Annotated in this window: 48 protein-coding genes and 1 pseudogene (2 of these 49 cut by a window edge); 23 read left to right on the top strand and 26 right to left on the bottom strand. The window is 73.6% G+C overall.

Annotation, left to right across the window (positions count from 1 at the left end; all coding sequences use genetic code 11):
• Positions 1–781: the final stretch of a phosphoenolpyruvate--protein phosphotransferase gene (gene ptsP / locus ACLZOT_RS43215; RefSeq protein WP_416974709.1), read on the top strand. 890 nt of this gene lie to the left of the window's left edge; the window shows 781 of its 1,671 coding nt (coding positions 891–1,671); the start codon falls outside the window, past its left edge; the stop codon is at positions 779–781.
• A gap of 85 nt (positions 782–866) precedes the next feature.
• Here ptsP and ACLZOT_RS43210 read toward each other — a convergent pair whose 3' ends face one another.
• Together ACLZOT_RS43210 and ACLZOT_RS43205 are read right to left on the bottom strand one after the other, a co-directional pair.
• Positions 867–1,763 carry a hypothetical protein gene (locus ACLZOT_RS43210; protein WP_416974708.1) on the bottom strand — a complete coding sequence of 299 codons (897 nt, stop codon included), beginning with the start codon at positions 1,761–1,763 and terminating at the stop codon, positions 867–869.
• A gap of 28 nt (positions 1,764–1,791) precedes the next feature.
• On the bottom strand, positions 1,792–3,072 hold the full coding sequence (locus tag ACLZOT_RS43205; protein ID WP_416974707.1) for an MFS transporter: 1,281 nt from the start codon (positions 3,070–3,072) through the stop codon (positions 1,792–1,794).
• Positions 3,073–3,117: 45 nt separating this feature from the next.
• Here ACLZOT_RS43205 and ACLZOT_RS43200 point away from each other — a divergent pair, with 45 nt between their 5' ends.
• Entirely contained in the window at positions 3,118–4,437 is a 1,320-nt protein-coding gene (locus ACLZOT_RS43200; protein ID WP_416974706.1) for an aminotransferase class I/II-fold pyridoxal phosphate-dependent enzyme, read from the top strand.
• Between the two features lie 21 nt (positions 4,438–4,458).
• Here the strand turns inward: ACLZOT_RS43200 and ACLZOT_RS43195 are convergent, their stop codons facing one another.
• The gene (locus ACLZOT_RS43195) at positions 4,459–6,426 is read right to left on the bottom strand and encodes an acetoacetate--CoA ligase (protein ID WP_416974705.1); all 1,968 of its coding nucleotides are present in this window, start codon (positions 6,424–6,426) and stop codon (positions 4,459–4,461) included.
• Positions 6,427–6,605: 179 nt separating this feature from the next.
• Between ACLZOT_RS43195 and ACLZOT_RS43190 the strand changes: the two genes are divergently transcribed.
• Positions 6,606–8,999 carry a TIM-barrel domain-containing protein gene (locus ACLZOT_RS43190; protein ID WP_416974704.1) on the top strand — a complete coding sequence of 798 codons (2,394 nt, stop codon included), beginning with the start codon at positions 6,606–6,608 and terminating at the stop codon, positions 8,997–8,999.
• On the opposite strand, the gene ACLZOT_RS43185 is transcribed toward ACLZOT_RS43190, so the two are convergent.
• Together ACLZOT_RS43185 and ACLZOT_RS43180 are read right to left on the bottom strand one after the other, a co-directional pair.
• Positions 8,990–9,526: an NUDIX domain-containing protein gene (locus tag ACLZOT_RS43185; protein ID WP_416974703.1), complete on the bottom strand. Its 537-nt coding sequence runs from the start codon at positions 9,524–9,526 to the stop codon at positions 8,990–8,992. The genes ACLZOT_RS43190 and ACLZOT_RS43185 overlap by 10 nt on opposite strands.
• Before the next feature lie 47 nt (positions 9,527–9,573).
• Positions 9,574–10,374 carry a M15 family metallopeptidase gene (locus ACLZOT_RS43180; protein WP_416974702.1) on the bottom strand — a complete coding sequence of 267 codons (801 nt, stop codon included), beginning with the start codon at positions 10,372–10,374 and terminating at the stop codon, positions 9,574–9,576.
• Positions 10,375–10,467: 93 nt separating this feature from the next.
• On the opposite strand from ACLZOT_RS43180, the gene ACLZOT_RS43175 reads away from it, so the two are divergent.
• From ACLZOT_RS43175 to glpK, 4 genes and pseudogenes are all read left to right on the top strand, one after another.
• Positions 10,468–10,914 carry a Zn-ribbon domain-containing OB-fold protein gene (locus ACLZOT_RS43175; protein ID WP_416974701.1) on the top strand — a complete coding sequence of 149 codons (447 nt, stop codon included), beginning with the start codon at positions 10,468–10,470 and terminating at the stop codon, positions 10,912–10,914.
• Positions 10,911–12,101, top strand: coding sequence for a lipid-transfer protein (locus ACLZOT_RS43170; protein ID WP_416974715.1), 1,191 nt, complete (start codon positions 10,911–10,913; stop codon positions 12,099–12,101). Before ACLZOT_RS43175 ends, ACLZOT_RS43170 begins: the two co-directional genes overlap by 4 nt.
• Positions 12,102–12,267: 166 nt before the next feature.
• A pseudogene (locus ACLZOT_RS43165) lies at positions 12,268–13,456 on the top strand (diguanylate cyclase domain-containing protein); the annotation flags it as partial.
• Between the two features lie 172 nt (positions 13,457–13,628).
• Positions 13,629–15,131, top strand: coding sequence for a glycerol kinase GlpK (gene glpK / locus ACLZOT_RS43160; RefSeq protein ID WP_416974700.1), 1,503 nt, complete (start codon positions 13,629–13,631; stop codon positions 15,129–15,131).
• 67 nt (positions 15,132–15,198) lie between these two features.
• Here the strand turns inward: glpK and ACLZOT_RS43155 are convergent, their stop codons facing one another.
• The 4 genes from ACLZOT_RS43155 to ACLZOT_RS43140 all read right to left on the bottom strand — a co-directional run bounded on the left by ACLZOT_RS43155 (position 15,199) and on the right by ACLZOT_RS43140 (position 19,702).
• Positions 15,199–15,804 (bottom strand): GTP-binding protein, encoded by a 606-nt coding sequence (locus ACLZOT_RS43155; protein ID WP_055720161.1) that lies wholly within the window; start codon positions 15,802–15,804, stop codon positions 15,199–15,201.
• 430 nt (positions 15,805–16,234) lie between these two features.
• Positions 16,235–16,630, bottom strand: a complete 396-nt coding sequence (locus ACLZOT_RS43150; RefSeq protein WP_416974699.1) for a DUF742 domain-containing protein — start codon at positions 16,628–16,630, stop codon at positions 16,235–16,237.
• 1 nt (position 16,631) lies between these two features.
• Positions 16,632–17,072 carry a roadblock/LC7 domain-containing protein gene (locus ACLZOT_RS43145; protein ID WP_416974698.1) on the bottom strand — a complete coding sequence of 147 codons (441 nt, stop codon included), beginning with the start codon at positions 17,070–17,072 and terminating at the stop codon, positions 16,632–16,634.
• Entirely contained in the window at positions 17,069–19,702 is a 2,634-nt protein-coding gene (locus ACLZOT_RS43140) for a nitrate- and nitrite sensing domain-containing protein (RefSeq protein WP_416974697.1), read from the bottom strand. The genes ACLZOT_RS43145 and ACLZOT_RS43140 overlap by 4 nt, the downstream gene beginning before the upstream one ends.
• Positions 19,703–20,120: 418 nt before the next feature.
• On the opposite strand from ACLZOT_RS43140, the gene ACLZOT_RS43135 reads away from it, so the two are divergent.
• Positions 20,121–20,558 carry a hypothetical protein gene (locus ACLZOT_RS43135; protein ID WP_416974696.1) on the top strand — a complete coding sequence of 146 codons (438 nt, stop codon included), beginning with the start codon at positions 20,121–20,123 and terminating at the stop codon, positions 20,556–20,558.
• Positions 20,559–20,696: 138 nt separating this feature from the next.
• Here ACLZOT_RS43135 and ACLZOT_RS43130 read toward each other — a convergent pair whose 3' ends face one another.
• The 4 genes from ACLZOT_RS43130 to ACLZOT_RS43115 form a co-directional block, all read right to left on the bottom strand.
• Positions 20,697–25,247: a hypothetical protein gene (locus tag ACLZOT_RS43130; RefSeq protein WP_416974695.1), complete on the bottom strand. Its 4,551-nt coding sequence runs from the start codon at positions 25,245–25,247 to the stop codon at positions 20,697–20,699.
• A gap of 79 nt (positions 25,248–25,326) precedes the next feature.
• Complete coding sequence (locus ACLZOT_RS43125; RefSeq protein WP_416974694.1) at positions 25,327–26,205, bottom strand: hypothetical protein; 879 nt, start codon at positions 26,203–26,205, stop codon at positions 25,327–25,329.
• An 18-nt stretch (positions 26,206–26,223) separates the two neighbouring features.
• Positions 26,224–27,750: a hypothetical protein gene (locus ACLZOT_RS43120; RefSeq protein WP_416974693.1), complete on the bottom strand. Its 1,527-nt coding sequence runs from the start codon at positions 27,748–27,750 to the stop codon at positions 26,224–26,226.
• Between the two features lie 71 nt (positions 27,751–27,821).
• Positions 27,822–28,526 carry a GntR family transcriptional regulator gene (locus tag ACLZOT_RS43115; RefSeq protein ID WP_416974692.1) on the bottom strand — a complete coding sequence of 235 codons (705 nt, stop codon included), beginning with the start codon at positions 28,524–28,526 and terminating at the stop codon, positions 27,822–27,824.
• 145 nt (positions 28,527–28,671) lie between these two features.
• Between ACLZOT_RS43115 and ACLZOT_RS43110 the strand changes: the two genes are divergently transcribed.
• The 5 genes from ACLZOT_RS43110 (at position 28,672) to ACLZOT_RS43090 (ending at position 33,150) form a co-directional block, all read left to right on the top strand.
• The gene (locus ACLZOT_RS43110; protein WP_416974691.1) at positions 28,672–29,943 is read left to right on the top strand and encodes an MFS transporter; all 1,272 of its coding nucleotides are present in this window, start codon (positions 28,672–28,674) and stop codon (positions 29,941–29,943) included.
• Entirely contained in the window at positions 29,940–30,791 is an 852-nt protein-coding gene (locus ACLZOT_RS43105) for a putative hydro-lyase (protein ID WP_416974690.1), read from the top strand. Before ACLZOT_RS43110 ends, ACLZOT_RS43105 begins: the two co-directional genes overlap by 4 nt.
• Positions 30,788–31,540 carry a LamB/YcsF family protein gene (locus ACLZOT_RS43100; RefSeq protein WP_416974689.1) on the top strand — a complete coding sequence of 251 codons (753 nt, stop codon included), beginning with the start codon at positions 30,788–30,790 and terminating at the stop codon, positions 31,538–31,540. The genes ACLZOT_RS43105 and ACLZOT_RS43100 overlap by 4 nt, the downstream gene beginning before the upstream one ends.
• 117 nt (positions 31,541–31,657) lie before the next feature.
• Positions 31,658–32,284, top strand: a complete 627-nt coding sequence (gene pxpB, locus ACLZOT_RS43095; RefSeq protein ID WP_416974714.1) for a 5-oxoprolinase subunit PxpB — start codon at positions 31,658–31,660, stop codon at positions 32,282–32,284.
• Positions 32,281–33,150 (top strand): biotin-dependent carboxyltransferase family protein, encoded by an 870-nt coding sequence (locus ACLZOT_RS43090; protein WP_416974688.1) that lies wholly within the window; start codon positions 32,281–32,283, stop codon positions 33,148–33,150. The genes pxpB and ACLZOT_RS43090 overlap by 4 nt, the downstream gene beginning before the upstream one ends.
• Positions 33,151–33,261: 111 nt before the next feature.
• Here ACLZOT_RS43090 and ACLZOT_RS43085 read toward each other — a convergent pair whose 3' ends face one another.
• From ACLZOT_RS43085 to ACLZOT_RS43065, 5 genes are all read right to left on the bottom strand, one after another.
• On the bottom strand, positions 33,262–34,128 hold the full coding sequence (locus tag ACLZOT_RS43085) for an SGNH/GDSL hydrolase family protein (RefSeq protein WP_416974687.1): 867 nt from the start codon (positions 34,126–34,128) through the stop codon (positions 33,262–33,264).
• The gene (locus ACLZOT_RS43080; RefSeq protein ID WP_416974713.1) at positions 34,125–35,465 is read right to left on the bottom strand and encodes a glycosyltransferase; all 1,341 of its coding nucleotides are present in this window, start codon (positions 35,463–35,465) and stop codon (positions 34,125–34,127) included. Before ACLZOT_RS43080 ends, ACLZOT_RS43085 begins: the two co-directional genes overlap by 4 nt.
• 251 nt (positions 35,466–35,716) lie before the next feature.
• A complete protein-coding gene (locus ACLZOT_RS43075; RefSeq protein WP_416974686.1) occupies positions 35,717–36,847 on the bottom strand; it encodes a glycosyltransferase family 4 protein in 1,131 nt (376 codons plus the stop codon).
• A gap of 241 nt (positions 36,848–37,088) precedes the next feature.
• A complete protein-coding gene (locus ACLZOT_RS43070; protein WP_416974685.1) occupies positions 37,089–38,507 on the bottom strand; it encodes a HEAT repeat domain-containing protein in 1,419 nt (472 codons plus the stop codon).
• Between the two features lie 335 nt (positions 38,508–38,842).
• A complete protein-coding gene (locus ACLZOT_RS43065) occupies positions 38,843–39,235 on the bottom strand; it encodes an ankyrin repeat domain-containing protein (protein ID WP_416974684.1) in 393 nt (130 codons plus the stop codon).
• A 272-nt stretch (positions 39,236–39,507) separates the two neighbouring features.
• Here ACLZOT_RS43065 and ACLZOT_RS43060 point away from each other — a divergent pair, with 272 nt between their 5' ends.
• Positions 39,508–39,702: a hypothetical protein gene (locus ACLZOT_RS43060; protein WP_010357990.1), complete on the top strand. Its 195-nt coding sequence runs from the start codon at positions 39,508–39,510 to the stop codon at positions 39,700–39,702.
• Between the two features lie 31 nt (positions 39,703–39,733).
• Positions 39,734–41,299: a hypothetical protein gene (locus ACLZOT_RS43055; RefSeq protein ID WP_416974683.1), complete on the top strand. Its 1,566-nt coding sequence runs from the start codon at positions 39,734–39,736 to the stop codon at positions 41,297–41,299.
• A 91-nt stretch (positions 41,300–41,390) separates the two neighbouring features.
• On the opposite strand, the gene ACLZOT_RS43050 is transcribed toward ACLZOT_RS43055, so the two are convergent.
• Complete coding sequence (locus tag ACLZOT_RS43050; protein WP_416974682.1) at positions 41,391–42,890, bottom strand: PLP-dependent aminotransferase family protein; 1,500 nt, start codon at positions 42,888–42,890, stop codon at positions 41,391–41,393.
• Between the two features lie 34 nt (positions 42,891–42,924).
• Here ACLZOT_RS43050 and ACLZOT_RS43045 point away from each other — a divergent pair, with 34 nt between their 5' ends.
• From ACLZOT_RS43045 to ACLZOT_RS43030, 4 genes are all read left to right on the top strand, one after another.
• Complete coding sequence (locus ACLZOT_RS43045; protein ID WP_416974681.1) at positions 42,925–43,653, top strand: YczE/YyaS/YitT family protein; 729 nt, start codon at positions 42,925–42,927, stop codon at positions 43,651–43,653.
• Positions 43,650–44,417, top strand: coding sequence for a glycerophosphodiester phosphodiesterase (locus ACLZOT_RS43040; RefSeq protein ID WP_416974680.1), 768 nt, complete (start codon positions 43,650–43,652; stop codon positions 44,415–44,417). Before ACLZOT_RS43045 ends, ACLZOT_RS43040 begins: the two co-directional genes overlap by 4 nt.
• A gap of 40 nt (positions 44,418–44,457) precedes the next feature.
• On the top strand, positions 44,458–45,798 hold the full coding sequence (locus ACLZOT_RS43035) for an MFS transporter (protein ID WP_416974679.1): 1,341 nt from the start codon (positions 44,458–44,460) through the stop codon (positions 45,796–45,798).
• A 278-nt stretch (positions 45,799–46,076) separates the two neighbouring features.
• Complete coding sequence (locus ACLZOT_RS43030; protein ID WP_010357981.1) at positions 46,077–46,451, top strand: RNA polymerase-binding protein RbpA; 375 nt, start codon at positions 46,077–46,079, stop codon at positions 46,449–46,451.
• Between the two features lie 101 nt (positions 46,452–46,552).
• On the opposite strand, the gene fxsA is transcribed toward ACLZOT_RS43030, so the two are convergent.
• The 4 genes from fxsA to ACLZOT_RS43010 all read right to left on the bottom strand — a co-directional run bounded on the left by fxsA (position 46,553) and on the right by ACLZOT_RS43010 (position 50,915).
• Complete coding sequence (fxsA, locus tag ACLZOT_RS43025; RefSeq protein ID WP_416974678.1) at positions 46,553–47,110, bottom strand: FxsA family membrane protein; 558 nt, start codon at positions 47,108–47,110, stop codon at positions 46,553–46,555.
• 149 nt (positions 47,111–47,259) lie between these two features.
• Complete coding sequence (locus ACLZOT_RS43020; RefSeq protein ID WP_416974677.1) at positions 47,260–48,087, bottom strand: polyprenol monophosphomannose synthase; 828 nt, start codon at positions 48,085–48,087, stop codon at positions 47,260–47,262.
• A 681-nt stretch (positions 48,088–48,768) separates the two neighbouring features.
• Positions 48,769–50,358 (bottom strand): amidohydrolase, encoded by a 1,590-nt coding sequence (locus tag ACLZOT_RS43015; protein WP_416974676.1) that lies wholly within the window; start codon positions 50,356–50,358, stop codon positions 48,769–48,771.
• Positions 50,359–50,474: 116 nt separating this feature from the next.
• Positions 50,475–50,915: an Lrp/AsnC family transcriptional regulator gene (locus ACLZOT_RS43010; RefSeq protein ID WP_010357977.1), complete on the bottom strand. Its 441-nt coding sequence runs from the start codon at positions 50,913–50,915 to the stop codon at positions 50,475–50,477.
• Between the two features lie 265 nt (positions 50,916–51,180).
• Here ACLZOT_RS43010 and ACLZOT_RS43005 point away from each other — a divergent pair, with 265 nt between their 5' ends.
• Both ACLZOT_RS43005 and ACLZOT_RS43000 read left to right on the top strand, forming a co-directional pair.
• On the top strand, positions 51,181–51,630 hold the full coding sequence (locus tag ACLZOT_RS43005; protein WP_416974675.1) for a hypothetical protein: 450 nt from the start codon (positions 51,181–51,183) through the stop codon (positions 51,628–51,630).
• A gap of 269 nt (positions 51,631–51,899) precedes the next feature.
• Positions 51,900–52,034 carry a hypothetical protein gene (locus tag ACLZOT_RS43000; RefSeq protein WP_416974674.1) on the top strand — a complete coding sequence of 45 codons (135 nt, stop codon included), beginning with the start codon at positions 51,900–51,902 and terminating at the stop codon, positions 52,032–52,034.
• A 118-nt stretch (positions 52,035–52,152) separates the two neighbouring features.
• On the opposite strand, the gene ACLZOT_RS42995 is transcribed toward ACLZOT_RS43000, so the two are convergent.
• From ACLZOT_RS42995 to ACLZOT_RS42985, 3 genes are all read right to left on the bottom strand, one after another.
• Entirely contained in the window at positions 52,153–52,818 is a 666-nt protein-coding gene (locus ACLZOT_RS42995) for a TetR/AcrR family transcriptional regulator (protein WP_416974673.1), read from the bottom strand.
• 106 nt (positions 52,819–52,924) lie between these two features.
• On the bottom strand, positions 52,925–53,083 hold the full coding sequence (locus ACLZOT_RS42990) for an SCO1431 family membrane protein (RefSeq protein WP_416974672.1): 159 nt from the start codon (positions 53,081–53,083) through the stop codon (positions 52,925–52,927).
• Positions 53,084–53,129: 46 nt separating this feature from the next.
• Positions 53,130–54,458 carry a peptidase C39 family protein gene (locus tag ACLZOT_RS42985; RefSeq protein WP_416974671.1) on the bottom strand — a complete coding sequence of 443 codons (1,329 nt, stop codon included), beginning with the start codon at positions 54,456–54,458 and terminating at the stop codon, positions 53,130–53,132.
• A gap of 129 nt (positions 54,459–54,587) precedes the next feature.
• Here ACLZOT_RS42985 and ACLZOT_RS42980 point away from each other — a divergent pair, with 129 nt between their 5' ends.
• The gene (locus ACLZOT_RS42980; protein WP_416974712.1) at positions 54,588–55,190 is read left to right on the top strand and encodes a uridine kinase family protein; all 603 of its coding nucleotides are present in this window, start codon (positions 54,588–54,590) and stop codon (positions 55,188–55,190) included.
• A 451-nt stretch (positions 55,191–55,641) separates the two neighbouring features.
• On the top strand, positions 55,642–56,465 hold the 5' end (the start) of the coding sequence (locus ACLZOT_RS42975; RefSeq protein WP_416974670.1) for an AAA family ATPase. 1,045 nt of this gene lie beyond the right edge of the window; 824 of the gene's 1,869 nt are visible here — the first part of the coding sequence; its start codon is at positions 55,642–55,644; the stop codon falls past the right edge of the window.

Here is a 56,465-nt window from a genome sequence, read left to right as displayed (position 1 = left end):
CAAGAAGGCGCCGTCGCGGGAGAAGCAGGTCGAGGCGTATCGGCAGGTGCTGGAGGCGTTTCCCGAGGGCCGGGTCGTGGTGCGGGTGCTGGACGCGGGTGCGGACAAACCCCTGGAGTTCCTGACGCCTGCCGACGAGCCGAACCCGGCGCTGGGTGTGCGGGGGCTGCGGTCGCTGCTGGACCACCCTGATGTGCTGGAGACGCAGCTCGCGGCGTTGGCGGAGGCTGCCGAGGGGTTGCCGGTGCACCTTGAGGTGATGGCGCCGATGGTGGCGGACCGGGCGGATGCGAAGGCGTTCGCGGACGCGTGCCGGGCGGCGGGGCTGCGGGCGAAGTTCGGGGCGATGGTGGAGATCCCGTCGGCGGCGCTGCGGGCTCGGTCGATTCTTCAGGAGGTCGAGTTCCTGTCGCTGGGGACGAACGACCTGGCGCAGTACACGTTCGCCGCCGACCGTCAGGTGGGTGCGGTGTCGCGGCTCCAGGATCCGTGGCAGCCGGCGCTGCTGGATCTGGTCGCGCTGTCCGCGGAGGCCGCCGGGGCGGAGGGCAAGAGCTGTGGTGTCTGCGGTGAGGCGGCGTCGGATCCGTTGCTCGCTTGTGTGCTGACCGGTCTGGGGGTCACCTCGCTGTCGATGGGGGCGGCGTCGATTCCTTATGTGCGGGCGGCGCTGGCTAAGCACACGCTGGCTCAGTGCGAGCGGGCCGCCGCGGCGGCGCGGGCCACGGACAGTGCGCAGGAGGCGCGGGCCGCGGCTCAGGCGGTGCTGTCGGGCGAGTAGTCGGGGGTCTTCTCCTCCCTCTGTTTCTGGTGGGGGGTGTCCCGCCTTCGGGTGGGGCACCCCCCTTCGTCGTGCGGTGTGCGGGTCAGTGGTGGTGGTCGGTCGGGGGCAGGGGGTCGTCTCCGAGGTCGGGTGGTGCGCAGTAGTCGACGTCGGACTCGGGGGCGATCAGGTCGCCGGATTCGGCGTCGGTGCAGTAGGCGTCGAAGACCTCGGCGGCGGTGAGGGGTTCGAGGTTCTCGCCGCGCAGGCGCCAGCCGTGGACGCGGTCGCGGGTGCCGGGGGCGGTGAGGCGCAGGACGAGGCCGCCGGGGCTCTGGGTGGCGATGCCGAGGGCGAGGACGGTGGTGAACTCCAGGGCCTCGGCCTCGTCGAGCCGGGTGGTGCCGTCGGGGGTGGATTCGGCGTGCAGGACGGCGATGAGGGTTTCGGGGGCGGTGGAGACGCTGCACACGAGGTGGCGGTGGCCGGGTGGGGCGGTGTCGAGGATGCGGGTGAGGAGGGCGGAGGCGCGGGTGAAGGCGGCGCGGCCGATGTCCTCGCCGCAGGAGGCGCAGGCGCCGAGGCGGGCGAGGAGGGTCGCGGCGTACTCCCAGGTCGCCCGGCGGACGGCTTCGTCGACGAGGGTGGGGACGAGGTCGGCCAGAGGGCCTCCGTCGTAGGCGACGGTGGGGCCGGTGGCGGCGAGTTCGGCCGTGTAGCGGCCTCGGGTCTGCGGGGTGTCGGGGTCGAGGCCGTGGTCGGCGCAGTATTCGGCGTAGTCCTGGGGGTCGAAGAGGGCGAGGGTGGTGTGGGTGCCTTCGGCGGCGCGGGTCTTGAGGACGGCTTCGACCTGGCGGAGGTAGGTGGTGTGGTCGTCGAAGGTGAAGGTGCGGTAGCGGCGCATGGCGCGGAAGTCGTGCTCGTCGGTGAGCAGGCCGATGGTGCCCGGGATCTCGCGGCGCAGGGCCCGGCGCTGGGTTCGCTGGTCGGTGTGGGTCATGGTTTCCCCCTGTGTGCAGAGCGTTCGATCAATGCTCACTCACAGTAACCGGCGGCACTGACAATCGGGTTTGTGCGAGCCGGTCTCGGACGATGCGGTGCTGGATTGCGCAGGTCAGGGCGATGGCGGTGCCGAATGCGGCCCAGCCGAGGGGGCCGGTGGCGATGGCGGCGGTGACGGCGAGTGGTCCGACGGTGCGCTGGGCGGACTGGGCGAGGCCGTGGACGCCGAGGTAGGCGCCCTGGGCGGTGTCGGGGGCGAGGGCGACGGAGAGTTCCCAGGAGACGGTGGCGTGGAGGATCTCGGCGAGGGTGAAGGCGGTGGCCGCGGCGGTGAGCAGGAGGGTCGCGGTGACGGGTCCGCCGCCCGCGGCCAGGGCCATGGCGGCGCCGCCGACGGCGAAGGCGGCCGAGAGCGGGAGCAGGAGGGCGCGGGCGGCTTCGGTGGTGGCGCCGAAGCGGGCCATGGGGACCTGGAGGGCCACGACGAGGACGTTGTTGAGGACCATGAGCAGGGGGGCGAGGCCGTGGGGTGCGCTGTCGAGGTGGACGATCCACAGCGGGAGGCCGACCTTGAAGACGGCGTCGTCGAGGAAGAGGACGGCTTCGGTGGCGACGTAGGCGAGGTAGGTGCGGTCGCGCCAGGGGCCGCGGGGCCGGGCCGTGGGGGCCGGGGTGCCGGAGCCGGAGCCGGTGACGGTGCGGGCGGGTGCGGCGGGTTCGCCGCAGCGCAGGGTGAGCAGGGCTACGGCGGCGAAGGAGAGGGCGTCGCCGAGGAGGAGCCAGCGGTAGGCGGCGGTGCCGGCGAGGGCGAGGCCGAGTGCTGCCACGAGGCCGCCGATGGCCCAGCCGGCGTTGGCGACGGTGCGTTGGACGGCCTGGTAGCGGACGCGGTCGGGGCCTGCGACGCGGGCGGCGTAGAGCTTGGTGAGGACGCTGCTCGCGCGGTCGCCGAAGCCGCCGAGGGCGGTGAGGGCGAGGAGGAGGGCGAAGTGGTCGGTGGCGAGGAGGCCGAAGGAGGCGGCGGCGCGCAGGAGTTGGACGGCGACGAGGACGCGGGTGAGCGGGAACCGGTCGGCGAGGAGGCCGCCGCTGGGTGCGCCGGCGATGCCGAGGGCTCCGGCGACGGCGGCGAGGGTGCCGACCTCGGCGAGGGAGAGGTGGGCGACGTAGGTGAAGTACAGGACGGAGACGGTGGCCCACAGGCCGCTGCCGATGCGGTCGACGAGGGCGATGACGACCATGCGGCGGCCGTCGGGGCCGCCGGGTATGCGGGGTTCTCCGGTGGTTTTCCGGCGTGTCGGCGCCATGGTTCCCCCTTGCGCGAAGTTTTGTATTGATACATAATGTCGAATGTGGCAACACAATATGCGATCACGGGGACGACGGCCAAGGAGATCGCCGCGTCCGTGGAACGAGGCGTGTCCGACGGCTCCTTGGGGCCGGGCGCGGCCCTGCCCCCCGTACGGCGGCTCGCGGACGTGCTCGGGGTGAGTCCCGGGACGGTCGCCACCGCCTACAAGGAACTCCGCGCGCGGGGCATCGTGGTGACCCGGGGGCGTGGCGGGACCGTGGTGGCGGAGGTGCCGTCGGTGGCGCCGCGCCGGCCGCCGAAGGTCCCTGAGGGCCTGCGGGACCTGGCCGGCGGTCATCCCGACCCCGCGCTGCTGCCCGGTCTGGTGCCGCCCTCGCGCCTCTCCCCCGGCGCCCGCTCCCACCGCGCGACACCGAGGCTGGCCCGCCTCGAAGAGGCCGTACGGGACTGGCTCGGGCCGGACGGGGTGCCCGTGGAGCACGTGACGTTCGCGCACGGGGCGCTCGATCTGATCGCCCGCCTGCTCTCGGTCGAACTGCGCCCCGGGGACGCGGTCGCCATGGAGGACCCCGGGTACCACCACCTCCTGGACCTGGTCGCCGCTCTGGGGCTGCGTGCCGTGCCCGTCGCCGTGGACGACGAGGGGGTGCGGCCCGATGCGCTGGAGGCGGCGCTGCGCGCGGGGGTGCGGGCGGTGGTGTGCAGCCCGCGCGCGCAGAACCCGTACGGCGGGACCTTCACCCGCGCGCGCAGGGACGCGCTCGTCGGGGTGCTGCGGACGGCGCCGGACGTGCTGGTCGTGGAGAACGACCACGCCTCCGAGGTGGCCGGGGCGCCCCTGTGGACGCTCACCGACGGCGGGCTCGCGCGCTGGGTGCACGTGCGGACGGTGAGCAAGTTCCTCGGCACCGACCTGCGGTTGACGGCGGCGGCCTGTGACGCGACGACGCTGGCCCGGCACGACGGGCGGCTGCTGCTGACCTCGGGCTGGGTGAGTCACCTGCTCCAGGAGACCGTGCACAGTCTGCTGACCGACGACGCCACCCGCGCGCTCGTCACGCACGCGCGCGAGGCGTACGCGCTGCGCAGGACGGCGTTGCTGCGGGAGCTGTCCGCGCGCGGGATCGAGGCGCACGGGGTGAGCGGGATGAACCTGTGGGTGCCCGTGCGGGACGAGTCGGCGATCGTGAACGGGCTGCGCTCGCGCGGCTGGTGGGTCGCGGCCGGGGCCCGGTTCCGGCTGGCGGCCCCGCCGGGCGTACGGATCTCGGTGGCCGAACTCGAACCCGCCGACGGGGCGCTGCTGGCCGCGGACTTCGCCGGGGTGCTGGGCGAGTCCGAGGCCACCTACGGGGGCTGAGAGGGGCCGTCAGGGGCGTTCTCAGGCGCGTTTGCGGCCGAGGTCCTCGTAGAAGCCCAGGAGGTCCAGGTTGTCGATGGAGCCGGGGTTGACGGCCTTCTCCAGCGGGGTGCCCTGGAGGAGGCGTTTGACGGGGACCTCGATGCGCTTGCCGGTGAGGGTGTGCGGAATGCCGGGGACCTCGATGACCTCGTCCGGGACGTGGCGCGGGGAGAGCTGTTCGCGCAGGGCGCCCTTGATGCGGCCGAGGAGGTTCTCGTCGAGGACGGAGCCGGGTGTCAGGTGCACGAAGAGCGGCATCCAGTAGCCGCCGTCGGCCTGTTCGACGCCGATGACCAGGGATTCCTTGATCTCGGGGAGGCGTTCGACGACCTCGTAGATGTCGGCGGAGCCCATCCGTACGCCCTGCCGGTTGAGCGTGGAGTCGGAGCGGCCGTGGATGATCACCGACCCGCGCGCGGTGACGGTGATCCAGTCGCCGTGCCGCCAGACGCCGGGGTAGGTGTCGAAGTAGCTGTCGTGGTAGCGGCTGCCGTCGGGGTCGTTCCAGAAGCGGATCGGCATGGACGGCATGGGGTTGGTGACGACGAGTTCGCCGACCTCGTCGATCACCGGACGCCCCTCGGGGTCCCACGCCTGGAGGTCGGTGCCGAGGCCGGGCGCCTGGAGTTCGCCCGTGTACACCGGGAGGGTGGGGACGGCGCCGGCGAAGCAGGAGCAGACGTCGGTGCCGCCGCTGACGGAGGCGATCCAGGTGTCGGCGCCGACCTCGTCGTGCAGCCAGCGGAAGCCGTCCGGGGGCAGCGGGGAGCCGGTGGTGGCGACGCACTGCACGCGCGTGAGGTCGTGGTCGCGCGCGGGGTGCACGCCGGCCTTGCGGCAGGCCATCACGTACGCGGCGGAGGTGCCGTAGAGGGTGGCGCCCGTGCGTTCGGCGACGCGCCACTGGGCGCCCGTGTCGGGGTATCCGGGGCTGCCGTCGTACAGGACGACCGTCGTGCCCGTGAGGAGGCCCGAGATCAGGAAGTTCCACATCATCCAGCCGGTGGACGTGTACCAGAACAGGACGTCCTCGGGGCCCAGGTCGCAGTGCAGGCCGAGCTGTTTGAGGTGTTCGACGAGGATGCCGCCCTGGGACTGGACGATCGCCTTGGGCAGGCCGGTCGTACCGGAGGAGTACAGGACCCACAGGGGGTGGTCGAAGGGCACCTGTTCGAAGACGGGGTCCTCGTCGCCGTCCGTGAGGGAGGCCCAGTCGAGGGCTCCCTCGGGTGTCTCGGTGCCCAGGAGGGGGATGTGGACGACCGCGCGCAGGGTGGGCAGTTCGCGGCGCAGTTCGGCGACGGTCTCGCGGCGGTCGTGCTCCTTGCCGCCGTAGCGGTAGCCGTCGACGGTGAACAGGACGACCGGTTCGACCTGCTGGAACCGGTCGAGGACGCTGCGGGCGCCGAAGTCGGGGGCGCAGGAGGTCCATACGGCGCCGACGGCGGCCGAGGCGAGCAGGGCGACCGCCGCCTGCGGAACGTTCGGGAGATAGCCGCTCACGCGGTCTCCCGGGCGCACTCCGAGGCGGCGCAGGGCGGCGGCCAGGGAGCCGACCTGGCGGCGCAGTTCGGACCAGGTGACCGGGCGGGGTTCGTGGGTCTCGTCGACGTGCAGGAGGGCCGGTTCGTCCGGGCGGACGGCGGCGTGGCGCAGGGCGTGTTCGGCGTAGTTGAGGGTGGCGCCGGGGAACCACTGGGCTCCGGGCATCGTGCGGTCGCCCAGCACGCGTGTGCAGGGCGTCGAGAAGCGGACGTCGAACCACTCGGTGACGGCCGTCCAGAACGCCTCGGGTTCGGCGACGGACCAGGCGTGCAGGGCGGGATAGCCGCCGGCCGCGGGAGCGCCGTGCCGCTCGGCCGCCCGGACCTGGAACTTCGTGACCTTCGCGCGGGCGATACGCTCGGCGTCCGGCTGCCAGAGCGGCCGAGGGTTCAGGGTCGACATGGGGCGGCTCCCGGGCTGTGCGCGTGAGGGCGGCGGCTGACACGGACGATGCCATGTGATCGACTTCTGCACCAGGGTGCGCCCCGCCTCGGCGGTGTCGTGACGTCCTGATCCCGTCGCGGGTGAACGGAAGTTGAACGGCACCCGCGCGGGGAGCGACAAGTGGCAGGGTGAGCAGCATGGACGGTCGTGACCTGGTGCGTTCGAGGAAAGTGGCGGGTTCGTCGGTGGGGGCGGCCCAGCGGTTGCGCACCGTACGCGCGGCGTGGCGCAGGAGGCGCGCGGACGCCTCCGGGCTGCCGCCGCGGGGCGCGGAGCGGGCGCGGGTGCCCGGGGCCGTGCGGGAGGCCCGGCCGGGGCCCGGCGGGGGCGTCGTGCGGTTCGAGCGGTCCGAGCTGCGGATCATGGTGGCGGTCAACGGGGCGGTGTTCTGGGGCTGGGACGGCGCGGAGCCGGAGCCGTCGTACGCGCTCGCGGGGGCACCGGAGCCCGACCCGCGCGCGGTGCTGGAGCCGGACAAGGACGGCGGCTGGCGGGTGGTCGCGGAACGGGTGACGGTGTCGGTGTCGCGGCACGGCGCGATCGAGGTGTGCACGCCCGGGGGTGTGGTGCTGCGGCGTGATCTGCCGCCGCGCTGGTGGGATCCGGTGGACGGGGGGCCCGCGCGCTGGATGCAGCGTTCGGAGGTGGCGGCGGACGCGCGGTTCTTCGGGCTCGGCGGGCGCGCGCAGGGGCCGCGGCTGCGCGCGGGGACGTACCGGCTGTGGAACACCGATCCGGGCGGCTCGTTCGGGCCGGGGGACGATCCGCTGTACCTGACGATGCCGGTGCAGGTGGTCGTCGCGGACGCGGGCACGCACATGGTGTTCCACGACACGTCGTGGGACGGCACGGTGACGCTCCGGGAGGGCGAGGAGGGAGCCGGTTCGGGGCACGACCGGGGCGGGTCGTGCGAGGTGCGGGCGGAGGGCGGTCCGCTGCGCTGCTGGGTCGTCGTCGGCACGCCCGCGCGCGTGCTGCTCGGTTGGGCGTCGCTGACGGGGGCGCCGGCGCTGCCGCCGTCCTGGGCGCTCGGGTACCACCACGCGCGCTGGGGGTTCGGCGGTGAGCAGGAGGTGCGGCGGATCGTCGCGGGCTACCGGGAGCACGGGCTGCCGCTGGACGCCGTCCATCTGGACATCGACCACTTCGACGGCCATCAGGTGTTCACCGTCGACCAGGAGCGGTTCCCGAAGCTGCCGCAGCTCGCCGAGGAGCTGCGGCGGGACGGGGTGCGGCTGGTGTCGATCGTCGACCCGGCGGTGCGCGCGGAGCCCGGCAACGAGGTGTACGACGCGGGGGTGGCGCTGGACGCGTTCGTGCGGGATGCCTCCGGGCGGGTCGTGCGCGGGGTGGTGTGGCCCGGGGAGTCGGTGTTCCCGGACTTCACGCACGCGCGGGTGCGCGTCTGGTGGGGCGAGCTGTACGCGGAGCGGCTGGCGCTGGGGTTCTCGGGGTTCTGGCACGACATGAACGAGCCGACGTCGTTCGCGGCGTTCGGGGACACGACGCTGCCCCGTTCGGCGCGGCACGCCCTGGAGGGGCGCGGCGGGGACCATCGCGAGGCGCACAACGTGTACGCGCTGTGCATGGCCGGGGCGGCCTACGAGGGGCTGCGGACGCTGGTGCCCGAGGAGCGGCCGTTCCTGTTCTCCCGGTCCGGCTGGGCGGGCCTGCAGCGGTACGGCGGGACCTGGTCGGGGGACGTCTCCACGGGCTGGCCGGGGCTGCGGGCGTCGCTGGCGCTGGTGCTGGGTCTCGGGCTGTGCGGGATCCCGTACTCGGGTCCCGACATCGGCGGCTTCGACGGGAGTCCCTCGCCGGAGCTGTACCTGCGCTGGTTCCAGCTCGGCGCGTATCTGCCGCTGTTCCGTACGCACGCGGCGATCAGGGCGGGGCGCCGGGAGCCGTGGGAGTTCGGTGCCGAGGTGCTGGCGCACGCGCGCGAGGCGCTGCTGGAGCGGCGGCGGCTGTCGCCGTACTTCGTGACGCTGGCGCATCTGGCGCGGCGGACCGGGGCACCGTACGCGCGCCCCTTGTGGTGGGGTGCGCCGGAGGACCGGGAGCTGCGGGACTGCGAGGACGCCTTCCTGCTGGGCGACTGTCTGCTGGTCGCCCCGGTGCTGGGGCCAGGCGTGGACCGGCGCGCGGTGCGGCTGCCGAGGGGGCGGTGGTACGACACGGCGACGGAGCGGGCGTACGAGGGGCCGGGGCAGGTGCTGGTGGAGGCGCCGGCCGGGCGGATCCCGGTGCTCGCGCGCGCGGGTGCGGTGATCCCGGTGCGGGGCGCGGACGGCGGCCTGGAGCTGGAGGTGTGGGCGCCCGCCCGGGGGCGGACGGGCGGCGGCCTGGTGGTGCGGGACGCGGGCGACGGCTGGGACGAGCCGGAGATCGAGTGGTACGTCACCCGTTGGGAGGGACCGCGGGTCGTCGTCGAGCGGGAGAGCCGTGAGGACCGGGAGGACGACGGCGTGCTCGAACCGTCCCACCCGGTGCGGCTGCGGGGTCTGGGCGAGCCGCGGGCTCAGATGTAGCGGCCCTCGAAGAAGGCCCGTACGGCGACGGTGTGCAGCGGGAACGCGAGTTCCTCGGGGCGCCGCAGGAGCTGCCAGCCGTCCGTCTCGTCGGTCGCGGCGGAGGCCGGCAGGCGGTCGGCGGGGCGCTCGGGGAGCAGGCCGAACAGGAGCAGGTGGCCGTCGGGGGAGCTCATGGCGTCGGCGAGGCGGACGTCGCGGCTCGCCGCGTCGATGCCCGTCTCCTCCTTGAGCTCGCGGACGACGGCGTGCTTCCAGTCCTCGCGGTCGTCGACGTAGCCGCCGGGCAGGGCGATGCCCCCGCGCGCGGGTTCAACGGTCCGCTGGATGACGACCAGGGCGGTGCCCAGGGTGTCGTACACGGGCTGGAGGGCGATGCCGACCGGCAGGGGGTTGCGGTAGTGCACGGTGGAGCAGGCCGGGCAGATGCGGGGCCAGCCGGTGACGCCCTCCCCGTAGGGGGCTCCGCAGCTCGAACAGTGGCTGTCCCGTGCGGAGTTCGAAGTGGTGTGCTGAGTTTGTGACACGCGGCGGACTGTATCCGATCGGGGGGAGGGCGTCTCGTCGACCGGTGTCAATCCCCCCTGGTGAGCGATGCGGTGGCCACCGGGAAGTCGAAGTACGTGTCCGGGTAGGGCTCCGGCTTGAAGGTGTAGTGCCACCATTCCTCGGCGAGGTTCACGAAACCGAGGTCTTCGAGGGTGCTCTTCAGGAGCAGCCGGTTGGCGCGCTGGGCGCCCCGCACGCGCGGGTCGAGGGTGTGGGAGAGGGTGTCGAAACAGTCGAATCCGGTCCCCATGTCGACGGAGTTGTCCGGAAAGCGGTCCCTCTGGGGTGCGCGGCAGGACACCAGGGGTTCACCGGGGACGTAGGGGCGGGTCGGGAGGGCGGGGAGTCTCACGAGGGTGAGGTCGAGGGTGGAGCCCCGGCTGTGGCCGGACTTCTCCGCGATGTAGCCGTCCGTGAAGAGGCGGGTCTTGTCGACCTGGGGGTAGAACTCGGCCTTCATCGCCTGGTCGTCGAGGTCCTCGGCCCAGCGCACGAAGTGGTCCACCGCGCGCTGCGGGCGGTAGCAGTCGTAGACCTTGAGGGTGTAGCCCTTGCGCAGCAGTCGCGCCTGCGCGCGGTGGAGTGCCTGGGCGGCGGGGCGGGTGAGGATGCACAGGGGTTCGCGGTAGCCGTCGATGCGCTCGCCGACGAAGTTGTGGGCGGTGGTGTAGCGCATCTCCTGGCGGATCGTCGGGTCCACCGCGCGCAGGGCGACGAAGTCGGCGGGGGCCTTCGGTTCGGTGCCGGCCGTGGCCGTGGTGGGGGCGAGGGCTGTGGCGAGCAGGGCGGCGAGCGCGGTGAGGGTGGCACGAAGGGGTCGTCTCATGCCGTGCACACTTCCCCGGCGGCGCCCTGCCCATTTGCGGGCGGGCGTGCCACACTCCTGACGTTCCGTCAGATCAGGGTGCGGGGAGGTCGCGTGACACGCGAACGCAGGCCCGCGGTGGACGGCTGGTTCACCGGGCACGGGGACGACTTCAGGCTGCTCGGGACGCGCTGCGGCGCGTGCGCGTCGGTGTTCTTCCCCCGGGAGGACGTCCACTGCCGCAACCCCGGCTGCGAGGGCGGTGAGCTGGTCGAGGTGCCCCTCTCGCGGCGCGGCCGGGTCTGGTCGTACACCGACTGCCGCTACCGGCCGCCGTCACCCTATGTGAGCGACCGGGAACTTCCGTGGGAGCCGTACGCGTTGGTCGCGGTAGAGCTGGCGGCGGAGCGGATGGTGGTGCTGGGGCAGGCGGCGCCCGGGGTGGGGGTCGGGGAGCTGGCGGTGGGGACGGAGGTCGAGGTGGTGGCGGGAGTGCTGAGCGAGGACGGGGAGGGCGTGTGGACGACGTGGAACTGGCGGCCGGTGGAGGTGGGGTCATGACGGCGGAGGTGGCGGTGCTCGGCGCGGGGATGCACCCCTGGGGCAAGTGGGGGCGCGGCTTCACCGAGTACGGCGTGACGGCCGCGCGGGCGGCGCTCGCCGACGCGGGGCTCGACTGGCGGGACGTGGACGCGGTGGTCGGCGCGGACACGGTGCGCGGCGGCTATCCGGGGTTCGTCGCGGGGGCGACGTTCGCGCGGGCGCTGGGCTGGCAGGGGGCGCGCGTGACGAGCGTGTACGCGGCGTGCGCGTCCGGAGCGCAGGCCATCGACGTGGCGCGGGCGCGGATCCTCGCGGGCCTGTCCCGGGTGGTGCTGGTGGTGGGCGCCGACGCCGCGCCCAAGGGGTTCTTCCGCCCACCCGGGGGCGACCGCCCCGACGACCCGGACTGGCTGCGCTTCCGGCTCCTGGGGGCGACGAACCCGGCCTACTTCGGTCTGTACGCGCGCAGGCGCATGGCCCTGTACGGCGACACTCTGGAGGATTTCACCCGGGTCAAGGTGAAGAACGCCGCCCTGGGCGCCCTGAACCCGAACGCCCGCTACCGCGCGCGGGTGACGCCCGAGGAGGTCGACGCCTCCCCCGTGGTCGCCGACCCGCTGCGGCTGCTGGACATCTGCGCGACCTCGGACGGCGGCGCCGCCCTGGTGCTGGCCGGGACGGAGTTCGCGCGCCGGCACGGCGGGGGCAGGCCGGTGCGGATCCGCGCGGTGTCGACGGTGACGCCCCGCTACCCCACGCAGGTGCTGGACCTGCCGGACATCGCCACCGACTCCGCGGCGGGCGCCGAGCCGTCCGGTGAGTCGCTGCGGGCGTCCATCGCGCGGGCCGCGTACGAGGAGGCCGGGATCGGGCCCGAGGACCTGTCGCTGGCGGAGGTGTACGACCTGTCGACGGCCCTGGAGCTCCAGTGGTACGAGGACCTCGCGCTGTGCGGCGAGGGCGAGGGGGCCAAGCTGCTGCGGGACGGTGGGACGGCGCCCGGCGGCCGTGTGCCGGTGAACGTCAGCGGCGGGCTGGCCTCCTTCGGTGAGGCGGTGCCCGCGCAGGCGATCGCCCAGGTGTGCGAGCTGACCTGGCAGTTGCGGGGGGAGGCCGGGGAGCGGCAGGTGGCGGGCGCGCGCGTGGGGATCGCCGCGAACCAGGGGCTGTTCGGGCACGGGTCGGCGGTGGTGGCCGTGCGGTGAGCGAGCGCCCCCGGGGGCGCTGGAACGGCCTTCGGCAGCAGCGGGCCCGCAGGAACCTGAGGGGGCGCACTTTGGCCGGAAACCCGCGTGAACGTCTCATGAACTGCGCGCGGGCGCGCGCCGGGCACGTCAACGCTGCCGTGAGCCTCTGGACGGATGCTCTCCGGCGATGCGGACCCTGTGCGACAGGCTGGGGGCGCTGCTGGTGGTCGAGGGCGTGGAGACCGAGCGGCAGTACGGGGCTGCGCTCGCGGCGGGCGCGCAGTGGGCGCAGGGCGAGTTGTTCGCGCCGCCATCGTGGCTGTCCGTCGCGGACGTGTACGTGTCGCCGCGCTCCCTCGATGCCAGGCGGGCCGTCGGCGCGGGAGTTCGTGCGGCCCGCCGCGCCGCTGCCGGCGGGCGCGTCGGCCGGGCAGGTGCGGGCGCTGCTGACCGGGTCTCCGGAGGTGTCCGGGGGGCTGCTCGTGGACCGCGCGGGGGCGCCGGTGCGGTCGGTGCACTGCTCGTGGTTCCTGCTGACCATGTCGGGCCGCTACGGGCACGCCCTGTACGCCGACCGGCCCGCCGCGAGACCGGGTGATCCGCCGCGGGTCGTGGGGGTCGGCGCGACCGCCTGGGAGGTGCTGGACGTCGTCGCGGTCGGCGGCACGGACCGGGCCTCGGACGACGTCGCCGTCGTCGACCGCGCGGGGCGTTGCGTGGGCGTCGTACGCCTCGCCGATCTGCTTCGGGCGCTCACCGAGACGCGTGTCGAGGAGGTGGCCGGGCCCAATCCGCTGACCCGGCTGCCGGGGCCGGACGCGATCACCGGGGAGGTCGACCGGCGGATCGGAGCGGGGCGGGCGTTCGCGCTGAGCCGGCTGGACATCGACCACTTCGAACAGGTCGACGGCGGGGCCGGGTTCGCGGCCGGGGACGAGCTGTTCCGGGCGGTGGGCCGGGCCCTGGAGCGGGCGGCGACGGGCGCCACGCGCGTGGGGCACGTCGGGGGCGACGAATTCCTCGTCCTGACCGATCGGAGGACCTCGACGCGCTGGCCCTCCCGGTCCTGGGCGCCCCCTGGTCGGCGGGCGGCCGTCCGGTCACCCTGTCGCTCTCCACGGTCCTGTGCGGGCCCGGCAGCGTCGCGAACCACCCGGGATGCCGCCGCGTTCCTCGCGCCCCTCAAGAAGGCCGCCAAGGCCCTTCACGGGGCCAGCTGGGTCGTCGGGCGGGCGGGGTCCGCGGAGTACGCCGTGCGGCAGGGGGCCGGCGCCGGTGGGCGCGGGGTGAGGGCGGTGCCTCGGAGCGAGCGCTCCCGCCGGCCTCGTACACATCCCGTGCCCGCCTTCTTGACGGTGTCTCAGGGGCGGTGAAAACTTCCCGGTGTCGGGTGACATCGCCGTACATTCTCGGTGTGTCCCGGCATGCCGCCGTGTGGGCGTTCTCCGTGCTCCACCGATGCGACGGCGCGCTCGTCACGGAAGCCGGGCGGGAAGTGCGCCGGTCCCGGGCCCATCCACGACGCGGCCTTCTGAGGGGGCAGCCATGACGGAGCGGTATGTCGCCGCGATCGACCAGGGCACCACGTCCAGCCGTTGCATCGTCTTCGACCACGGCGGCGCGATCGTCGCCGTGGACCAGCGCGAGCACCGGCAGATCTTCCCGAAGCCCGGCTGGGTGGAGCACGACGCGACCGAGATCTGGGCGCACACGCAGGCGGTGGTCGCCGGAGCGCTCGCCAAGGCGGGGCTGGGGACCGACCGGATCGCGGCACTGGGGATCACCAACCAGCGCGAAACGACGCTCTTATGGGATCGAAAAACGGGCAAACCCGTTCACAACGCGATCGTCTGGCAGGACACCCGGACCGCCGACCTGTGCGCCCGGCTCGGCGGCGCGGACGGGCAGGATCGTTTCCGTGTCCGCACCGGGCTGCCGCTCGCGAGCTACTTCTCCGGCCCCAAGATCGCCTGGCTGCTGGAGCACGTCCCCGGTCTGCGCGACCGCGCCGAACGCGGCGAGATCGCCTTCGGGACGATGGACTCCTGGCTGATCTGGAACCTCACCGGCGGCCCCGACGGCGGCCGGCACGTCACCGACGTCACCAACGCCGGCCGCACGATGCTGATGAACCTGGAGACCCTCCAGTGGGACCCCACGGTCCTGTCCGCGATGGACGTCCCCGAGGCCGTGCTCCCGGAGATCCGCTCCTCGGCGGAGGTCTACGGCACCGCCGTCGGCCCGCTGGCGGGCGTCCCCGTCGCCTCCGCGCTGGGCGACCAGCACGCGGCCGTGTTCGGGCAGGGGTGCTACGAGGCGGGCGAGGCGAAGAACACCTACGGCACCGGGAGCTTCCTGCTGCTCAACACCGGGAGCCGGCCCGTGCCGTCGAAGCACGGGCTGCTGACGACGCTGGGCTACAAGATCGGCGGCGAGGCCCCGGTGTACTGCCTGGAGGGCTCCATCGCCGTCACAGGGGCGCTCGTCCAGTGGTTCCGCGACCAGCTCGGGATCATCCGCAGCGCCGACGAGATCGAGCCCCTCGCCGCGAGCGTCGAGGACAACGGCGGCGCCTACGTCGTGCCCGCCTTCTCGGGGCTGTTCGCGCCGTACTGGCGCTCCGACGCGCGCGGGGTCGTCACCGGGCTCACCCGGTACGTCACGAAGGCCCACCTCGCGCGCGCGGTCCTGGAGGCGACGAGCTGGCAGACGCGGGAGGTCGTGGACGCCATGCGCCAGGACTCCGGCGTACGGATCACGTCGCTGAAGGTGGACGGCGGGATGACCCGCAACGGGCTGCTGATGCAGCATCAGGCGGACGTCCTGGACGTGCCGGTGATCCGCCCGCGCGTGTCGGAGACGACGTGCCTGGGGGCGGCGTACGCGGCCGGGCTCGCCACCGGCGTCTGGGACGGACTCGACGAACTGCGCGCGCACTGGCGCGAGGACGTGCGCTGGACGCCGGCCATGGAGGCGTCCGTACGCGAGCGCGAGTACCGCAACTGGCGCCGCGCGGTGGACCGGAGCCTGGGCTGGCTGGAGGAGTGACAACCCCCTCGTGAGCCGCGGCCCGTACCCCGGTCGGCGGGGGTACGGGCCGCTCAGGGGCGCACGCTCAGGTCCCGACGGTGTGGCGGCGGCGGGTGCCGAAGTCCATGGCGTGCTGGACGACGCCGACGAGGATGTCCTTGACGGAGCGCCGGTCGCGCGCGTCGCACAGCAGGACCGGGATGCTGTCGTCCAGGTCGAGGGCCTGGCGGACCGCCTCGACGGGGTAACGGGCCGCCCCCTCGAAGCAGTTGACGCCGATGATGAACGGTATGGAGCGCCGTTCGAAGTAGTCGACGGCGGCGAAGCAGTCCTCCAGGCGGCGGGTGTCCGCGAGGACCACCGCGCCGAGGGCGCCCTCGGTCAGCTCGTCCCACATGAACCAGAACCGCTCCTGGCCGGGCGTCCCGAACAGGTACAGGGTGAGGTCCTCGCGCAGGGTGATGCGCCCGAAGTCCATGGCGACGGTGGTGGTGTGCTTGCTCTCCACGCCCGTGGTGTCGTCGACCGGGCGGCCCGCCTCGGTGAGGATCTCCTCGGTGCGCAGCGGTCTGATCTCGCTGACCGCGCCCACCAGGGTGGTCTTGCCGACGCCGAAGCCGCCGGCGACCAGGATCTTGAGCGTGACGGGCTCGACCGGAGGCTTCCCGCGCTCAGAACGCCCGAAGATCATCGTTCACTTCTCCTGCTTGCTGGGATGGGGGGAGGCGGTCGGCCGTGGCCCGCGCCGCCGGGTCTCTCGCTGCCGCCGGAGCCGCCGGCGGTGCCGAAGGGGATCGCGGACCGGCCGCGGGCCGTCGCGGGGATCCGGGGACGGCTGGGCCGGGCGTCCTGTGCCGCGTCTGTACGACGCACGCGCGCGGGAGGGCGGTTCCGGAACCGTACAGGAGTTGTGGAGAAGTGGGGACCGGTCCGGGACGGGCCGTCCCGGACACGGCCGGGAGGGCGCCGTACGGCCGTGTGCCGGCCTCGCGCGCGAGGGCCGGACCCGACGGGCCTCCCGGGGTGCTCCGGCAGCGGCGCGGGGCCGGGGCGGGCACGCCGCTCCCCCGGTCCGGCCGCGGCTGCCCGCTCACGTGCTCACCCCGTCGTTCCCGCGCCGTTCACAGCGCCCGCAGGCCGGTGATCACGTCGCGCAGGATGCTCTCGTCCGGAAGCTCGGCGGGCGGCACCGGACGGTTCACGTGGACGAACTTCTTGGCCACGAGGTCCCCGATGAGCACCCGCACCACGCCGATGGGCAGGTCGAGTTCCGCGGCGAGCTCCGCGACCGACTGGGGGGCGACGCGGCACATGCCGACGATGTCCACGTGCTCCGGGGAGAGCGTGTGGTCGTCCTCCGGGTCGCCCGCGTCGGGTTCGGCGACGACCACGGCGATGAGGTCGAGGCGGTGCTGCCCCGGGCTGCTGGTGCGCCCGCGCGTCATGGCGTACGGGCGCACGACCGGGCCGGCCTCGTCGTCGAACCAGTGTTTCGTTCCCTGACCGTCTGTGCTCATGTCATCCCACTGGCCCGCCGGCCGGCAGATCGGTGCGCGGCGCGGTGCCCAGGTGCACGCCGACCCGCTTGACCAGCAGGGTCATCTCGTACGCCACCTGACCGACGTCGGAGTCCGCGTCCGCGAGGACGGCGAGGCAGCTGCCGTCGCCCGCGGCGGTGACGAACAGGAAGGCGTCGTCCAGCTCGACGAGGGTCTGGCGGACGCTGCCCGCGTCGAAGTGCCGGCCCACACCCTTGGCGAGGCTGTGGAAGCCGGAGGCGACGGCGGCCAGGTGCTCACTGTCCTCCCGGGTGAGGTCCTGGGACACCCCGGTGGGCAGGCCGTCCCCGGAGAGCACGACGGCCTTGCGGATGCTGGCGACGCGGCCGACGAGCTCGTCGAGGAGCCAGTTCAGCTCGCGCTGCTCCGGCGTGTGGCCGCTCGTCTTCGGTGCGGTCATCGACCGTCCCCCTTCGTCGTTCCTCGTGGTGCTGTGCCGTAGGCGTCGTCGCCCTCGGCGTTCTCCTCGCGCCCGCGCTGCCAGCCGCGCTGGAGCGAGGCCATGCGGTTGCGTACCTGGTCTGCGTCGCGATCGGCGAGGTCGGTCCGGTCCTCCGTGCGCGAAGCGGGGCTGTTGCGGAGCTGTGGGGCCAGGTTGGCCTGCCGTACGCGGCGCGGGAGCGGGCCCGTGCCGGGGGCGGGGGCCGCCGGGGCGGCTTCGAGGTGCCGGCGCGGCGCGGCGTCGGGCCCCGGGCCCTGCGCCGCGGTGTCGAGGCCGCGGACCGGCGCGGGCTCCTCGGGGCGGGGCTGATGGCTGGAGGCGCCCCGGCGGCGCGAGGGCAGCGGGGTGAGGGAGTCGGCGGGGCCCTGCGGCCAGGGGGACGCCGGGAAGCCGTTGTCGTCCGCCCGCGCGCGCGGGTCGTCGCCGACCGGGCGTCCGTGCGAGCTGACCAGCTTGGGCGTACGGCGCGAGGGCAGCTCCGCGACGGGGGCTGGCTCGCGGTCGGCACGCCTGCGGCCGAAGGGGGCGTCGTCGTCGGCCAGCGGGAAGTCCAGGCCGACCGGGGCCTCCAGCTCGACGGGGCCGTCCAGGACCGGCGCGGGCATCCCCGGGAGCTGGACGGGGAGTTCCCGCTTGTCCTTGGGGGTGCGCGGGCGGTCCAGGCGGAAGCCGATGCCGTTGGTGTCCGGGACGTCGTCCGTGAGGAGCGCCTCCGGGATGAACACGACGGCCGTCGTGCCGCCGTAGGGCGACATCTGGAGGGAGACACGGACGTTCTGCCGCTGGGCGAGCCGGCTGACCACGAACAGGCCGAGGCGGTCGGTGTCGGACAGTTCGAACTCGGGGGTCTCGGCGAGCCGCAGATTGGCGTCCAGGAGCGCTTCGGGGGTCATGCCGAGGCCCCGGTCGTGGATCTCCAGGGTGAAGCCGTTGGCGACGCGCTCACCGAGCACCTGGACGGCCGTGTGCGGCGGCGAGAACACCGTGGCGTTCTCCAGGAGTTCGGCGACGAGGTGGGTGAGGTCGGCGACGGCGGGGCCGGTGACGGCGATCCGCGGCAGGCGGCGTACCTCGATGCGCTCGTAGTCCTCGACCTCGGCGACGGCCGCGCGGACGATGTCCATGAGCTGGATGGGCTTGCGCCACTGCCGGGAGGGGGCCGCGCCGGAGAGGATCACGAGGCCCTCGGCGTGCCGGCGCATGCGCGTGGTGAGGTGGTCCAGGCGGAACAGGTCCGCCAGTTCCTCGGTGTCCTCCGTACGGCGTTCCATCGTGTCGAGGAGGGTGAGCTGCTTGTGCAGCAGGACCTGGTTGCGGCGGGCGAGGTTGACGAACACCTCGGAGACGCCGGAGCGCAGTTCGGCCTGCTTGACGGCGGCCTCGACGGCCGCGCGCTGGAGGGTGTTGAGTGCCTGGCCGACCTCGCCGATCTCGTTCTTGTCGTACTCCAGGTGGGGGACCTCGGTCTCCACGTCCACCTGCTCGCCCACGGACAGCCGGCGCATCACGCTGGGCAGCCGTACGGCGGACGCCTCGTGGGCCTCCAGGCGCAGCTGGCGCAGGTCGCGGATGAGGGCGCGGCCGATGCGGACCGACAGGAAGAGCGACAGGAGCAGCGCGATCAGGCCGAAGACGCCGGCGACGACGGCCTTGACGATGACCTCGACGGCGACCGGGCGGACCCGGTCCTGGTAGCGGTCGTTGGCCTGTTCGTCGAGGGTGCCGAGTTGGTCCAGCACGCTGCCGGCGGCGGTGTCCCAGCTGCGGGCGGTGACGCCCTTGGGGACGCCGCCGTCCTCCATCGCGTCGATCGCGGCGTTCTCGGCGCTGCGCAGGGGCGCGGTGCCGGCGCCGGACCAGAAGCTCTCGTAGCGCGCCTGTTCCGTCTCGGGCAGCTGCGGGAGGCTGATCTCGTAGATGACCTGCCGCTGTGCCTGGAGGTCGGAGACGATACGGCTCTCCTCGTGGCCGATCTTGCCGCTGACGAGGGCCGAGCCGAGCAGGGCGTCCTCGCGGGAGAGCAGCTCCCGCGCGCGGGCGACGGCGACGAGGGCGCGGTACTGCTTGTCCATCTCGACGCTGTCGACGACGTCCAGCCTGGCCAGGAGCGTGTAGCAGGGGTCGACGAGGCGGTTGTACTGGTCGAGGGCCTGGCTGCGGTCGAGGGTGCCGTCCTCGACGCCGCGGCGCAGAGAGGCGATGCCGTCGAAGGCGTCCAGGACGGTGGTGAGGCCGTCGACGTCGTCCTTGTCGAGGCTGTCGCGCAGGTCCGGGTCGGCGGTGTTGCCGCGGATCTCCGTGAACGCCTCGTCCGTCGCCGAGCGCGTGCGGCGCAGGGCCGCGAGGGCGTTCTCCGCGTCGGGGTCGGCGAGGTAGACGAGGGTCTGGCGGCGCTCCTGCTGGATGACCCTGACGGTGTCCTCCAGGGGGTAACCGACCTTCTCCATGAGGGAGGAGACGGTGTACAGACGGCTCGCCTCACGGCCGGTGAGGATCGTGGCGAACCCCCAGACCGCTGTCAGGGAAACCAGCGGCACGAGGAGAAGCGCCACGATCTTCCTGCGGATCGACTTCCCGCGAAAGCGCATGGCCTCCCCCAGCTCGGACCCCGTCTGACCGGGGTACGGATGTGCGTCAACAAACGCCGCGAGCCTACTACCGACCCACAGCCAACTCGAAGACCAGTCCGGAACCCGAACTTCCGCTCCGGGGTCGGGAGGTGGGGAGTTGTCCGGGCATTGCGGGAGATTGCCGCCAGGAATCGGGCGTCGGCGGCGCGGCCGTGGCCAAACTGTTTCCTGCCGGGGTTGGCGAGAATTTGTCGGCGCTTGGGAATCTTTCGGGCGCCTGGTTCGTCCTACTCATCGGGAATGGGGAGCGGAACCGGCCACATGGGCGGCATGCCGCACCTCGGCGGCGTAAATGAGCGCAAGCCGGGCAGCCACTGGGGAACCCGGTCTTCGGACCGGGCAAGGGGGCGGCCGGCGGTGGGGAGTGTGACACGTGATGGGCACGGCGCAGAGCAGAGACACACGGCAACAGCGGGTGCGGGCGCGGCCGTTGTGGGTGGAGGAGCCCGCCAAGCGGCGGCGGATGCCGGATCCGGTGCGGACGGCGGCGGTCCGGGCGGTCCTGATCATCGCCGTGACGCTGCTCCAGGCGATGGTCGCGTTCTTCTGCACCATGGCCGAGTCCTGGCTCGCGTTCCCCATGGTGATCAGCAGCGTCGCGAGCACGGTCGTGGCCACCTGGGCCGCCCTGGACGTCTGGGTGACCCGCCAGGTGTGGAACCAGCGCTACGGCGTGGTCTCCGCCCCCAGCAGCACGGCACGGGCCCTGCGCCGCGAACGCCGGCTGGCCCGCCGTCAGGCGCGGGCGGCCGAGCGGGCGCAGGAGCGCATACGCCGGCAGCAGGGCGGGGCGGGCCAGCTGTCGCACTCCTGAGGGAATGTCCGGCCCTGGAGGGGTTCTCCTCCGGGCCGGATTCCCGCAGAACGGCCGGTTCGGGGCTTGGGATCCCGGCGGATCCGGGCTAGCGCAGGGGCCTGCCGGTCCGGCCGCTCCGGACCCCGGACAGGCCCTCTACGCCCCGCTGGTCACCGGCCGCTTGTACATGCGCGTCGCCGTGATCTCCGTGTGCACGGCCTCCCCCGCGGGGATGTCCCGGGGCAGGCCGGGCCGCAGATGCTCCTCGACGGTGATGTACTTCAGCCCGGCCCTCAGGTCGGCGTCGTTGCGCAGCCGGATGACGAGGGGGAACTCCGCGAGGGCGGTCGTGTCGAACAGGCCCGTCGTGTAGAGGAGCTGGACACCGAGGGCGTCCGAGACGGCGCGCTGGAGCTCCAGCAGGTACGTCGCGTTGGCGCGGCCGATCGGGTTGTCGAGGAAGAGCGTGCCGGCGTGCCGGTGCTTGTCGCGGCCCCGGTCGTTGGAGCGCAGCGCGGCCATGGTGCAGTACAGGGCGATGGCGGCGGTGAGGAGCTGCCCGCCGGAGAAGACGTCGCCCATCTGCCCGACGGGCACCCGCTCGGCGCGCAGGACGGCGTCCGGCTTGAGGATCTCGACGGCGACCCCCTTGGGCTGGAGGGCGGCGGCGACCCCGCGCAGGAGCAGGGACATGCCGTCGCGCCGCAGGTCGGAGTTCTTCTTCACGGCGGCCCGCGTGGCGTCGTCCACCACCTCGCCGAGGCGTTCCGTGAGCGTCGCCTGATCGGGCTCCTCGAAGCGGATCCGCAGGAACTCCTGCCCGGACCACTCGCCGAGCCCCTCGGGCAGCCGGGAGAGCCGCTGGGCGGACCTGAGGGTCGCCAGCGCCGATTCCACGAGCCCGCGCAGCCGGTCCACGATGGAGTCGCGGTTGCGCTCCAGCTGGGCGAGTTCGTCGGTCAGCACCCGCAGGCGCGGCGCGAACGCGTCGGCCCACTTCTGCGCGTGCTCGGGCAGCGCGGCGGCGGGCAGCTCCCGGATCTGCTGGCGCGCGGGCGTGCGCACCTGTTCGTAGCGCGTGGAGTTGGCGTGCCGGACGAGGACGTCGCTCGCTTCGCGTACGGCCGCGTCGGCGGCGGACAGGTCGCCCGCGCAGCCGCGCAGGGAGCGCCGGGTCTCGGCGGCGGACGTCCGGGCGTCCTCCAGGGAGCCGGGGTAGGGCTCGGGTGTCTCCTGGTCGTCGTCGAAGGCGTGTTCGCGCAGGAGGTCGCGGAGCATGGCCGCGACCTCGTCGAAGCCGCTAGCGCCGTCCTCGGCGGTGCGGTGGGCGGCGAGGAGTTCGGCGTGCGCGTCCCGGGCCTGGGCGAGGGCCTCGGTGCGGGAGGCGAGTTCGGCGGTGGCTGTGCGCAGCAGCGCCTGGGCGTGCTCGGCGTCGCGCGGGACCAGTTCCTCGGACAGGTCGGTGTGTTCCTCGCCCTCCTCGGGGGCGAGGCGTTCGTGCTCGCCGCGCAGCCGGCCGAGCTGTTCGCTGGCGGTGGACATGCGGGTCTCCAGGAGCTGCACCAGCTCCTCCGCGCGCGCGGCGGCGGCCTGCCGGGAGGGTCCGTCGGAGCCGTCGGGTGACTGGAGCAGTTGTTCCGCGCGGGTGCGGACCTTGTTGCTGAGGCGGTCGAGTTCGGCGCGGGCGGCGCTCTCGTCGCTCTCCGCGCGCGCCTGTTCGGCCCTGAGGTCGGCGCCGACGCCGACCTTCTCGTAGACCTGCGAGGCCGCCCGGTACGCCTCCCGGAGGGCGGGCAGGGAGGCTTCGGGGGTTCGGGAGCCGTCCTCGGGCACGTCGTCGGGGGCGCCGGCGATCTCGGAGCGTTCGGCGCGCAGGGCGCGGGCGGTGCGGCGGGCGTCGTCGGCGGCGCGCTGGGCGCCGCGGCGGTCCTCGTCGGCGGCGCGGGCGCGTTCCAGGCACGCCTGGGCGCGGGCCTCGGACTCGGTGGCCTCGTCGGCGAGTTCGCGCAGCCTCACCTGCCAGCCGGCGCGCTCGCGCAGGCGGAAGGCGAGCCCGGCGAGGGCGTCGGCGGCTCGCCGGGCCTTCTGGGCGGCCTCCTGCTTCTCGTCGCGGACCTGGGCGGCTTCGGCGGCGGTCTCCTCGGCCTCCGCGCGTGCGACGCGGGCCTCGGTGAGTTCCGCCTCGGCTTCCTCGGCGAAGGCGCGCGCCTCCTCGGCGGCCTGTTCCATCTCGGCGAGCCGTCCGGCGGGGCAGCCGGTGCGCCAGGACGCGAGGCGTGCGGACAGTTCGCGGTCCTTGCCGAGGCGGGCGGCGAGGGAGCGGATCTCCTCGTCGCGGGCGGTGGCCCGCGCGCGCAGGGCCTGCCGTTCCTCGTCGGCGGCGTGCTCGTCGTGCATGGCGGGGTTCGGCGGGACGAGGAAGACGCTGTCGTCCTGGCCCGAGGGGGTGGGGGCGAGGAGGGCGGCGGCGGTGCCGACGGCGACCGTGGAGCGGGGCAGCAGGGCGGCCTCGGAGAGCGCCTCTCGCGCGCGGACGTGCGATCCGGGGTCGGTGATGATGACGCCGTCGACGAGTTCGGGGCGGGCGCCCAGCACGCGCGCGTGGTCGGCGGGGTCGACGGACTGGGCGAGGTAGCGCCAGCCGGGCAGTGCGGGGATGCCGTGCTCGCCGAGGAACTCGACGGTGGCCAGGACGTCGGGGCTGGGCGGCAGGAGGCCGCCGTCGCCGAGGGCGCCGAGGATGCGGGCGTCGTCGGCGGCGGCCGTGCGCAGGTCGAAGAGCTGGCGTTCGGCGGAGGTGACGGCGTCGTCGAGGAGTCCGCGCAGTTCGTCGGCGTACCGGTCGAGGTCGGCGGCGGACAGGGGTTCGCTGCTGAGGAGTTCGGCGAGCCGTTCCTCGGCGGCGAGGGCCTCGGCGATGCGCTGTTCGGCCTCGTACGACCGTCCGGCGGCTGTGGAGGCGTCGGCGGCGCGGGCGGCGGTCAGTTCGGCGCGGGACTCGGCGGAGGCGGTCTCGCGGGCGGTCTCGGCGGCCCGGCGGGCGGCCTCGCGGGCGGTGTCCCAGGCGGCGACGGCGCTCTTCTCGGCGTCGCTGGCGGCGAGGGCCGCGCGCGCGGGGTCGGCGTCGGGTGAGCTGTCGTCGAGCCAGCCGGCGCGGACGGCCTCGGCGATCTCCTGCTCGACCTCGGTGAGGCGCTGGCGCAGGTGCTGGGCCTCGCTGCGGGCGCGCTGGGCCTCGGTGGCGGCGGTGGTGTTGTCGCGGTAGGCGGTCTCGCTGACCTCCTGGAGGGCGGCGGAGCGCTCCTCGCCCTCGTTGGCGAGGGCTTCGGCGCTCTCGGCGGCCGCATGCAGGGCGCGGACGAGGTCGACGGCGGCCTTGGCGCGCGCGGCGAGTGCGGGGGCGGCGTCGCGTTCGGCTTCCTGGATCGCGGCGGACACGCGCGCGACGCGGTCGGAGGCGGCGCGGTGGCGCAGGGCGGCTTCGGCGGCCTGCCAGGCGGAGTGCAGGGTGCGGGCGTCGGCGAGTTCGCGTTTCTGGGCGGCGGCGGACTTCTCGGCGGCCGTGAGGGCCAGGGAGGCGTGCCGGAAGGCGAGTTCGGCGGCGATGAGGGCGCTGCGCTCTCGGGCGCCCTCGGAGTGGGTGACGGCGTAGGCGGCGGCCGTCACGCGCTGGGCGAGGTCGGCGGCCCGGGCGCGCTCCTGGACGCCGCGCGCGGACAGCCGGCGGGCCAGTGCGCGGGTGCGGCGCTCCGCGGCGGCGTGGACGTCGCGCGAGCGCGCGCGGGTGTCGGCGGCCTCGACGATCCGCCCGAGGAGGTCGACCGAGCCGGCGGTGAAGTCTCGTTCGGCGATGAGTTCGGCGCGTCGGCCGAGCTTGTTGCCGAAGCCGCCGACCAGGTCGGCGAGGCCGTCGGTGTCGCGGGTGTCGGTGACGGCGCGCAGCAGGAGGTCGGTGAAGTCGGCGTCCTTCTTGACGGCGAAGAGGCCGGCGGCCTCGCCCTCGTCGGCGTTCATCTCGCGCTGGTAGCGGAAGAGTTCGGGGTCGAGGCCCAGTTCGGTGAGGTGCTCGACCCACCGGTCGTGGATCTCCTCCCAGTGCACCTCCAGGTGCGGGTACGCCTTGTCGGCGTCGGTGATGGCGTCCCGGAACCCCTTCATGGTGCGCCTGCGCCCTTGTGCCCCGGAGGCGCCCTCCACGGGTGCGCGGACGGCGGTGGACTCGGCGACCGGCAGGCTGTCCAGGGAGAGGCCGGGCCCTGGGCGGAAGGAGTACCAGGCTTCGGCGAACTTGCGGGGGTCGTTGGAGACCTGGCGGCCGCGCCACTCGCTGACCTTGCCGACGACGACGCACTCGCCGGTCAGGACGTGCTGCCACTCCAGGGCGACGTGTCCGCAGTCGTCGGCGAGCAGGAACTTGCGCAGGACGCCGGAGGAGGCGCCGCCGAGGGTGTTGCGGTGGCCCGGGAGCATCACCGAGAAGATCAGCTTGAGCAGGACGGACTTGCCGCCGCCGTTCTCCAGGAACAGCACGCCCGCGGGCGCGGGGCGGCGCGGCGGGCCGATGGGCTCGTCCTGGAAGAACTCCGCCTGGGTGGGCGCGGGGTCGGGCACCACGTCGCCCACTCCTCGCAGGTCGAGCACGGTGTCGGCGTAGCGCGCACCGGCGGGACCGATGGAGTAGAGGCGGACCCGGGACAGCTCGTACATGGCGGCTCTCGTCGTTGAATCTCGGTGGTGGATCGTCGGCAGGGTTTGTCAGGGGATCGTTTCCGAGGGCGGAAACGGTTCACGCGTGGAACGGGAGTCCGGCGTCGGCCACCAGGTCCAGGTCCTCGGTCTCCTCGGCGGGCATCAGCGTCGGTGTCCCGTCGGTCACCGGTACGACGCCGAGTTCGAGCAGTTCGGCGAGGGCGGCGCTGCCGGCCATGTCCCGTACCTGGAGCTGGTAGCGGGCGGTGGTGCGGTAGGTGCCGCCGTTGTCGTCGCCGGTGCGCTGGAGGAACCCGGAGTCGGTGAGGAAGGCGACGGCCTTGCCGACGATGCCGGTGGTGGACCCGGCGAGGCGGCGGGCGTCCTTGGTCGCGCCGGTCGCGCTGCGGCGCGTCCACACGCGCCAGGCGGACTCCAGACCGGGCGCGTCGGACGCCGGGTCGGTGTTCTCGCCCTCCTCGGCGGCGCGCTCCTCCAGGCGCCGGCACGCCTGCCGTACGAAGGCGTCGACGCCGTGGACGCTGACCCGGCCGATGTAGCCGTCGTCGGCGAGGTCCTCGGGCCTGGGGAAGGCCATCGCGGCGACGGCGAGGTGGGCGAGGCCGTGCAGGAAGCGGTCGCTGCCGTCGGCGGAGGTACGACGCGCGTAGTCCCCCATGCGGACGGCGAACACGGAGTCCTCGCCGGCGGTGACGGCCATGCCCGCGCGCGGGGACACCTCCAGGACGACGAGGCCGAGTCCGGCGGCGACGGCGTCGGCGAGCCGGGCGAAGGCGGGGTCCTCGCGGTGGCGGCGCAGGAGTTCGGCGTACTCCTGGTCGCGCGCGGGCTGCAGTTTGGGCTGGAGCCCGTAGGCGACGAGCCGGGCGGCGTCGGCCGCGTCTGCGGGGGTGAGGGCGGCGGGGGCCGGGGGTGCGGGAGTTTCCGGTTCACTCCACTCGACGGGCTCATTCACGACAAGAACTCCAGAACATCAAGCTGCCTCGGTCCGATCCGCGGCCATGCCGACAGCGTCCAACAATGCGGTGCCGACGATCAGGTCCGCGCCGCCGAACTCGGGGTCGTCCAGCTCCGTCCCGTCGTCGACGGCGAACAGCAGTTTCTCCTCGCCCTGCCGGTAGGCGGTCCCGACCGCCGGGCTGGCGGCGTGGACGGCCAGCAGGGCCACCAGGTAGGGGAGGTCGGGGTCGGCGAGCCGGGCCTCGGACAGCAGTCCGGAGAGCCTGCGGGGCGCGTCGGCCGGGAGGTCCAGCAGGACCTTGGCGGCGGACAGCTGCTCCTCGCTGAAGCGGCTGTCGTCCGGTGTGGCGATGAGGTCGGGCTCCGGCATCTCCGCGCCGAGGTGCTCCCGCTCGACGGGGGGCGTGAGCAGGATCTCGACGAGGTCGGCGACCCGCACGGAGACGGGCGTGCGCATGCCGACGCCCTTGGTGAAGAACGCCCCGGTGACGCGGCTCGCCTGCTCCAGGGGCAGCGGCAGGACGGGGGCGACGAGGTGGCCGTAGAGGTCTATCCCGGAGGACGTCATGGGGGTCGAGAACGCCTGCCGGTCCTGTTCCGCGCGGAACAGGGGGCCGGCTTCCAGGAGCCGGGACTGCAGCTGCGTGTGCCGGCGGATGCAGTCCTTGACGATGTCGACGAGTTCCGCGGCACGCCGCTTGTTCTCGGCGTCCTCGATCTCGTCGCGTGCCTTGCGGATGTTCGTGAGGATCGCGTTCTCGTGGCGGTAGCGGTCGGCGACGTGTTCGAGTGCCTCGCCGATCATGTCCGGTACGGCGTTCAGCCAGTCGACGGCCCGGACGTTGCGCCGGGTCGCCTCCAGGGCGCGGCGGAGGGTCTCGGAGTACTGCACCGTGCGGTAGCGGGCCTGCTCGGCGGCGAGCTGGGCGTCGGCGAGCCGGCCGCGCCGGATGAGGACCTCGAGTTTGACCTCGGCGGCGATCTGGGCGCTGGTGACGTCCGTGTCGAGGGCGCCGACGAGGACGTTGACCGCCTCGTCCGTCGTACGGAGGTAGACGGCGCCGTCGAAGCCGGGGACCTCCTCGACGAGCTTGAAGTCGTAGTCGCGGCGCACGTAGCTGCCGTCGGCTGCGAACGTGCCGTACACCGCGCGGAAGCCGCGGTCGACGCTGCCGACGTTGATCAGGTTCTCCAGGACCCAGCGGGCCACGCGCTCGTGCTCCGCGGCGGGGCGCTCGGGGGCCTGGGCGGCGATGCGCGGGAGCAGGCGGGCGACGACGTGGTCGTGGTCGGCGCCGGTGTCGAAGTCCATGTTCAGGGTGACCAGGTCGATCGCCGAGAGGGCGATCTCCGCCATGCCGTACACCGAGTACTCGCCCGCGAGGTTGGCCTTGCGGGCGTCCAGGTCGTGCAGCGGGGCCGTGCAGGCGAGGGCGCGCAGCCGACGCGCCAGGCCCTCGTCGGCGGCCGGGCCCGGTGCGGGGCGCGGCGCCGCGCTGAGCTGGGGCGGAACGCGGTCCGTCGATGCAGGCGAAGTCACGGTGCACAGACTAGGTCCTCGGTCTGACAACGACCCAAACGCCGGGGTCCGCAGGCGGATCCCGGGGCGTACTAGGTCATGTCAGACACGCGCTGTTCGTACGCCTCCGTCACTCGTTCGCGTGAATCGTTCAGGTATACCGCGAGGAGCTCTTCCGCCTGCTTCCGGTTCCCGAGCTGGAGCGCCTGGAGGATCTGGCGGTTTCGCGCCAGGTACGGCTCGTGCAGCGCGCGCGGGTCGTCGACCAGGTGGAAGGCGAGGCGCAGTTCCGCGAAGACGCCGCGCATGTGCTCGTCGGTGCGCGCGCTGCCCGCGAGGGCGACGAGGGCGCGGTGGAAGTGGATGTTGGCGGTGCCCAGCGATTTCCAGTCACTTTCGCGCAGCGCCGCCTCCCCTTCGGCGACCGCCTCGGTGAGGGCGCCGAGCGCGTACGGCGGCTCGCCGATGCCCCGGACGACGGCACACTCGACCAGCGCGCGCGTGCGGTAGATGTCCTCGACGTCCTCGACCGTCAGGACGCGCACGAAGACGCCCCGGTTGAGTTCGTGGACGAGCAGCCGCTCGTGGGTGAGCAGCCGGAACGCCTCGCGCAGGGTGTTGCGGGAGACGCCGAGGGCGCCGCCGATGCTGTCCTCGGAGAGCCGGGTGCCGGGCAGGAAGTAGCCCTCGGCGATCCGGCTGCGGAGGATGTCCGCGACCCGTTCGGCCGTGCTGGTGCGCCCCAGGAGGGCGCGGTCGTCCGCCAGTCCCGTCGGTTGGCCCGTCCGCTCCGTCATGCCCGGAATTCAACCGCAGACATCTCAACGAAACAACATGGGTATTGAAGGATCGTTCAACGATCCTCTACCTTGCTACGCATCCTGGCCAGGTCCCGCACGGCTCATCCCCACGCACTCTCCGTCATCGTCTGCGAGGTGCCCCATGAGCACGACCGACACCCACTCCCCCACGACCGGCGCGGACGGCGGCCCCCTGGGCTGGCTGCGCGCCCTCGGGCCGAAGGGCCGACGCGCCTTCGCGGGCGCCTTCGGCGGCTACGCCCTCGACTCGTACGACTACTTCACGCTGCCGCTCAGCATGGTCGCGCTGGCCGCCTACTTCGGCCTGGACAGCGGGCAGACCGGCCTGTTCACCACCGTCACCCTGGTCGTCTCGGCGATCGGCGGCGCCGTCGCGGGCGTGCTGGCCGACCGGATCGGACGCGTGCGCGCGCTGATGATCACGGTCATCACGTACGCCGTCTTCACCGTCGCCTGCGGCTTCGCGCCCACGTACGAGACGCTGCTCGTCTTCCGCGCCCTCCAGGGCCTCGGCTTCGGCGGCGAGTGGGCGGTCGGCGCGATCCTGGTCGCCGAGTACGCGAGCGACAAGCACCGGGGGCGCACACTCGGCGCGGTCCAGTCCTCCTGGGCCGTCGGCTGGGGGCTCGCCGCGCTGGTCTACACGCTGGTGTTCTCCCTCGTCGACCACGACCTGGCGTGGCGTGTGATGTTCTGGACGGGCGCCCTGCCCGCCCTCCTGGTCGTGTGGATGCGCCGCCGCGTCCAGGACGCCCCCCAGGCCACCGCCGTACGCGAGCGGAGCGCCGGCAGGGGCTCGTTCACGGCGATCTTCAAGGGGCCGCTGCTGCGCACGACCCTGTTCGCCGGGCTGCTCTCCACGGGCGTCCAGGGCGGGTACTACACGCTGGCGACCTGGGTGCCGACGTACCTGAAGAACGACCGGAACCTGTCGGTCGTCGGGACGGGCGGCTATCTGACGTTCCTGATCTCGGGCGCCTTCCTGGGCTACCTGACCGGCGGCCATCTGACCGACCGGCTGGGCAGGCGGCGCAACATCTGGCTGTTCGCGCTGCTGTCGGCGGTCTGCGTCCTCGTCTACACGAACATCCCGCACGGCGCGAACACGCTTCTGCTGGTGCTCGGTTTCCCCCTCGGGTTCTGCATGTCGGCGATCTTCAGCGGCTTCGGCTCCTACCTCGCCGAGCTGTACCCGACCGCCGTCCGCGGCACCGGCCAGGGCTTCACCTACAACACCGGCCGCGCGGTCGGCGCCGTCTTCCCGACCACCGTCGGCTTCCTCGCCGACAGCTGGGGCGTCGGCGGTGCCCTGGTCTTCGGCGCGATCGGCTACGGCATCGCGGCACTCGCCCTCCTGGGCCTGCCGGAGACCAAGGGAAGGACACTGACGTGAAGGCCACTTCGTACGACCGTCCCGTGACCGCCGTCGACACCCGCGCGCACGCGTGGAGCCCGAAAACCGCCCGCGCGCGCTTCCGCGAGGGCCTCACCGGACCCACCGCCGGCGTGTCGGCGGGCCACACCCAGGCCAACCTGATCGCCGTCCCCGCCGACTGGGCGTACGACATGCTGCTGTTCTGCCAGCGCAACCCGAAGCCGTGCCCCGTGCTCGACGTGACGGACGCGGGCTCCTGGACGACGCCACTGGCCGAGGGCGCCGACCTGCGGACCGATCTGCCACGCTATCGGGTGTGGCGGGACGGGGAGCTGGTGGACGAGCCGACGGACGCGCGCGCGTACTGGCGCGACGACCTGGTGGCGTTCCTCATCGGGTGCAGCTTCACGTTCGAGTCGGCGCTGTCCCGGGCGGGCGTCCCGATGCGCCACATCGAGCAGGGCCGCAACGTCCCGATGTACGTCACCGACCGCCCCTGCCGCCCCGCGGGGCGCCTGTCCGGGCCCATGGTGGTGTCCATGCGCCCCGTGCCCGCCCGGCACCTGGAGACGGCCGTACGGGAGACCGGGCTGCTGCCCGCCGTGCACGGCGCCCCCGTGCATCTGGGCGATCCGGCGGGGCTCGGCGTCGCCGACCTCGGCCGGCCCGACTTCGGCGACCCCGTGGACACCGAACCGGACGACATCCCGGTGTTCTGGGCCTGCGGCGTCACCCCGCAGGCGGCCGTCATGGCCTCACGCCCGCCGTTCGCCCTCACGCACGCGCCGGGACAGATGTTCCTCACCGACGCCCGCGACGAGCACTACCGCGTGGGCTCCTCGGACTTCCGACAGGAGACAGCATGATCGATCTGAACGCCGACCTCGGCGAGGGCTTCGGCCGCTGGCGGCTCACCGACGACGAACAGCTCCTGACCGTCGTCACGAGCGCCAACGTGGCCTGCGGCTTCCACGCCGGGGACCCGGTCACCATGCGGCGCGTGTGCGCGCTGGCGGCCGACAACGGCGTGACGATCGGCGCGCAGGTCTCCTACCGGGACCTCGCCGGGTTCGGGCGGCGCGCGATGGACGTGCCGCCCGGCGAACTCACCGCCGAGGTCGCGTACCAGATCGGCGCCCTGGACGTCTTCGCGCGGGCCGCGGGCGCGTGCGTGGCGTACGTCAAGCCGCACGGCGCGCTCTACAACCGGATCGTCCACGACGAGGAACAGGCGCGCGCGGTCGTCGAGGGCGTCCTCCTCGCCGGGACCGGCCTTCCCGTCCTCGGCCTGCCGGGCTCACGCTTCCTGGAACTGGCCGGACAGGCGGGGCTGACCGGTGTGCCGGAGGCGTTCGCGGACCGCGCCTACACGGACGAGGGGACGCTCGTCCCGCGCGCGCAGGAAGGGGCCGTCATCCACGACCCCGAGGCGGTCGTCGAACGCTCCCTGGCCCTCGCCACGTCCGGGCACGTCGTCTCGCGGACGGGGGCGCCCGTCGCCGTCCACGCCCGCTCCCTGTGCCTGCACGGCGACACGCCGGGCGCGGTGGACCTCGCGCGCGCGGTGCGGCGGCGGCTGGAGGGGGCCGGGGTGCGGGTGGGGGCGTTCGCGTGAGGGGGGTTACGGTCGAGGTAGGGAGGGTCCGGGGAGTGCGGAGTGCTGTGCTCCGGCCGGGGCGTCGGCAAGCCGGCGGTCCCGGGCCGACGGGAAGGTGAGGGCATGACCACGAACCTGCGGATCCTCCCCGTCGGGGACGACGCGCTCCTCGTCGAGGTGTCCTCCGGCGCCGAGGCCGAGGCGCTGCACGCCGAGCTGAGCCGTCGCCGCTCCGCCGGAGCACTCACGGTCCGTGAACTCGTCCCCGCGGCCCGTACGGTCCTCCTGGACGGCCTCACGGACCCCGCCGGGCTCGCCGCCGAGCTGTCGAGGGCCGAGATCCCGCCGGTCACCGCGCGGGCGGAGGCCGCCGTGGAGATCCCGGTGCGCTACGACGGGCCGGACCTGGCCGATGTCGCCGCGCACTGGGGCGTCACAGAGGAGGAGGTCGCCCGCATCCACGCGTCCACCGGGTTCCGCGTCGCCTTCTGCGGCTTCGCCCCCGGCTTCGGCTACCTCACCGGCCTGCCCGCGCGCTACGACGTCCCCCGCCGCGGCACCCCCCGCACAGCCGTCCCCGCCGGCTCGGTCGCCCTCGCGGGCCCGTACACCGGCGTGTACCCGCGCTCCTCGCCGGGCGGCTGGCAGCTGATCGGTACGACGGACGCGGCCCTGTGGGACCACACGCGGGTGCCCGCCGCGCTGCTGTCGCCGGGGACGCGCGTGCGGTTCGTTCCGGTGGACCCGGGGGCCCGAAAGTGACCGACCGTGCTCTCGCCGTGGTTCGTGCCGGCGCTCTCACCACGCTCCAGGACCAGGGGCGCCCCGGGCACGCCCATCTGGGTGTGCCGCACTCCGGCGCGCTGGACCCCGGTACGGCCGCGCTCGTCAACCGGCTCGTCGGGAATCCCTCCTCCGCAGCCGTGCTGGAGACCACCCTCGACGGGTGTGCCCTGCGTCCCCGGTGCCCGGTCGCCGTGGCCGTCGCGGGTGCGCCCTGTCCGGTGACCGTGGACGGGCGCCCGGCGCCCTGGGGTGCTCCGGTGCACGTCCCGGCCGGTGCCCTCCTGGAGGTCGGGACGGTGACGTCCGGTGTCCGCTCCTACGTCGCCGTCTCGGGCAGCTTCCTCGTCGAACCCGTCCTCGGCAGCCGCTCCACGGACCTCCTGTCCGGCCTGGGCCCCCCGCCTCTCACGAACGGCGCCGTCCTCCCCCTGGGCCGCCCGACACCCCCACGCGCGCGCGTGGACACGGCACCCCGACCGGCGCCGCCCGCCGAACTGGTCCTGCGCGTCACCCCGGGCCCCCGCGCCGACTGGTTCACCGCCCGGGCCCTCGACACGTTCACCACGCGCGCGTACCGGGTCTCCTCGGCCAGCAACCGCATCGGTCTGCGCACCGAGGGGCCCGTCCTGGAGCGGGTCCGGCCCGGTGAACTCGCCAGCGAGGGCATGGTGCTGGGCGCCGTCCAGGTCCCGCCCGACGGGCATCCGGTCGTGTTCCTCGCCGATCACCCGACCACCGGGGGGTACCCGGTGATCGCGGTCGTCCGTACGGCGGATCTCGCGGCGGCGGCGCAGGCGGTGCCGGGGACTCCGGTGCGGTTCGTGGGAGTGCGGCGGAGGTGAGGGGCCGACTGCGCACGCGGGTGTTCACCGTGCCCGGCCCGGCGCCGTGAACGCGTGACGCTCGCCTTCGCCGTGCCGGGCTCGGTGAACGCCCGTACCGAAGCGAGCCGCTCACGCCACGTCCGCCCGCCTCTCCCCCAGCGAGACCGCGCCCACCGACACCGCCCCCAACGCCGCCGACACCGCTGCCGCGGCCCGCAGGTCCAGCCGTGCACTGGTCCCCCGCGCGCGGTGGCGCAGTTCGTCGGCGGCCAGGGTCAGCAACTGGGGCAGCAGATCGGTGCACCGCCGGGCCACCCAGGCGCTCCCCTGGGTCGCCAGCCACCACAGGCTGGCCGACCGCGTGGGCACCGGGAACTCCGGCTCCGCCGACGGCGCCGGCCCGGTCGCCCGCCCCGACTCGGCGAGCAGCGCGTGGAAGCGTGTCGCGAGCTGCCGGTGCCCCCGTTCGCCGGGGTGCAGACGGTCGGCGCTCCACATCGTCCGGTCGCTGATCCAGGCGCCCTCGGCGGCGTGGAGGTGGACGGCGCCGTGCCGCTCCGACAGGGCGTGCACGACCGTGTTGACGGCCCTCTGACGCCGGGCCAGGGGGCGGGCGAGCACGGCCGGGAGGCCCAGCATCTCCCCCGGGTCGGGCAGACACGCGGTCAGGAGGGTCACGCCCCGGCGCGCGAAGGCGCCGTACACCGTGTCGAGGCGGGTGGCGACGGCGTGGATGTCGAAGGTGCAGCGGAGGGTGTCGTTGACGCCGACGACCACGGAGGCGACGTCGGGCCGCAGCGCCAGGGCCGTCGGGAGCTGGCGCTCCACCACGTCCCGGGTCTGCGCCCCGCTGACGGCGAGGTTCGTGAAGGCCACCGGCTCCCCGCTGAGCCCGCCCGCGAGAAGCGCCGCCCAGCCGCGCCAGCCCTCGCCCACGGGGTCGCCGACCCCTTCGGTCAGCGAGTCCCCGAGGGCGACGAAACGGATGGGGTTCACGCGAGGCTCCGGGTCACGCCGGGACGGGACGGTTGCGTCGTGCCGGTGACGTCGGGACGGGACGGTTGCGTCGCATCGCATACGTCGGAACGAAACGGTAGCGTCCCGTCGCCCCTTTCAGAACGAGACGGTTGCGTCCCGTCGCCCCCGCGAGAACGAGACGGTTGCGTCCCGACGTCAGCGTTACGACGAAACGGCACCGTCCCGTCGCCGACCTCCCCACGACAAGGCACCGCCGCCTCATGAGCGGCCAAGAACGCATCCACCGCCCCCTCCCACCCAAAACACTCCGCCCGCGCACGAGCCTCCCCACGCCGCTCCCCCTCACCCCGGGCGAGGAGTATCTCGACGGCGTCCGCGAACGCCTCCCCCCGATCGGCGGCGACAGCCCCGGCACCCCCGATCACCTCGGGCAGAGCGGACGAGGCGCTGACGACGACCGGCGTGCCGCAGGCCATGGCCTCCAGCGCGGCGAGCCCGAAGGTCTCGGCGGGCCCCGGGGCGAGGCACACGTCGGCGGACGCCTGGAGCGCGCCGAGCACCCCCCGGTCCCCCACGTGCCCGAGGAAGGTCACCGGCAGCCCCTGGGCCCGCTGTTCGAGCCGGCCCCGCAGCGGCCCGTCCCCGGCGACGACGAGCCGCGCGGGGACGCCACGGGCGCACAGCGCCTCCAGCGCGTCCAGGGCCGTACCGGGCCGCTTCTCCACGGACAGCCGGGTGCAGGTGACGAGGAGCACCTCGTCGGCGCGGGCGTAGCGCTCGCGCAGCCCGGGGTCGCGCAGTGAGGGGTGGCGCTGGACGAGGTCGACGCCGAGCGGGGCGCGGACGACGTTGCGGGCGCCGATGCGGACGAACTCGCGTTCGGCGAACTCGGTGGTGCACACCACGCGCGCGTAGGTGTGCGCGGTACGGACGTTGAGGGCGTCGGCGGCGCGGCGGGCGGTGCCCTCGGGCAGGCCCCAGGTGCGCAGGACGCCGTCGGCGGTCTCGTGGGAGACCATCACGGCGGGCACGCGCGCGCGGCGTGCCCAGCGGCCGGTCCATCGGAGGGTCGTCCGGTCGGAGACCTCCAGCCGGTCGGGGCCGAGTTCCTCCAGGAGGCGCGCGACCCGGTTCTTGTCGGTGAGGACGCGGTACCCGCCGGTGCCGGGAACGACCGGTCCGGGCAGGGTGATGATCCGCCCCTGCTCGGTGTCCTGGTCGGTGTGGCGGGGCCCGGGGACGATGAGCACGGGTTCGTGCCCGGCCTCGCGGAACCCCTTGCCGAGTTCGCGCAGGGCGGTGCGCAGACCGCCGGAGGCGGGGGCGACGAAGTTGGCGAGCCGGACGATCCGCAGCCCCTCCCCGTCACGGACGACCCGCGGCCAGTCCCCCTTGCCGGCGCCCGAGGCCTCACGCGCGCCCCGAAGCACCCCCGAAGCCTCACGCGCGGCCCGCAGCGCCCCCGAAGCCTCACCCGAGCGCTGACGGGCCTCGTCACGCGCCCCGGAAGCCTCACGCACCCCCTCGCCCCCGGAGGCTTCACGCACCCCCTCAAAGGCACCCTCACGCGTCCCCTCGGACACGCCCCGCACCCCCTCGCCCCCGCTCACGCCGCCACCGCCTGCCGGCGCCGCGCGGCCAGCACGTCCGCGTAGTGCCCGATGAGCTGGTCCCCGACGGCGGCCCAGGTCCGCCCCTCGACCATCGCGCGCGCGGCAGCCCCGTAGGACGCCCGGCGCGCGGGATCGGCGGCGAGGGCGGCGACCGCGTCCCGTGCGGCGTCGCGGTCGCCCGCGGGGAAGAGCAGCCCGGTGCGCCCGTCGGCGACGAGGTCGAGCGGTCCGCCGGCGGCGGGCGCGACGACCGGGACGCCGCTGGCCATGGCTTCCTGGACGGTCTGGCAGAACGTCTCGAAGGGCCCGGTGTGGGCGAAGACGTCGAGGGAGGCGAAGATCCGGGCGAGCTCGTCGCCGGTGCGGCGGCCGAGGAAGACGGCGCCGGGGAGCTGTTCGGCGAGCGCGGGCCGGCTGGGCCCGTCGCCCACGACGACGACCTTGACGCCGGGAAGCGCGCACACGCCGGAGAGCAGTTCGATGTGCTTCTCGGGGGCGAGGCGGCCGACGTACCCGACGATCGTCTCGCCGTTCGGGGCGATCTCGCGCCGGATCGCGTCGTCGCGGAGGTCGGGACGGAACCGTACCGTATCGACGCCGCGCGGCCAGAGCTTCACGCGGGGGACGCCGTGGGCGGCGAGGTCGTGCAGGGAGGCGCTGGAGGGCGCGAGGGTGAGGTCGGCGGCGGAGTGGACGGAGCGGATGCGGCGCCAGGCGGCGGCCTCTCCGGCGCCCATGTAGGTGCGGGCGTAGCCGGCGAGGTCGGTCTGGTAGACGGCGACGGCGGGGACGCCGAACTTGGCGGCGGCGGCCATGCCGCGCACGCCGAGGACGAAGGGGCTGGCCAGGTGGACGACGTCGGGGCGGTGCCCGACGATCGTCGCGGCGAGGCGCCGGCTGGGGAGGGCGACGCGGACCTGGGGGTAGCCCGGGAGCGGAAGGGAGGGGACGTGGACGACAGGGCAGGGCGCCGAGGCGTCCGGCCGGTGTCCCGGCGCGGGGGCCGGGGCGACGACGACGGGGGCGTGACCGCGATCTACGAGGTGCCGGGCGGTCTGGAGCGCGCAGTGGGCCACGCCGTTCACGTCGGGGGGAAAGGATTCGGTCACGATGACGACACGCATACCGGTGTTGTCTCCGCACCGGACGTGAACGCGTCAAAGTGGATCTTTCCGAACGACAAACGTCGCATGAGCGTTGAGATGCACACCCGAGCAGGTCAGACGGTGTCCATGTCCGTCTGACCCGAGGGTCGTCGGGTGTTCACCCGGCGAGCGGAAGGAGGCCCGTTCCGATCACACGCGGGAGCCTGTTCCGATCAGAAACGATCACATCAGAAGCGATCACACGGAAAAGCAGAAGCGGTCACATGGCGGCCGCGTCCGGTCCGATCCGGCTGCGTACGGCCGTCTGGACCTCCGCCTCCTCGGCGGGGTCGGCGGCGAGTCGGCGCAATCGCTCCACCACGCGCGCGTCGCCGGTCTCGGCGTGCCGGGCGGCGACCTCTCTGGTGGTCTCCTCGCAGTCCCAGAGGCATTCGACGGCGAAGCCGGTGGCGAAGGAGGGGTCGGTGGCGGCGAGGGCCTGGGAGCACTGGCCGCGCAGATGGGAGGAGGCCGTCTCGCGGTAGATGTGCCGCAGCACGGGGGCCGCGCAGACGATGCCGAGGCGCCCGGCGCCGTCGACGAGGGGCCACAGGGTCGGCGCGTCGCAGCCCTCGCTGCGTACGGCTTCGCGCAGGGCGCCGAGGACGAGGTCGCTGTCGCGGGTGGCGCCCCGGCAGGCGAGGACGCGGCCGGCGGCGGCGCCGAGCGGGTCGGGCCGGTGGACCCACCCGCGCGCGCGGTCGACGGCGGCGACGGACCGCATCCGCTCGAAGGCGTCCACGGCGGCCTCGACGACGGGCGCGGTGCCGGTGGCGACGGCCTGTTCGACGAGGTCGAGGACGTCGGGGTCGTGGCTGTCGGCGAGGTAGCGCAGGGCGGTGCACCGGGCGCCCTCGGTGCCGTCCTGGGCTGCCCTGAGGATCTCGGGACGGTCCTCGGGGCCCGCGACAGCCGCGAGACAGCGGGCGGCGGGCACATGGAGCGCGGCGCCCCGCTCTACGCCCTGCTGGGCCCACTCGAAGACGGCGGCGACGCTCCAGCCGGGGCGTGGTCCGCTGGGACTCAGCTGGCGTTGCCAGCGGTCGAAACAGCCGGTCTCCTGGGCGGCGCGCACGCGCGCGGAGACGTACTCGCGCGGGTCCTCGGCCCACAGGCGCCAGGGCCTCGGTTCGAAGGCGTCACGGACGGTCGCGGCGAGTTCGGCCTCGCCCTCGGCGTCGGTGGCGAACCGGGCGAGCACGGGGGCGGCGAGGGCGCGCAGGCCCGCGTCGTCGTCGCGCAGGGCGAGTTCGTCGAGCGCCCAGGCCCAGTTGGCGCCCGAGGTGGCGTACCGGCGCAGCAGCCACAGGGCGTCGCGCCTGCCGTAGGAGGCGAGGTGGCCGAGGACCGCGAGGGCGAGGCCCGTGCGGGACTCCTCGGTGTCGAAGGCGTCCTCGGCGTCGAAGAGATGCGCCTCGATGTCGTCCAGCTCGCCGTTCAGGTCGAGGTAGAGACGGGCGTAGTACAGGGAGCGGTTCTCCACCTGCCAGTCGTGGCGGGGATCGCGCAGCACACAGTGGTTCAGGGCCGCGAGCGCTTCGGCGCGCGGTGCGGTGAGCGCGTGCAGCGTGCCGTCGCCGCGACCCCTCTGGAGGAGGCCGAGCAGGGTGCCGCTGGGCGCTATGACCGGATCGAACATGGGAAACAGCCTCACATCAAGCGTCGACGCAACCGGGGATCGTGCACTACCTGGCCGCGTGACAACACGTCGGGGCGCCCGCCGTCTCTTGCTTGCTGTAGACCATCTTCCTCTGCCTCTCGTCGGTGGCCCATGCGGGCCGCATCACGGCCCACGCGGTGCGGCAACACCTGCCCAGCCATCGTGTCCGTGAATCACGACGTCATGATGACCCGGCCGTTCTGCCTGCCGCGACCGAAATTTCCGGCGGCTTCGTACCGCCTCCCCCGTTGTGGTCGATTTACCTGCTGAAAAACTGTTTATTACCTGGTGAACGCCACATCACCGCCCGTGGTTCACCTCACGCCGAACAGCTCCAGAAGCTCTGCCCGGCCGAACATCCGGGCGGTGTCGACGGCCGAGGGGGTGCCCCCGGCGGGGTCGGCGCCGGCCGCCAGGAGGATCCGGACGACCTCCGTCTCCCCCTTGAAGGCGGCCCCCGCGAGAGGGGTCTGCCCCCGGTCGTTGACGTCGCCCGCGGGCGCCCCCCGGTCCAGGAGGGCCCGTACGGCGTCGGCGTGGCCGTGGTACGCGGCGAGCATCACGAGGGAGTCGCCGCGGTCGTTGGTGAGGTTGGCCGGAACGCCCGCGTCCACGTACGCCACGAGCGCCTCGGTCCGACCCTGCCGGGCCAGATCGAAGATCTTGGTCGCCAGCTCCACGACCTCGGGGTCGGGGGCTTCAGCCATCGGTTCGGACCGCCTCTCGTACGCCGGCGCTCTGCCGTACGGGTGAATCGACAGGGTACTGGCTCGTCGCGCACATGGGTGGCGCCCCCTGCGGCAAAGATCACGAACAGGCCCGTTCGAGGCAATCATCCCCTTCGGGCGGCGCAAGCGGGGTTACATCGAACGGGGGAAATTCGCCTCAATTCACTCTTTTGCACCTTTTATCGTATAGATACATCCTGTGAGCCTGGAAGTACTCATGGTGACTGTCCCCCCTAGCCAGGAGAACTCGAATGATCCTGTCCATCTCAGGCGTGGTCCTGCTCGGCATCATCGTCTTCCTCTTCTTCAAGAAGGACGGACTCAAGGCGTCCCACGCGCTGGTGGCCGCCCTCTTCGGCTTCTACATGGCCAGCACGGCCATCGCCCCCAGCATCAAGGCGGGCGGCGAGAGCCTCGCGAGCCTGCTCGGCGGCATCAAGTTCTGACCCGTCCCGTACGCACCTCCAGGAGACAGCAGTGGCCCGGCGCCCCCTCCCCCGCATCCTGAGCACCGGCAGCGCGCAGATCGCCCGGAGCCGGGAGCTGGCCCGGACGGCGGCGGACAGCGCCACCGACGTCCTCCACCCGCTGATCACGATCTCCCGCGGTCTGCGCCGGCTGGCCTCGGCCGGGCGGCGCAGATGGGCCGAGACCCCCAAGGACAAGCGCGGACCGCTGCTGTTCCTGGTGGCCTCGGTGGTCCTGGTCGTGGCGTTCGTGCCGTACGGGCCGCTGCTCGCCGTCGTCGCGCTGATGGCGGCGGCGGCCTGGCAGGGCCGGGACCGCACCCCACCGGCCCCGGAAGGCCCGGACGAGGCCCAGACGGCCCGGCTCGGCTCCCTGTACGAGGCGCTCGTCCCGTACTTCTCGACCGCCGAGGACCCCACCCCCCTGTACGCCCACGGCGGCGACTGGGAGAAGGCGTTCCCGGCGTACGACTTCGACGAATCGGGCCGTGTCGCGCGCCTGCGCGTGCGCTACCCGGCCTACTTCCCGGACGGCGAGGCCGAGTCCCGCGCGCGCGTCGAGCAACTCCTCTCCGCCAAGGCCGGCCGGGGCCGCGAGTACCTCTTCGCCTGGGACGAGGAGGGCAACGAGCTCACCGTCGACGTCCTCGCCCCGCTCCCCACCGACCTCGCCGCCCAGCGCTTCGTCACCGCCCCCGGCGAGACGGTCCTCGGCTTCACCGACCCCTCCCACACCCAGCGCACGCTCCCGCTCACCCACGGCGAGGAGCAGCGCGACGTCCCGCCGGTCGTCTGGCGCACCGGCATCCGCTCCACCGAGCCCCACCTCCTGGCCGTCGGCCAGCCCGGCACCGGCACCTCCACCCTGCTGCGCTCCATCGCCCTGCAGGCCCTGCGGTACGGCGACGTCCTGATCGTCGACGGCGGCGGCACCGGCGAGTACGCGTGCCTGACCGGCCGCGACGGCGTCCTCGGCGTCGAGGTCGGCCTCGCCGGGGCGCTGACCGGCCTGGAGTGGGCGGCGCAGGAGACGGAACGGCGGCTGATCGCCGCGAACCGTGCCCGGCAGGAGGGCCACCCCCCGCCCGAGGACACCAAGCGCCCCCTGTGGATCCTCCTGGACCGCCCGACCGCCTTCACCCACCTGGCGGCCGCCGACGGCCAGAAGGACCCCCAGACGTACCTGCACACGCCCCTGCGGCACGGCCGCGCCGCAGCGGTGACCGTGGTCGTGACGGAACAGTTCGACGCCCTCGACGGCCTGGGCGACGCCGTACGGCAGCACACCCGCGCGCGCGTGGTCCTCGGCCCGGCCTCCCCCCACCAGCTGGCGGCCGTCCTGGGCGCACCCCCGCACACCACCCCCGTCGACCACATGCCCCCGGGCCGCGGCTACGCCCGGCTCGGCACCGGCCCGGTCCACCGCCTCCAGGTCCCGGCGACCCCGGACCCGTACGACGACGCCACCAGCGACGCCGACCGGCAGGCGGTCCTGGACCTCCTGCCCCCGCGCAGCGCACCCCCGCTGGACGACGACACGGTGTCGGTGGAGACGGTGTCACTGGAGAAGGCGTGACGCCGTAGGGCGGAGAGGTAAGGGGCATTCTCCAAGGAGAGCGCCCCTTACAACATCCCTTTACAACATCCCCCTACGACATCTCCTTACGTCACGCCACGAACGTCCGAGGCGTCTCCCCGCCCCCCGACCGCCCGCTCTCCACGAGCCGGGCCGCGGCGGCCAGCCGTGCCGCCGCCTCGTCCGCCACCGCGCCCCCGACGGTGAACGGCAGCCGCACATACCCCTCGAACGCCCCGTCCACCCCGAACCGCGGCCCCGACGGCACCCGCACCCCGACCCGCTCCCCCGCCTCGGCGATCCGCGACCCGGACAGCCCCCCGGCGCGCACCCACAGGGTGAGCCCGCCCTGCGGCACCGAGAACTCCCAGGACGGCAGCTCGGCGCGGAGGGCGGCGACGAGGGCGTCCCGGTTCTCGCGGGCCTGGATCCGCCGCAGCTCGACGGCCTGTGCCCAGCCGCCCGTCGAGAAGAGCCAGTTGACGGCGAGCTGCTCCAGGACCGGCGTCCCGAGGTCGGCGTACGCGCGCGCGGCGACGAGGCTGCGGATGACGTCGGGCGCGGCGCGCACCCAGCCGATGCGCATCCCGGCCCAGAACGCCTTGCTGGCCGAGCCGACGGTGATCACGGTGGACCCGGCGGGGTCGAACCCGCACACGGGGCGCGGCATCGACACGTCCTCGTCGAGCCACAGCTCGGTCATCGTCTCGTCGGCGACCAGCACCGTCCCGGCGGACCGGGCGGCCTCCACGAGCCGGCGCCGCTGGTCGTCGTCGGCGAGCGCGCCGGTCGGGTTGTGGAAGTCGGCGACGACATAGGCGATGCGCGGCGCGGCCTCCCTGAGGACCTGCCGCCAGCGGTCCATGTCCCACCCGGTGAGTCCCTCGGCCATCGCGACGGGCACCAGCCGCGCGCCCGCCTCCCGCATCAGCTGGAGGATGTTGGCGTACGACGGGGACTCGACGGCGATCCGTTCGCCGCGCCCGCCGAAGAGGTGGCAGATCGCGTCGATGGCGCCCATCGCGCCGGTCGTCACCATGATCTGCTCGGGCATGGTGGGGATCCCGCGCGCGGTGTACCGCTCGGCGATCATCGCGCGCAGGGCGGGCAGGCCGGCCGGGTAGTCGCCGTGCGTGTGCGCGTACGGCGGCAGCTCCTCCAGGGCGCCCTGGACGGCCCGGGTGAGCCACGGTTCGGGTGCGGGCAGGGCCGCGCAGCCCAGGTCGATCATCGACCCGAGGTCCTCGGGGGCGAGCGGTTCGAGCCCGCGCGCGGGCAGGGGGTTGCCGGCCGGGACGACGGTCCAGCTGCCGGCCCCGCGCCGCGACTCCAGGAACCCTTCCGCGCGCAGCGCCTCGTAGGCCGCCGCGACGGTCGTACGGCTCACGGACAGGGCGAGGGCCAGTTCGCGTTCCGCGGGCAGGCGGGCGGCGACCGGGACGCGGCCCTCCAGGACGAGCAGGCGGACGCCGTCGGCGAGGGCCCGGTAGGCGGGCGGGCGGCGGGTGCCGGGCCCGGCCGGGCGCTCCTGCTGGGACGTCAGCAGCCGTGCGAGCTGCGCGGGTCCCACCGCCGAGGTCCACTGCGCCATGTAGATCAGTCCACCTTCCCCGAATTGGCCCTGGATGCATCCCGCACCCCACCCACAGAGTGACACGCACCAGTCCACTTCCACCATCAGGGGGTCCCCCTTGTCCGCCTCGGCCACCCGCCACCGTCTGGGACGCCGCCTCGTCCAGCTCTACGCCGGCCTCGCGCTGTACGGCGCCAGCTCGGCCCTCCTGGTGCGCGCGGGACTCGGTCTGGAGCCCTGGGGCGTCCTGCACCAGGGGCTCGCGGAGCTGACCGGGCTGACGATCGGCGAGGTGGCCATCGCCATGGGCGCGCTGGTGCTGCTGCTGTGGATCCCGCTGCGCCAGCGCCCGGGGCTCGGCACGGTCTCCAACGTGTTCGCCGTCGGCCTCGCGATGGACGCCACGCTCGCCCTGGTCCCCGACGTGCACGGCCTGGCCGTACGGATCCCGCTGATGGCCTCGGCGATCGTCCTGAACGGGGTGGCGACCGGGCTGTACATCGCGGCGGCGTTCGGTCCCGGGCCGCGGGACGGGCTGATGACGGGGCTGCACCGGCGTACGGGCCGGTCGATCCGGCTGATGCGGACGGCGGTCGAGGTGGCCGTGGTGGTGACCGGGTTCGTGCTCGGCGGGACGCTCGGGGCCGGGACGGTGCTGTACGCGCTCACGATCGGGCCGCTGGCCCAGGTGTTCCTGAAGGTGTTCGCCGTCGCCGCGCCGCCGGTCGGCAGCGCGGTCGTTGCCACCGGGACACCGGAGGGGGCCATACTGCCGCGGTGACCACGCTGATACGCCACCCGTACCTGGACCACCCGGGGCCCATCCCGTTCGCGCACCGAGGCGGCGCCGCGGACGGCCTGGAGAACACCGTGGCGCAGTTCCGGCGGGCCGTGGAGCTGGGCTACCGGTACATCGAGACGGACGTGCACGCCACCCGCGACGGCAAGCTGGCCGCGTTCCACGACTCCACGCTCGACCGGGTCACCGACGGCGCGGGCCGGATCGCCGACCTGCCGTGGACGGACGTCGCCCGCGCGCGGGTGGGCGGCCGGGAACCCGTACCCCTCTTCGAGGAGCTGCTGGAGACGTTCCCCGAGGTGCGCTGGAACGTCGACATCAAGGCCGAGCCCGCGCTGCACCCGCTGCTCAACCTGATCGCCCGCGCGAACGCCTGGGACCGCGTCTGCGTCGGCTCCTTCTCGGAGGCCCGCGTGGTGCGCGCCCAGCGCCTGGCGGGCCCGCGCCTGGCGACGTCGTACGGCACCCGGGGGGTGCTGAACCTGCGGCTGCGGTCCTGGGGCGTGCCCGCGACGGTGCGGCGCTCGGCGATCGCCGCGCAGGTGCCCGAGGCGCAGTCGGGGATCCCGGTGGCGGACCGGCGTTTCGTGCGTCTCGCGCACGCGCGGGGGCTGCAGGTCCACGTGTGGACCGTGAACGAACCCGCGCGCATGCACCGGCTTCTGGACCTCGGCGTGGATGGCATCATGACCGATCACATCGACACGCTGCGCGAGGTCATGCGGGAGCGGGGCGTCTGGGCCTGAGGGCCCGCGCGCGGCGGTCCGACGGGGAAGCGAGGCACGGGTGGGGAGCACCGACACCCTGGTGGCGGACGCCACGGACCGGCGGCGCGAGCAGCGCGGCTGGTACTTCTACGACTGGGCGTGCTCGGTCTACTCGACGAGCGTCCTCACGGTGTTCCTGGGCCCCTACCTGACGTCGGTCGCCGAGAACGCCGCCGACGCCGACGGGTACGTCCATCCGCTGGGAGTGCCCGTGCGCGCGGGCTCGTTCTTCGCGTACTCGGTGTCCCTGTCGGTGATCGTGGCCGTGGTGCTGATGCCGCTGGTGGGGGCGGCGGCCGACCGTTCGGGCCGCAAGAAGCCGCTCCTGGGGATCACGGCGTACATCGGGGCGGCGGCGACCCTGGGGATGTTCTTCCTGGCCGGCGACCGCTATCTGCTGGGCGGGCTGCTGCTGATCGTCGCGAACGCCGCCCAGGCCGTGTCGATGATGCTGTACAACGCCTACCTGCCGCAGATCGCCGGCCCCGAGGAGCGCGACGCGGTCTCCTCGCGCGGGTGGGCGTTCGGGTACGCGGCCGGGTCGATCGTCCTGGTCGTCGATCTGGTGCTGTACCTGGCGCACGACTCGTTCGGGGTGTCCGAGTCGACGGCCGTACGGATCTGTCTCGCCTCGGCGGGCCTGTGGTGGGGGACGTTCACGCTGATCCCGCTGCTGCGGCTGCGGGACCGGCCCTCGGCCCCGCGCGCGGGCGCGTCCGCGCCGGGCCTGAGGCAGTTCGCGGCGACGATCCGCGACATGCGCCGCCACCGGCTGACCCTCGCCTTCCTGCTGGCCTACCTGATCTACAACGACGGCATCCAGACGGTGATCTCCCAGGCGTCCGTGTACGGCTCCGAGGAGCTGGGCCTGAGCCAGTCCACGCTGATCGGCGCCGTCCTGCTGGTGCAGGTGCTGGCGGTGGCGGGCGCGCTGGGGATGGGCCGCCTCGCCCGGACGTACGGCGCCAAGCGGACGATTCTCGGCTCGCTGGTCGCCTGGACGCTGACCCTGGGCGCGGGCTACTTCCTGCCCGCCGGGAAACCGGTCGGCTTCTTCCTGCTGGCCGCCGCCATCGGGATGGTTCTCGGCGGCAGTCAGGCGCTCTCGCGCTCGCTCTTCTCCCATCTGGTGCCGCCCGGGAAGGAGGCCGAGTACTTCTCCGCGTACGAGATGAGCGACCGCGGGATGAGCTGGCTGGGCCCGCTGCTCTTCGGCATCACCTACCAACTGACCGGTAGTTACCGGGACGCGATCATCTCCCTCGTGGCCTTCTTCGTCCTCGGGTTCGTGCTGCTCGCGAGGGTTCCGGTGGGGCGGGCGATCCGCGACGCGGGGAATCCCGTACCCGAGAGGATTTAGCGCTCACGGCGAAAGGGCGGTAGTGTACGCGTTTGGCCTGCCAGGCGTACCGTTACTGCGCGTCAAAGATGCCGAAACGCTGGGTTACATCCCTGAACAGATGTGACAAAGCGGGCGCCGGTGGGTACTGCACTGGTTGACAAGGCTGCGGCTACGACGGCGACGCACCACCCGGAACGGGACTCGGAACGGGAATCTTTACCGCCGACCGGACGTTGACCGGATGACGACGACAGCGACACCTGTCCTGTGGGCGACAAGCCCGGGAGGCACGATTCATGAGTGAGCGAGCTCTTCGCGGCACGCGCCTCGTGGTGACCAGCTACGAGACGGACCGCGGCATCGACCTGGCCCCGCGCCAGGCCGTGGAGTACGCATGCGAGAAGGGGCACCGCTTCGAGATGCCCTTCTCGGTCGAGGCGGAGATCCCGCCGGAGTGGGAGTGCAAGGTCTGCGGAGCCCAGGCACTCCTCGTGGACGGCGACGGCCCTGAGGAGAAGAAGGCCAAGCCCGCGCGTACGCATTGGGACATGCTGATGGAGCGGCGCACCCGCGAGGAACTCGAAGAGGTTCTTGAGGAGCGCCTGGCTGTGCTGCGGTCCGGGGCGATGAACCTTGCGGTGCATCCCCGGGACAGCCGTAAGTCCGCTTAGCTCCTCGGAGCTTCGGCCGCACTTCAGCGCCGGCATGACCGCGGGCGCCGTACGCGAAGGTTGCGTACGGCGCCCGCGGTCTTAGGGCTGCCCGGAAGGGCTCAGTACGTCAGCGGCGGGCGCTGGTCCTGCGGGCCGTCCGCCCTGCTGCCGTCCTCCCTGATGACCTCGCCCTGGACGACCTTGCCGTCGGGGCGGTGGATACGGGCCTGCTGGAAGGCGTCGCCCAGGGTGCCGGGGCCGGCCGCGCGGAGCCTGCGCTCGACCGCGCGCTCCGCGTAGGCGGACAGGGCCTTGCGGACCGGGGGGAGCAGCAGGAGCAGGCCGAGGGCGTCGGAGATCAGGCCCGGGAGCATCAGGAAGAGGCCGCCGAGCATCATGAAGCCGTTGCCGCCGCTCGCCTCCGGGGAGCCGCCGCGCTGCAACGCCTCGTTCAGCGCGCGGAAGGCACGACGGCCCGCGCGCTTGATGACCACGGAGCCGAGGACGATCCCGCCGACCAGCAGCAGGAAGACGACGAAACCGCTCGCCGCCTTCGCGACCACGGTCAGCAGCCAGATCTCCAGCACCAGCCAGGCCGCGATCCCGAGCGGCAGGAACGTCCGCACGCGGGAGCGCGGGGGCCGGACGGAGGACGTGGGGGTCGATGCGCCAGTCATACGTCCAGTGTGCCTGGACACAGCTCAGAGCGGTGTAAGGGACCGATCAGCGCAAGCTGTACGGCCCCGGGCGGCTGTGCGCCTCCGCATGAGCCCCGCGCTTCGAGGTGCGCCCCGTATGCAGCGCACCCCTCGCGCCCACGGCACGCTTACGGCTGCTGCCCCTCCACCCGGCGCGCGGGCGCCGGCTTGCCGCCCTTGCCGGTGATCTTGCCGACGCGCTCCGAGGCGCCCCACGCGGTGACCCGCCACAGCGCCTCGACCATGATGTCCCGGCTCATCTTCGAGTCGCCGAGTTCGCGCTCGACGAACGTGATGGGGACCTCCACGACGTGGAAACCGGCCTTCACCGCGCGGCGGGCCAGGTCGACCTGGAAGCAGTAGCCCTGGGAGGCGACCTCGTCGAGGCCGAGCCCTTCGAGGGTCTCGCGGCGGAAGGCGCGGTAGCCGCCGGTGATGTCGCGCAGCGAGAGGTCGAGCGCGAGGCGGGAGTAGAAGCTGCCGCCGCGGGAGATGAACTCGCGGGACTTCGGCCAGTTCACCACCCGGCCGCCGGGGACCCAGCGGGAGCCGAGGACCAGGTCCGCGCTCTTCAGGGCGGTCAGCAGGCGGGGCAGTTCCTCCGGCTGGTGGGAGCCGTCGGCGTCCATCTCGACCAGGACGCCGTAGTCGTGCTCCATGCCCCAGCGGAAGCCCGCGAGGTAGGCGGCGCCGAGGCCCTCCTTGCCCTTGCGGTGCATGACGTGGACGTGGTCGTCCCCGGCCGCGAGTTCGTCCGCGAGCTTTCCGGTGCCGTCGGGGCTGTTGTCGTCCGCCACGAGGATGTGGGCCTCGGGGACCGACTCCCGTACCCGGCCGACGATGCGCTTGATGTTCTCCGCCTCGTTGTAGGTCGGAATGATCACCAAGGTCTCGCCCAAGGGACCGAACCGCCGTCCGCGGTCCTGTGCCGAGAGGGTCCCGTCGCCGTCGTTCACCGCTACCCCTTCAAGTCGTGCTCAGGGGACCACCATAGTGGCCGCTGTCTGCGGCGACATGCCGGATCATGTTTACAGTGGTGTCGAATCCCCAAGAGTGGGGTAAGAGTGCCCGTTCGCCCGTCCCGTCCCCCGACTTCGCGGTGTACGCGGGGGATGCGCGAGGTTAACTCTGCGGGTGGAGGCCCGGCGCCCTTCGGGCCGACCAGGGGCCCGCTGGCTGCGGGTCGACCGAAAGCCGTTGTCTACTGAACGCCGGGCCCCACCCGGGTCGCACCTCCCCGTTCGGCGGAACGTTCCGTCGCCGCTGTGCGGGCGCTGGGCCTGGCTCCCAGTGGCGGTGCCGTCGGCAGTGCACCGTCCCTGACCCAGTGGCGCCGCGGCGAGTCCCGGAGGTTCTCCCGACGGGGCGTCCGGCAGTGGACTCGGCCGAACCTACCGGTCCCCCGCCGCCCACTGTCAACACCCGCTCGACCTGCGCTTCTCTCCTCAACGCGCTGGTCAGAGGGGAGCCGGCCACGGTGTGGGGAGCCCGCGCAGACGGGTGATCTTGGGGTGGGGAGGGGGCGGGGGTCACTCGGGCGGGCGCAGGCGCCTGCGGCGAGCGGCAGGAGGGGGCGGCACGTGCCGGCGTTCACGCGGTGGGCACGAGGCCGGCACCCGCCCGTGCCGGCGCTCCCCCTACCCCTCGAACACCGTCCGCCCCCCGACCACCGTCCGCAGGCACACCGGCAGGTCGCGGCCCGGGGTCAGGTCCGGCAGGCCCGGTGTTCCCGAGCGGGGGTCCGTCGACCAGCGGGAGACCCGGTCGTCGGGGGCCTGGACGATCAGTTCGCCGGTGTGCCAGACGGCGTAGTCGGCGGGGGCACCGGGGACGAGGGTGCCCGCGTCGTCGCGGCCCCTCGCGCGCCAGCCGCCCCGGGTGTGGGCGGTGAAGGCGGCACGGACGGAGACGCGGTGGGCGGGGTTGTGGTGAAAGGCGGCGGCGCGGACGGTGCCCCAGGGGTCGAGGGGGGTGACGGGGCTGTCGGAGCCGAAGGCGAGGGGGACGCCCGCGCGCAGGAGCGCGGCGAAGGGGTTGAGGCTCCGGGCCCGGTCGGCGCCGAGGCGCTGCGCGTACATGCCGTCGTCGCCTCCCCACAGCGCGTCGAAGGCGGGCTGGACGGACGCCGTCAGCCCCAGTTCCGCGAAGGCGGCGATGGTCTGCGGCGTCAGCATCTCCGCGTGTTCGACCCGGTGCCGGGCGGCGCGGATCCGGGCGAGGCCGACGGTCTCGGCGGCCGTACGGAACCCCTCGACGACGGCGGTGACGGCGGCGTCGCCGATCGCGTGGAAGCCCGCCTGGAGCCCTGCCTCGGTGCAGGCGACGACGTGCGCGGCGACGGCGCCCGCGTCCAGGTAGGCGAGGCCGGTGCCGGAGCCGTCGGCGTACGGCTGGTGCAGGCAGGCCGTGTGGGAGCCGAGGGCGCCGTCGACGAAGAGGTCGCCGGCGGCGCCGACCGCGCCGAGTTCGCGGGCCTTGGTGACGTCCTGCTCGGCCCAGTAGCCGACGACGCGGGGGCCCGCGAACTCCCCGGCGAGCTTCAGGAGGCCGGTGAAGTCGTCCTCGGAGGAGATCTCGGGGCCCGCGCACTCGTGGACGGACCCGATGCCGAGGGACGCGGCGTGCGCGAGGGCGGTGCGCTGGGCCTCGGCGCGCTGGACCGGCGTCACGGCCGCGAACGCCGCCGCGCGGACCGCGTGGTGCGCGTCGGCGGTGAGGGGGCCGTCGGGGCGGCCCAGGGCCGTGAGGTCGAGGAGCGCGGTCGAGGCGACGGCCGAGTGGACGTCGATGCGGGACAGGTACAGGGGGCGTCCGCCGGTCGCCTCGTCGAGCTCCGCGCGCGTGGGCGGGCGGCCGTCGGGCCAGCGGGCGGCGTCCCAGCCGTGCCCGAGGAGGACCTTGTCGGCGGGCCGGGCCTCGGCGAACGCGCGCACCCGGGCGAGGGCGTCGGCGAGGGAGGGTGCGTCGGAGAGGTCCAGGCCGGTCAGGGCGAGGCCGGTGGAGGTGGTGTGCACGTGGGCGTCGGTGAACGCGGGGGTGACGAGCCCGCCGTCCAGGTCGACCACCTCGTCGACCCCGTCCGCGAACGCGTCCGCCGCGCCCTCCGAGCCGACCCAGGCGACCTGCCCGCGTTCGACGACCATCGCGGTCGCGAACGGGTCGGCGGGGCTGTGGACCTCTCCTCGGCGGAGCAGGACGGTCTGCGGGTCGGGGGTGCGCTCACTCATGGGGACAGTGTCTCGCCCGGCACTGACAGTCCGGTACGCAGGGGCGGCACACCGCCGAGCGCCTTGTACGACGATCAGCTCATATGCCCACCGGTCCGTCCGGGGCACCCCACCGCTCAGATCCGCGGCGGCCGGGCCTCGTACGGCGTCGACAGCACCACCGTCGTCCGCGTCGACACCCCCGCGAGCGCGCGCAGGCGCCCGAGCAGCTCCTCCAGCTCGTGCGGGGTGGCCACCCGTACCTTCAGGATGTAGTTCTCGTCGCCCGCGACGCTGTGGCACGCCTCGATCTCGGGGACGCCGGAGAGGCGGTCGGCGATGTCGTCGGGGGCGCTGGGGTCGAAGGGTTTGACCGAGATGAAGGCGGTCATGGGCAGCCCGACGGCCTCGGGGTCGACGACGGCCGCGTACCCGCGGATGACGCCCCGCTGCTCCAGCCGGCGCACCCGCTGGTGCACGGCAGACGTGGACAGGCCCGTGGCCTTGCCCAGGTCGGTGTAGCTCATCCGCCCGTCCTTGACGAGCAGCTGCACGATCTGTCGGTCCAGCTCCTCCATGGCGCTGAACCTACAGGGCGCTCGAACTCCTCGTATACCTATACGGCGCAGGTCATAGCCTGTTCGTGATGTACGGGCGGGGCGGCGGGGGCGCCCGGGGCGGTGTCCGCCCGGCCTGACAACTCCCCGCGGCATGTGACGAAGGCCACATCACTCGAACGCGCTCCGTGATGCTCCCGTGATTACCGCCGAGCCTGGCTGGGAAGTGCTTGCTGTGGTCGAGGCCGCAGCGCCTTCACGGCCCCAGCCCGAGGGGGAGAATCCCATGCAGAGTGCCAACCGCCCTGGTCGTACCGCGCCCAAGCGGCTCCAGCCCGTCGTCGACCTCGCCCCGGAGGGCGTCGATCCCGACGAAGAGGCTTACGGCGACGAGGAGTTCGACGCGTACGACGGTGACCTGCTCCGGGTGGTGTGCCCGGACTGCGTGCAGCCGATCGCGCTGCTGGCGGACCAGGAGGTGTTGCCGGAGCACGCGTTGTGCGCCTCGCCGTGGAACCCGTTCGGGCTCACGGTCTGCGCGGGGACCGGCCGCGCGTCGGCGGACGCCCGGTCGGCGGAGGAGGTGTTCCAGGAGCGGACGCAGGACATCGCGCCGGTGCTGACGCTTCCTCAGGGCCTCGACTGGCGTACCCAGCCGTTCTCGCACGTCGGTGGGCCCGGTTCGCGTCCGGTGCGCCCGGTGCGGGTGGCGGCGCAGGTTCGCCGGGCGGCCTGAGTCCCGCCAACACGCCGAGCATTCAAGGGAGTTGACGGTTCGTCAGCTCGGTTCGGGTATCCCGGTTCGGGTACCCGGACCGGGGCATCCCACGAACTGACGCCCGACCCCGGCGCCCGTGACCTCCACGCGGCCCGGGGCGTTGCCAAAGTATGACTCCCACATATTCGACACCGGGCCGCCACCGTCAGCGGTTCGTGCCCGCGCCCTTCGAGTTCTTACCGGCCGCCGTGGAGTCACCGCCGGACCCGCCCATCTACCTTGCCCTGATGCGGACTTGGGCCGACCGGGGGCGGACCCTGCCGGGCCGCCACGACCCGGAGTGGAGCAGGCTGGCGGCACCCCAGGTGCGGCCAGGGCAGTTCGGCGGGTTGCCGGGGGACGAGTTCCCTGCGGGGCTGTAGGCGGGGGGAGTTCGGCGCGCGGGGGATTCAACCGGCCGCTGCGGCAAGGGGGTTGGGCACTCCGGGAAAAGCAACAGCTGTCGCCCCTTCAACTACCGGCCCCGTACCCCCCGTTGCCTCAGTCCTCCCGCCGCGCCTCCTTCGGCGCCGGGTACCCCGCGTCCAGTTCCTCCACCGCCCGGAACACCCCGCCCAGCGTCCTGACGAGCAACTCCCGCATGACGTCGCGGGAGAGGTGGGGGTCGGGCCGGTCGATCCAGTCGAGGGCGGCGCCCTCGACGCTGCACACCCAGGACAGGAGCCCCATGCGGGCGAGCGGGGCGATGTCGGTGCGGCCGTAGGCGCCCTCGGCGATGGTCGCGACGATCGCCTCGCGCACCCCGTCCCGGATGCCGTGCACCTCGGCGTCGAAGCCGACGCCGCCGCTGACGATCGTGCGGTAGGCGGCCTGGTTGTGCTCGGCGTAGCGCAGGTAGCTGTCGATCGTGCGGTGGACGCGGTCCACCTGGGGCAGTTCGATGCCGCTGGCGGCGAAGGTGACCAGGTCGGCGACGGAGTCCTGGATGATCGCCAGGTAGTAGCCGCGCTTGGACTGGAAGTAGTAGTAGATCAGCCCCTTCGCGACGTGCGCCTGACGCGCGATGTCGTCCATCGAGAGCGCGTCGTAGGAGGTGTCGGCGAACAACTTCCGCCCGATGGAGATGAGTTCGGCGCGGCGGGCCAAGGAGCGTTCGGTGCCGCGGGCCTTGGGACGGACGGCGTCGCGCTGTGCGCTGATGTTCAATACTCGACCCTGGTCTCGGGCGGTGGCGGGACCACCGCAGTATGTCAGGTCAAGGGTGGGTCAGGTCACACCGGCCGACGCATCCGGCATAATCCGGCGGCACTTGTCACAGCAGGCCCAGCTGGGTCACGAGCATCGCGACGACCGCGACGAGGACCCAGCCGAGGACGTGTTCGAGGACCTTGGGGCCGTCGTCCCCGGGACCACCGGTGCGGGCACGGCCGCCGGTTCGGACGGGGGCGGCGGTGGCGGAGTTCGCTGTCATTCGTCCACCTTGCCATCGTTTGGGGCATGTGCGGCCGAGAGCTTGCTCACACGGTGACGCCGACCGCCGTGAGGGCCGCGCGCTGGCGGGCGTCGGGCCGGGCCGGGAAGTACAGGTAGCAGATGCCCCCGCTGCCGGAGGCGACCTTGCCGTCGGCGGCGTAACGCTTCGTCCGCAGCCAGATGTTCTCCCACTCACGCCGCCGGTAGACCCGCCGCACGGCCTGATCGGTGGGCGAGGCCGGGTCGTTGGCGATGACGTCGCCGTCGGCGGTGAAGCCGATCACCGTCATCAGGTGGCCCGCCGTGCCGTACCCGGCGCCGGTCAGCTCCTGGGCGTGGAACGACTGCGAGGTGATCGCGGGGATGCCGGCCGCGATCAGGGTCTCCAGGTCGGTGAGGGAGGAGAGGCGGGTCACGACGCTCTCCAGGCCGGCGTAGGTGGCCGCGTAGGCGGCGTTGAAGGGCCAGTTGCCGCAGCCCTCGTACTGGGCGTCGTAGGTGTGGCGGGCCGCGTGGCAGACCTGGGGGTCGGTGAACGACGGGTCCACCCAGGCGAGTTGCTCGGCGGTGGGGCGGCCGCCCCAGTACTCGACGATCATCTGCGAGGAGGTGGGACTGCACCATGCCTCGCCGCCGCCGTCGTACTGCGGGTACTGGCCGCGGTGGAGGTCCTGGGAGTAGCGCGGGACGATCAACTCCCGTGCCAGGCACGGCGTCGAGGCCGGGACGGTGAAGCGGTCGGGGACGTCGGAGCCCATCGCGCCCGCGCGCCGGACGGTCGGGGTGAGGCGGGTGCCGGGTCTGCGGTGGAGGGTCAGGCGCAGGCGGTACGCGGTCAGGCGCGGGCCGGTCGCGGGGTCGTCGATCGCCAGGGTGTCCGTCCAGACGGTGCTGCGGCCGTCGCGCTGGCCGTCGACGGAGGTGCGCCGGATGTCCTGGTCGCCGAGGGCCCAGCGGCCCATGACGTACCAGGGGGTCGCCGTGCCGTCGGAGTAGGTGCAGGTCAGCTCGGTCTGGAGCCAGGTCCCGGGCGGGGTGTCGGCGTTCCAGGAGGCGATCACCTCGGTCGCGGGGACGGCGAACCGGTGCGCCGGGGAGGTCCAGGTGGCGTACTCCCAGTCGGCGGTGGTGCCGGTGTGCGGGTCGGTGTACGACGTCGTACCGGCCGCCTCCCCGATGACCACGCCGGACCGCGCACCCCCGACGACGTCCACCCCGTCCGCCTCCCCCGCGCACCAGTCCCCGTACGACGCCCAGCCCCGGAAGTCGGTGGTGCGCGGCGCGGGCGGGGAGGCGGCGGCGGTCACGGTCGCGGCGGCGGTGACGACGGCCGCGAGGACGGTCCGGCGGGACGGCTGCTCGGCACTGCACATGGGACGCACCCCCGGGGTTCGGACGGACTGTCCGCCCACTATGACCCGGCGCGTCCGCCCTGTCCGGCACCGACATGGTCGCGCCCCTACACTGGCCTCCCCCCGCCCGTACGCCCCACAGGACCCGCCATCCACCAGCTCGCCGCCCTCCTGCGCAACCTCCCGCCGTCCTGCGGGCCGGTCCGGCTGATCGGTGTGGACGGGCACGCGGGGTCGGGGAAGTCGACGTTCGCGGGGCGGCTCGCGGCGCAGCTGGGCGGGGCGCCGGTGCTGCGGATCGACGACGTCGCGAGCCACGCGGAGCTGTTCGGCTGGACGCGGCGGCTGCTGACGCAGGTCGTGGGCCCGCTGGGCCGGGGGGAGAGCGCGGCCTACGCGCCGTACGACTGGGGCGCTCGCGCCTTCGGGCCGCAGCGGCTGCTGCCGGCCGCGCCCGTGGTGATCCTCGAAGGGGTCGGGGCCGGGCGGCGGGCGCTGCGGCCGTATCTGGCGGCGGTGCTGTGGATGGAACTCGGCCCGGAGAGCGCGTGGGCGCGGGGGCGGGCTCGGGACGGGGCGGAGCAGCGGGAGTTCTGGGACGGCTGGGTCCCGGCGGAGCGGGCGCATTTCGCCGAAGACCCCACACGACCTTTCGCGAATCTCCTGGTACGGCAGACAGACGAGGGGTACGAGGTGCTCCCGGGGCCCTCGGGAGCACCTGGTCCGGACCAGGAAGTCACGCAGGGTAGCTAAACGCCCGTGATGTGGTGAACCTGTGAAGGGTCTTGCGGACGAAAGTGGCTCACTGCCCCAACTCGGCTTGACCGAGGGGCCGTACAGGACTTACGTTCTCAATGTGCGGCATTCGAAGCCGCCTGTGGACGCGAAGCCCCCGGTTGTTCCCCCGTGATCGGGGGCTTCGTTCTGCCCGCGCGCGCTCCGCGAGCCCCAATTCCGGTCTCCCGATGGCCTGATCCGCTCACCCAGGGTCACCGTCCCGGATGCGCCCCATCTGCTCCCACCTCGTCAAACGTCCGGTGCGGCACCCTACGGCCGACCCCTCCCGCGCGGGTACGATGCCCTCGGTGCGACCTACCGGACGGCTGCTCTCAACTCCGGTTTGATGCACAGCGGTTCGGCTCTGGCGGCCGGCGGGCGACGGCCCGGCGGTCATCCGACGGGGGCACGGTTTGTGGGGGACGTGATGGATTTCGGCACCCGGGGCCCCGACGCCCCGGCCGACCTCGCCTGGCTGCGAGGCGTGGACGCCTACACGATGGGCGCCTATCCGCAGGCCGAGGAGGAGTTCCGCACCGCGGTGCGGATCGACCCCGGCATGGCCGACGGCTGGCTCGGGCTGCACGCGCTGCGCGTCGACACGACGACCGCGCTGCTGCGGATGTTCCGGCACCGCGACCGCTTCGGCGAACAGCGCACCCGGCACCGCCGCACCCTCAACTCCTGGTACTGGCTGGGCTGGTGGGTGCAGCCGGTGCTGGAGAGCCCGCGCGACCTGCTCCTCGCGCACGCCTCGCACTGGCTCGACGGACGCCATGTCCCCGAGCTGGACCGGGCGTTGGCGGGCCTGCCGCCCGTCGACACCGACCACCAGGTGCGGTTCCTGCACGCCTGCCGGGCCTATCTGGTCAAGGACTGGGAGCAGTTGACCCGGCACACCGACCCGCTGCTCGACGATCCGCTGCTCGGCATCGAGGCCGGGCTCTTCGGCGGGATGGCCCGCGTCCGGCTCGAAATGTACGGCCAGGCCGAGCCGTTGCTGTCCACCGCGCTCATGCGCTGCCGCAGCGAACAGCCCCAGCGCAAGGAACTGCGCTACTGGCTCGCCCGCGCGCACGAGGGCACCGGCCGCTCCGCCGCCGCGCTCCCCCTCTACCGGGCCGTGCACCGCGTCGACGCCGCCTTCATGGACACCTCCGCGCGGCTCGCCGCGATCGCCGAGGGCGACGGGTACGACGACTCCGCCGACCTCGCCGCGATCACCCTCACCGGGTTCGGGCAGGACAGCGT

The sequence above is a fragment of the Streptomyces sp. 4F14 genome, assembly GCF_048159485.1.
Classification (GTDB): Bacteria; Actinomycetota; Actinomycetes; order Streptomycetales; family Streptomycetaceae; genus Streptomyces.
This window is presented reverse-complemented; position numbering and strand designations above follow the sequence as displayed.

Excerpts from the sequence above, each read along its gene's own strand:
- ACLZOT_RS43210 (WP_416974708.1), bottom strand. The coding sequence starts at position 1,763 with ATGACCCACACCGACCAGCGAACCCAGCGCCGGGCCCTGCGCCGCGAG.
- ACLZOT_RS43205 (WP_416974707.1), bottom strand. The coding sequence starts at position 3,072 with ATGGCGCCGACACGCCGGAAAACCACCGGAGAACCCCGCATACCCGGC.
- ACLZOT_RS43195 (WP_416974705.1), bottom strand. The coding sequence starts at position 6,426 with ATGTCGACCCTGAACCCTCGGCCGCTCTGGCAGCCGGACGCCGAGCGT.
- ACLZOT_RS43190 (WP_416974704.1), top strand. The coding sequence starts at position 6,606 with ATGGACGGTCGTGACCTGGTGCGTTCGAGGAAAGTGGCGGGTTCGTCG.
- ACLZOT_RS43180 (WP_416974702.1), bottom strand. The coding sequence starts at position 10,374 with ATGAGACGACCCCTTCGTGCCACCCTCACCGCGCTCGCCGCCCTGCTC.
- ACLZOT_RS43170 (WP_416974715.1), top strand. The coding sequence starts at position 10,911 with ATGACGGCGGAGGTGGCGGTGCTCGGCGCGGGGATGCACCCCTGGGGC.
- glpK (WP_416974700.1), top strand. The coding sequence starts at position 13,629 with ATGACGGAGCGGTATGTCGCCGCGATCGACCAGGGCACCACGTCCAGC.
- ACLZOT_RS43155 (WP_055720161.1), bottom strand. The coding sequence starts at position 15,804 with ATGATCTTCGGGCGTTCTGAGCGCGGGAAGCCTCCGGTCGAGCCCGTC.
- ACLZOT_RS43150 (WP_416974699.1), bottom strand. The coding sequence starts at position 16,630 with ATGAGCACAGACGGTCAGGGAACGAAACACTGGTTCGACGACGAGGCC.
- ACLZOT_RS43145 (WP_416974698.1), bottom strand. The coding sequence starts at position 17,072 with ATGACCGCACCGAAGACGAGCGGCCACACGCCGGAGCAGCGCGAGCTG.
- ACLZOT_RS43140 (WP_416974697.1), bottom strand. The coding sequence starts at position 19,702 with ATGCGCTTTCGCGGGAAGTCGATCCGCAGGAAGATCGTGGCGCTTCTC.
- ACLZOT_RS43135 (WP_416974696.1), top strand. The coding sequence starts at position 20,121 with ATGGGCACGGCGCAGAGCAGAGACACACGGCAACAGCGGGTGCGGGCG.
- ACLZOT_RS43130 (WP_416974695.1), bottom strand. The coding sequence starts at position 25,247 with ATGTACGAGCTGTCCCGGGTCCGCCTCTACTCCATCGGTCCCGCCGGT.
- ACLZOT_RS43115 (WP_416974692.1), bottom strand. The coding sequence starts at position 28,526 with ATGACGGAGCGGACGGGCCAACCGACGGGACTGGCGGACGACCGCGCC.
- ACLZOT_RS43110 (WP_416974691.1), top strand. The coding sequence starts at position 28,672 with ATGAGCACGACCGACACCCACTCCCCCACGACCGGCGCGGACGGCGGC.
- ACLZOT_RS43100 (WP_416974689.1), top strand. The coding sequence starts at position 30,788 with ATGATCGATCTGAACGCCGACCTCGGCGAGGGCTTCGGCCGCTGGCGG.
- ACLZOT_RS43075 (WP_416974686.1), bottom strand. The coding sequence starts at position 36,847 with ATGCGTGTCGTCATCGTGACCGAATCCTTTCCCCCCGACGTGAACGGC.
- ACLZOT_RS43070 (WP_416974685.1), bottom strand. The coding sequence starts at position 38,507 with ATGTTCGATCCGGTCATAGCGCCCAGCGGCACCCTGCTCGGCCTCCTC.
- ACLZOT_RS43065 (WP_416974684.1), bottom strand. The coding sequence starts at position 39,235 with ATGGCTGAAGCCCCCGACCCCGAGGTCGTGGAGCTGGCGACCAAGATC.
- ACLZOT_RS43060 (WP_010357990.1), top strand. The coding sequence starts at position 39,508 with ATGATCCTGTCCATCTCAGGCGTGGTCCTGCTCGGCATCATCGTCTTC.
- ACLZOT_RS43050 (WP_416974682.1), bottom strand. The coding sequence starts at position 42,890 with ATGGCGCAGTGGACCTCGGCGGTGGGACCCGCGCAGCTCGCACGGCTG.
- ACLZOT_RS43045 (WP_416974681.1), top strand. The coding sequence starts at position 42,925 with ATGCATCCCGCACCCCACCCACAGAGTGACACGCACCAGTCCACTTCC.
- ACLZOT_RS43030 (WP_010357981.1), top strand. The coding sequence starts at position 46,077 with ATGAGTGAGCGAGCTCTTCGCGGCACGCGCCTCGTGGTGACCAGCTAC.
- fxsA (WP_416974678.1), bottom strand. The coding sequence starts at position 47,110 with ATGACTGGCGCATCGACCCCCACGTCCTCCGTCCGGCCCCCGCGCTCC.
- ACLZOT_RS43015 (WP_416974676.1), bottom strand. The coding sequence starts at position 50,358 with ATGAGTGAGCGCACCCCCGACCCGCAGACCGTCCTGCTCCGCCGAGGA.
- ACLZOT_RS43010 (WP_010357977.1), bottom strand. The coding sequence starts at position 50,915 with ATGGAGGAGCTGGACCGACAGATCGTGCAGCTGCTCGTCAAGGACGGG.
- ACLZOT_RS43005 (WP_416974675.1), top strand. The coding sequence starts at position 51,181 with ATGCAGAGTGCCAACCGCCCTGGTCGTACCGCGCCCAAGCGGCTCCAG.
- ACLZOT_RS43000 (WP_416974674.1), top strand. The coding sequence starts at position 51,900 with ATGCGGACTTGGGCCGACCGGGGGCGGACCCTGCCGGGCCGCCACGAC.
- ACLZOT_RS42990 (WP_416974672.1), bottom strand. The coding sequence starts at position 53,083 with ATGACAGCGAACTCCGCCACCGCCGCCCCCGTCCGAACCGGCGGCCGT.
- ACLZOT_RS42985 (WP_416974671.1), bottom strand. The coding sequence starts at position 54,458 with ATGTGCAGTGCCGAGCAGCCGTCCCGCCGGACCGTCCTCGCGGCCGTC.